This is a genomic window from Hymenobacter bucti, assembly GCF_042681145.1.
Taxonomy (GTDB): domain Bacteria; phylum Bacteroidota; class Bacteroidia; order Cytophagales; family Hymenobacteraceae; genus Hymenobacter; species Hymenobacter bucti.
Genome location: NZ_JBHUFD010000019.1, coordinates 172,402 through 228,719, shown reverse-complemented (window position 1 = coordinate 228,719; position 56,318 = coordinate 172,402). Strand labels below are relative to the sequence as shown.

The 56,318-nt window shown below is 59.5% G+C and carries 52 protein-coding genes and 1 pseudogene (2 of these 53 only partly in view); 23 read left to right on the top strand and 30 right to left on the bottom strand.

Annotated features, from left to right (window positions below; translation table 11 throughout):
• Positions 1-2,214, top strand: partial view of a TonB-dependent receptor gene (locus tag ACFSDX_RS24725; RefSeq protein ID WP_382318597.1) — the 3' portion only. Its footprint begins 273 nt before the window's first position; only the last 2,214 of its 2,487 coding nucleotides appear in the window; its start codon lies beyond the left edge, outside the window; its stop codon occupies positions 2,212-2,214.
• Between the two features lie 344 nt (positions 2,215-2,558).
• Complete coding sequence (locus tag ACFSDX_RS24720) at positions 2,559-3,959, top strand: C45 family peptidase (protein ID WP_382318595.1); 1,401 nt, start codon at positions 2,559-2,561, stop codon at positions 3,957-3,959.
• 222 nt (positions 3,960-4,181) lie between these two features.
• On the opposite strand, the gene ACFSDX_RS24715 is transcribed toward ACFSDX_RS24720, so the two are convergent.
• Complete coding sequence (locus ACFSDX_RS24715; protein ID WP_382318593.1) at positions 4,182-4,697, bottom strand: GNAT family N-acetyltransferase; 516 nt, start codon at positions 4,695-4,697, stop codon at positions 4,182-4,184.
• A 1,730-nt stretch (positions 4,698-6,427) separates the two neighbouring features.
• Between ACFSDX_RS24715 and ACFSDX_RS24710 the strand changes: the two are divergent.
• Positions 6,428-6,967 (top strand): annotated as a pseudogene (locus ACFSDX_RS24710) (recombinase family protein); the annotation flags it as partial.
• 390 nt (positions 6,968-7,357) lie between these two features.
• On the top strand, positions 7,358-7,714 hold the full coding sequence (locus tag ACFSDX_RS24705) for an STAS domain-containing protein (RefSeq protein WP_382318591.1): 357 nt from the start codon (positions 7,358-7,360) through the stop codon (positions 7,712-7,714).
• A gap of 1 nt (position 7,715) precedes the next feature.
• On the opposite strand, the gene ACFSDX_RS24700 is transcribed toward ACFSDX_RS24705, so the two are convergent.
• The 3 genes from ACFSDX_RS24700 to ACFSDX_RS24690 all read right to left on the bottom strand — a co-directional run bounded on the left by ACFSDX_RS24700 (position 7,716) and on the right by ACFSDX_RS24690 (position 10,144).
• Positions 7,716-8,234, bottom strand: a complete 519-nt coding sequence (locus ACFSDX_RS24700) for an SDR family NAD(P)-dependent oxidoreductase (protein ID WP_382318589.1) — start codon at positions 8,232-8,234, stop codon at positions 7,716-7,718.
• A gap of 145 nt (positions 8,235-8,379) precedes the next feature.
• Entirely contained in the window at positions 8,380-9,150 is a 771-nt protein-coding gene (locus ACFSDX_RS24695; protein WP_382318587.1) for an SDR family oxidoreductase, read from the bottom strand.
• A gap of 238 nt (positions 9,151-9,388) precedes the next feature.
• Positions 9,389-10,144, bottom strand: a complete 756-nt coding sequence (locus ACFSDX_RS24690; RefSeq protein ID WP_382318585.1) for an SDR family NAD(P)-dependent oxidoreductase — start codon at positions 10,142-10,144, stop codon at positions 9,389-9,391.
• Positions 10,145-10,473: 329 nt separating this feature from the next.
• Here ACFSDX_RS24690 and ACFSDX_RS24685 point away from each other — a divergent pair, with 329 nt between their 5' ends.
• The 3 genes from ACFSDX_RS24685 to ACFSDX_RS24675 all read left to right on the top strand — a co-directional run bounded on the left by ACFSDX_RS24685 (position 10,474) and on the right by ACFSDX_RS24675 (position 12,678).
• Entirely contained in the window at positions 10,474-11,046 is a 573-nt protein-coding gene (locus ACFSDX_RS24685; RefSeq protein ID WP_382318583.1) for a Crp/Fnr family transcriptional regulator, read from the top strand.
• A gap of 115 nt (positions 11,047-11,161) precedes the next feature.
• On the top strand, positions 11,162-11,908 hold the full coding sequence (locus ACFSDX_RS24680) for an SDR family NAD(P)-dependent oxidoreductase (protein WP_382318581.1): 747 nt from the start codon (positions 11,162-11,164) through the stop codon (positions 11,906-11,908).
• 191 nt (positions 11,909-12,099) lie between these two features.
• Positions 12,100-12,678 (top strand): Crp/Fnr family transcriptional regulator, encoded by a 579-nt coding sequence (locus ACFSDX_RS24675; RefSeq protein WP_382318579.1) that lies wholly within the window; start codon positions 12,100-12,102, stop codon positions 12,676-12,678.
• Positions 12,679-12,862: 184 nt separating this feature from the next.
• Here ACFSDX_RS24675 and ACFSDX_RS24670 read toward each other — a convergent pair whose 3' ends face one another.
• The 6 genes from ACFSDX_RS24670 to ACFSDX_RS24645 form a co-directional block, all read right to left on the bottom strand.
• Positions 12,863-13,594 (bottom strand): SDR family oxidoreductase, encoded by a 732-nt coding sequence (locus ACFSDX_RS24670; protein ID WP_382318577.1) that lies wholly within the window; start codon positions 13,592-13,594, stop codon positions 12,863-12,865.
• Between the two features lie 79 nt (positions 13,595-13,673).
• Positions 13,674-14,567 (bottom strand): helix-turn-helix domain-containing protein, encoded by an 894-nt coding sequence (locus ACFSDX_RS24665; RefSeq protein ID WP_382318575.1) that lies wholly within the window; start codon positions 14,565-14,567, stop codon positions 13,674-13,676.
• Positions 14,568-14,711: 144 nt separating this feature from the next.
• Entirely contained in the window at positions 14,712-14,861 is a 150-nt protein-coding gene (locus ACFSDX_RS24660; protein ID WP_382318573.1) for a hypothetical protein, read from the bottom strand.
• Positions 14,845-14,955 (bottom strand): hypothetical protein, encoded by a 111-nt coding sequence (locus ACFSDX_RS24655; RefSeq protein WP_465262263.1) that lies wholly within the window; start codon positions 14,953-14,955, stop codon positions 14,845-14,847. The genes ACFSDX_RS24660 and ACFSDX_RS24655 overlap by 17 nt, the downstream gene beginning before the upstream one ends.
• 22 nt (positions 14,956-14,977) lie before the next feature.
• Positions 14,978-15,910, bottom strand: a complete 933-nt coding sequence (locus tag ACFSDX_RS24650) for an NAD-dependent epimerase/dehydratase family protein (protein WP_382318571.1) — start codon at positions 15,908-15,910, stop codon at positions 14,978-14,980.
• 67 nt (positions 15,911-15,977) lie between these two features.
• On the bottom strand, positions 15,978-16,595 hold the full coding sequence (locus ACFSDX_RS24645; protein WP_382318569.1) for a Crp/Fnr family transcriptional regulator: 618 nt from the start codon (positions 16,593-16,595) through the stop codon (positions 15,978-15,980).
• Positions 16,596-16,841: 246 nt separating this feature from the next.
• Between ACFSDX_RS24645 and ACFSDX_RS24640 the strand changes: the two genes are divergently transcribed.
• Entirely contained in the window at positions 16,842-17,780 is a 939-nt protein-coding gene (locus ACFSDX_RS24640; protein WP_382318567.1) for a TIGR01777 family oxidoreductase, read from the top strand.
• A 124-nt stretch (positions 17,781-17,904) separates the two neighbouring features.
• Positions 17,905-19,125 (top strand): putative sensor domain DACNV-containing protein, encoded by a 1,221-nt coding sequence (locus tag ACFSDX_RS24635; protein ID WP_382318565.1) that lies wholly within the window; start codon positions 17,905-17,907, stop codon positions 19,123-19,125.
• 303 nt (positions 19,126-19,428) lie between these two features.
• Here the strand turns inward: ACFSDX_RS24635 and ACFSDX_RS24630 are convergent, their stop codons facing one another.
• Positions 19,429-21,276, bottom strand: a complete 1,848-nt coding sequence (locus ACFSDX_RS24630) for a discoidin domain-containing protein (RefSeq protein WP_382318563.1) — start codon at positions 21,274-21,276, stop codon at positions 19,429-19,431.
• A 309-nt stretch (positions 21,277-21,585) separates the two neighbouring features.
• The gene (locus tag ACFSDX_RS24625) at positions 21,586-22,308 is read right to left on the bottom strand and encodes a hypothetical protein (protein ID WP_382318561.1); all 723 of its coding nucleotides are present in this window, start codon (positions 22,306-22,308) and stop codon (positions 21,586-21,588) included.
• A gap of 336 nt (positions 22,309-22,644) precedes the next feature.
• Between ACFSDX_RS24625 and ACFSDX_RS24620 the strand changes: the two genes are divergently transcribed.
• Positions 22,645-23,184, top strand: coding sequence for a GNAT family protein (locus ACFSDX_RS24620; protein ID WP_382318559.1), 540 nt, complete (start codon positions 22,645-22,647; stop codon positions 23,182-23,184).
• Positions 23,185-23,196: 12 nt separating this feature from the next.
• Positions 23,197-23,373 (top strand): hypothetical protein, encoded by a 177-nt coding sequence (locus ACFSDX_RS24615; RefSeq protein ID WP_382318557.1) that lies wholly within the window; start codon positions 23,197-23,199, stop codon positions 23,371-23,373.
• 86 nt (positions 23,374-23,459) lie between these two features.
• Here the strand turns inward: ACFSDX_RS24615 and ACFSDX_RS24610 are convergent, their stop codons facing one another.
• Positions 23,460-24,131 (bottom strand): porin family protein, encoded by a 672-nt coding sequence (locus ACFSDX_RS24610; RefSeq protein ID WP_382318555.1) that lies wholly within the window; start codon positions 24,129-24,131, stop codon positions 23,460-23,462.
• 576 nt (positions 24,132-24,707) lie between these two features.
• Between ACFSDX_RS24610 and ACFSDX_RS24605 the strand changes: the two genes are divergently transcribed.
• Positions 24,708-26,558: a carboxypeptidase-like regulatory domain-containing protein gene (locus ACFSDX_RS24605; RefSeq protein WP_382318553.1), complete on the top strand. Its 1,851-nt coding sequence runs from the start codon at positions 24,708-24,710 to the stop codon at positions 26,556-26,558.
• 260 nt (positions 26,559-26,818) lie between these two features.
• Positions 26,819-27,634 (top strand): hypothetical protein, encoded by an 816-nt coding sequence (locus tag ACFSDX_RS24600; RefSeq protein WP_382318551.1) that lies wholly within the window; start codon positions 26,819-26,821, stop codon positions 27,632-27,634.
• A 134-nt stretch (positions 27,635-27,768) separates the two neighbouring features.
• Here ACFSDX_RS24600 and ACFSDX_RS24595 read toward each other — a convergent pair whose 3' ends face one another.
• Positions 27,769-28,545: an SGNH/GDSL hydrolase family protein gene (locus ACFSDX_RS24595; protein WP_382318549.1), complete on the bottom strand. Its 777-nt coding sequence runs from the start codon at positions 28,543-28,545 to the stop codon at positions 27,769-27,771.
• Between the two features lie 301 nt (positions 28,546-28,846).
• Between ACFSDX_RS24595 and ACFSDX_RS24590 the strand changes: the two genes are divergently transcribed.
• Positions 28,847-29,506 (top strand): hypothetical protein, encoded by a 660-nt coding sequence (locus tag ACFSDX_RS24590; protein ID WP_382318547.1) that lies wholly within the window; start codon positions 28,847-28,849, stop codon positions 29,504-29,506.
• Between the two features lie 346 nt (positions 29,507-29,852).
• Here ACFSDX_RS24590 and ACFSDX_RS24585 read toward each other — a convergent pair whose 3' ends face one another.
• Positions 29,853-30,644 carry an MBL fold metallo-hydrolase gene (locus ACFSDX_RS24585; RefSeq protein ID WP_382318754.1) on the bottom strand — a complete coding sequence of 264 codons (792 nt, stop codon included), beginning with the start codon at positions 30,642-30,644 and terminating at the stop codon, positions 29,853-29,855.
• Positions 30,645-31,098: 454 nt separating this feature from the next.
• Here ACFSDX_RS24585 and ACFSDX_RS24580 point away from each other — a divergent pair, with 454 nt between their 5' ends.
• Together ACFSDX_RS24580 and ACFSDX_RS24575 are read left to right on the top strand one after the other, a co-directional pair.
• Positions 31,099-31,653 (top strand): DinB family protein, encoded by a 555-nt coding sequence (locus ACFSDX_RS24580; RefSeq protein WP_382318545.1) that lies wholly within the window; start codon positions 31,099-31,101, stop codon positions 31,651-31,653.
• A complete protein-coding gene (locus ACFSDX_RS24575) occupies positions 31,653-32,495 on the top strand; it encodes a helix-turn-helix transcriptional regulator (protein WP_382318543.1) in 843 nt (280 codons plus the stop codon). Before ACFSDX_RS24580 ends, ACFSDX_RS24575 begins: the two co-directional genes overlap by 1 nt.
• A gap of 93 nt (positions 32,496-32,588) precedes the next feature.
• Here ACFSDX_RS24575 and ACFSDX_RS24570 read toward each other — a convergent pair whose 3' ends face one another.
• A complete protein-coding gene (locus tag ACFSDX_RS24570) occupies positions 32,589-33,002 on the bottom strand; it encodes a nuclease A inhibitor family protein (protein ID WP_382318752.1) in 414 nt (137 codons plus the stop codon).
• A 414-nt stretch (positions 33,003-33,416) separates the two neighbouring features.
• Here ACFSDX_RS24570 and ACFSDX_RS24565 point away from each other — a divergent pair, with 414 nt between their 5' ends.
• From ACFSDX_RS24565 to ACFSDX_RS24555, 3 genes are all read left to right on the top strand, one after another.
• A complete protein-coding gene (locus tag ACFSDX_RS24565; protein WP_382318541.1) occupies positions 33,417-34,649 on the top strand; it encodes a DNA/RNA non-specific endonuclease in 1,233 nt (410 codons plus the stop codon).
• A 58-nt stretch (positions 34,650-34,707) separates the two neighbouring features.
• Positions 34,708-39,552 (top strand): T9SS type A sorting domain-containing protein, encoded by a 4,845-nt coding sequence (locus ACFSDX_RS24560; protein ID WP_382318539.1) that lies wholly within the window; start codon positions 34,708-34,710, stop codon positions 39,550-39,552.
• 524 nt (positions 39,553-40,076) lie between these two features.
• Complete coding sequence (locus ACFSDX_RS24555) at positions 40,077-40,709, top strand: hypothetical protein (protein ID WP_382318537.1); 633 nt, start codon at positions 40,077-40,079, stop codon at positions 40,707-40,709.
• Between the two features lie 128 nt (positions 40,710-40,837).
• On the opposite strand, the gene ACFSDX_RS24550 is transcribed toward ACFSDX_RS24555, so the two are convergent.
• The 3 genes from ACFSDX_RS24550 to ACFSDX_RS24540 all read right to left on the bottom strand — a co-directional run bounded on the left by ACFSDX_RS24550 (position 40,838) and on the right by ACFSDX_RS24540 (position 43,069).
• Positions 40,838-41,728, bottom strand: a complete 891-nt coding sequence (locus tag ACFSDX_RS24550) for an alpha/beta fold hydrolase (RefSeq protein WP_382318535.1) — start codon at positions 41,726-41,728, stop codon at positions 40,838-40,840.
• A gap of 325 nt (positions 41,729-42,053) precedes the next feature.
• Complete coding sequence (locus ACFSDX_RS24545) at positions 42,054-42,419, bottom strand: hypothetical protein (protein ID WP_382318533.1); 366 nt, start codon at positions 42,417-42,419, stop codon at positions 42,054-42,056.
• A 200-nt stretch (positions 42,420-42,619) separates the two neighbouring features.
• On the bottom strand, positions 42,620-43,069 hold the full coding sequence (locus ACFSDX_RS24540; RefSeq protein WP_382318531.1) for a helix-turn-helix domain-containing protein: 450 nt from the start codon (positions 43,067-43,069) through the stop codon (positions 42,620-42,622).
• 281 nt (positions 43,070-43,350) lie between these two features.
• Here ACFSDX_RS24540 and ACFSDX_RS24535 point away from each other — a divergent pair, with 281 nt between their 5' ends.
• Complete coding sequence (locus tag ACFSDX_RS24535; RefSeq protein WP_382318529.1) at positions 43,351-43,785, top strand: BLUF domain-containing protein; 435 nt, start codon at positions 43,351-43,353, stop codon at positions 43,783-43,785.
• A gap of 500 nt (positions 43,786-44,285) precedes the next feature.
• On the opposite strand, the gene ACFSDX_RS24530 is transcribed toward ACFSDX_RS24535, so the two are convergent.
• From ACFSDX_RS24530 to ACFSDX_RS24505, 6 genes are all read right to left on the bottom strand, one after another.
• Positions 44,286-45,830, bottom strand: a complete 1,545-nt coding sequence (locus ACFSDX_RS24530; RefSeq protein ID WP_382318527.1) for an OmpA family protein — start codon at positions 45,828-45,830, stop codon at positions 44,286-44,288.
• Positions 45,831-45,932: 102 nt separating this feature from the next.
• Entirely contained in the window at positions 45,933-46,856 is a 924-nt protein-coding gene (locus ACFSDX_RS24525) for a YsnF/AvaK domain-containing protein (RefSeq protein WP_382318525.1), read from the bottom strand.
• A gap of 88 nt (positions 46,857-46,944) precedes the next feature.
• Entirely contained in the window at positions 46,945-47,376 is a 432-nt protein-coding gene (locus tag ACFSDX_RS24520; RefSeq protein WP_382318523.1) for a YsnF/AvaK domain-containing protein, read from the bottom strand.
• Between the two features lie 513 nt (positions 47,377-47,889).
• Entirely contained in the window at positions 47,890-48,189 is a 300-nt protein-coding gene (locus ACFSDX_RS24515; RefSeq protein WP_382318521.1) for a hypothetical protein, read from the bottom strand.
• Positions 48,190-48,545: 356 nt separating this feature from the next.
• The gene (locus tag ACFSDX_RS24510; protein ID WP_382318519.1) at positions 48,546-48,731 is read right to left on the bottom strand and encodes a hypothetical protein; all 186 of its coding nucleotides are present in this window, start codon (positions 48,729-48,731) and stop codon (positions 48,546-48,548) included.
• A gap of 228 nt (positions 48,732-48,959) precedes the next feature.
• Positions 48,960-49,838 (bottom strand): SDR family oxidoreductase, encoded by an 879-nt coding sequence (locus tag ACFSDX_RS24505; protein WP_382318517.1) that lies wholly within the window; start codon positions 49,836-49,838, stop codon positions 48,960-48,962.
• 253 nt (positions 49,839-50,091) lie between these two features.
• On the opposite strand from ACFSDX_RS24505, the gene ACFSDX_RS24500 reads away from it, so the two are divergent.
• Positions 50,092-50,466 (top strand): winged helix-turn-helix transcriptional regulator, encoded by a 375-nt coding sequence (locus tag ACFSDX_RS24500; protein WP_382318515.1) that lies wholly within the window; start codon positions 50,092-50,094, stop codon positions 50,464-50,466.
• Positions 50,467-50,566: 100 nt separating this feature from the next.
• Here ACFSDX_RS24500 and ACFSDX_RS24495 read toward each other — a convergent pair whose 3' ends face one another.
• Together ACFSDX_RS24495 and ACFSDX_RS24490 are read right to left on the bottom strand one after the other, a co-directional pair.
• On the bottom strand, positions 50,567-50,779 hold the full coding sequence (locus ACFSDX_RS24495) for a hypothetical protein (protein WP_382318512.1): 213 nt from the start codon (positions 50,777-50,779) through the stop codon (positions 50,567-50,569).
• A gap of 21 nt (positions 50,780-50,800) precedes the next feature.
• Complete coding sequence (locus tag ACFSDX_RS24490) at positions 50,801-50,944, bottom strand: hypothetical protein (protein WP_382318510.1); 144 nt, start codon at positions 50,942-50,944, stop codon at positions 50,801-50,803.
• A 117-nt stretch (positions 50,945-51,061) separates the two neighbouring features.
• Between ACFSDX_RS24490 and ACFSDX_RS24485 the strand changes: the two genes are divergently transcribed.
• Together ACFSDX_RS24485 and ACFSDX_RS24480 are read left to right on the top strand one after the other, a co-directional pair.
• Positions 51,062-52,237, top strand: coding sequence for a 4-hydroxybenzoate 3-monooxygenase (locus ACFSDX_RS24485; protein WP_382318507.1), 1,176 nt, complete (start codon positions 51,062-51,064; stop codon positions 52,235-52,237).
• Positions 52,238-52,378: 141 nt separating this feature from the next.
• Complete coding sequence (locus ACFSDX_RS24480) at positions 52,379-53,248, top strand: helix-turn-helix domain-containing protein (RefSeq protein WP_382318505.1); 870 nt, start codon at positions 52,379-52,381, stop codon at positions 53,246-53,248.
• Positions 53,249-53,305: 57 nt separating this feature from the next.
• On the opposite strand, the gene ACFSDX_RS24475 is transcribed toward ACFSDX_RS24480, so the two are convergent.
• The 3 genes from ACFSDX_RS24475 to ACFSDX_RS24465 all read right to left on the bottom strand — a co-directional run.
• Positions 53,306-53,452: a hypothetical protein gene (locus ACFSDX_RS24475; protein ID WP_382318503.1), complete on the bottom strand. Its 147-nt coding sequence runs from the start codon at positions 53,450-53,452 to the stop codon at positions 53,306-53,308.
• A gap of 84 nt (positions 53,453-53,536) precedes the next feature.
• The gene (locus ACFSDX_RS24470; protein ID WP_382318501.1) at positions 53,537-55,813 is read right to left on the bottom strand and encodes a glucosidase family protein; all 2,277 of its coding nucleotides are present in this window, start codon (positions 55,811-55,813) and stop codon (positions 53,537-53,539) included.
• A 9-nt stretch (positions 55,814-55,822) separates the two neighbouring features.
• Positions 55,823-56,318 carry the 3' portion of a 5' nucleotidase, NT5C type gene (locus ACFSDX_RS24465; RefSeq protein WP_382318499.1) on the bottom strand. Its footprint extends 98 nt past the window's final position, so 496 of the gene's 594 nt are visible here — the last part of the coding sequence; its start codon lies beyond the right edge, outside the window; its stop codon occupies positions 55,823-55,825.

The following is a 56,318-nucleotide window of genomic DNA, read 5'->3' as shown; positions in this document are numbered from 1 at the left end:
GACCTCGCGCTGGGCCGGTACGTAGTGCGGGCCCAGGCGCTGGGCTACCAGCCCGCCCGCCGAGCGGCTACGCTGGATGCAGTTGCTCCGGTCGTTCGCCTGGGGGAGTGGCTGGTGGCTCCAAGCGCCGTGCAGCTGAGCGGCGTGGTGGTGCAGGGCGAAAAAGCCGCGATGGTCAACGAGTTGGGTAAAACCGTCCTCAACGTAGACAAAGACCTGAACAGCGCGGGTGGCACGGCGGCGGATATCCTGCAGAAAGTGCCTTCGGTAGCCGTGGACGACAATGGGCAAGTCAGCTTGCGGGGGAATGCCAGCGTCACGCTCTACCTCGACGGCAAGCCCGCGCCCCCTAACCTGCGCCTCGACCAACTGCCTGCCAGCCGCCTCGAAACCATTGAGGTCATCACCAATCCCGGCGCGCAGTACGCGGCCCAGGGCACGGGGGGCATCATCAACCTGGTGCAGAAAAAACAAACCCAACCCGGCTGGAACGGCGATGCCCTGGCCACGGTGGGCACCCGGGAGAAATATACCGGGTCGCTCAGCGGCAACCGGCAGGTCGGCAAATTCAACTTTTCCGGCACCCTCGACGGGTTGAGCAATCTGTTCCACGGCAGCTCGTCCTTGCAGCAGGTTGCCACGGTGGATGGCCGCACCACCCGCACCGACCAAACGGGGGCCAGTACGCGCCTGCAAACCAATCACAGCCTGCGGCTGGGCGTTGACTACGCCTTTAGCGACGAGCAGCGCGTTAGCCTAACGGCCCAGTACTATGCTGAGAAATATCGCACCATGCAGGACTTTGCCACCCTGCTCGCCCGGGACCCCACTCCCGCGTTCCTGCTGCGCAACCAGAACACGCAGGCCGATAATCTGCAAGGCAGCCGGGTCTCGGGTACCTACCGGCGCACCTGGGCCGCGTCCCCGGGGCGGGAGCTAACCGCCAGTGCCTCGTACTACCTGGATATCGGCACCGTCACGACCCAACAGCGCGTCCTGGACGGGCCGGCCAGCTACGCCAGCAACGCCCGCCAGCAATTTCTCGACGTCACCATTCAGATGCCGTCGATGCAGGTAGACTACGTGCATCCGCTGGACGAGAAGCGGCGCTGGGAAGCGGGCGTCAAGACCGACGCCCTGCTGACACCCGGCACATCCGATTATGCGGTGCAAGCTACCCCGGGGGGCGACTTTGTGCGGCGGGACACGGGCTCGTACCGCTACACCTACCGGCAGCTCATTCCGCAGGCCTACGGGTCCTACCGGCACAAGGCGGAGCTATGGGAGTACCAGGCCGGGTTGCGGGTGGAATTCACGGGGCTCGCCGCCCAGGTGCTGCCCACAGGCACGGCTCGCCAACGGATTCTCAACCTTTTCCCCTCGGTAACGGTGGCGCCCACACTGCCCCACGATCAACGCCTGCAACTCAGCTACTCACGCCGCGTGAACCGCCCCAACTTTCTGCAAGTTATTCCGCTGCCTTTCTATTCCGATGCCCGCAACTACGTGGTGGGCAATGTCGACCTGCGCCCCGAGTACGTGCACGTCGTGGAGCTGGCGCACCAACTAACCTGGCACGCCACGACGTTGAACACGACCCTGTTTGGTCGTTTTGCCAGCCAGTCCATTCAGAGCCTGCGCACCATTGATACGCTGGCCACCCGCCGCAGCGGTCAGCCCGACTTTATCACCCGCACCAGCTACGCCAATTTTGGCCACACGGCCAGCTACGGGCTGGAAATCTCGTTGACGCAGACGGTGACTAAGTGGTGGAAACTCACGGCCAACGGCTCTTATTACCGCAACCAGATAGCCAGCTACAGCGGCGATGGCACCCGCGCTGGCTTCACTGGCACGGCGTACCTACTCAACCAGTTTAGCCCAACCAAAACACTGGCCCTGCAGCTCAGTGGCGAATACCGGGCCCCGCTGGTGGTGCCCCAGGGTCGCTTGCTGGCCATGTACGGGGTGGATGTGGCCTTGCGCCAGCGCCTGTTTGGTGACCGGGCGGCGCTGACCCTGCGCGTGAGCGACCTGTTCAACACGCGCCGCCAGTACACGCAGCTTGCGGCGGAGGGGCTGGCTACCGACCTGCAAACCAAATATGAAACGCGTGTGGGCTACCTGGGATTCTCCTGGTTCCTGGGAGGCCACAAGGCCACTAGTAACCTGGAAGACCAGCCGCGGGGCGACACGGGTGGGTTGGGTGGATAGCACCATCCTATTGGCCAGTCGGCCTCCACGCTTGCACAACACTGTCACCTGTTACCATGCCCGTTGTATTTCTGAGTGATGAACAGGCCGTTCGCTACGGACGCCATTACGCCGACCCCAGTCCGGAGCAGCTTACTCGGACGTTATGACTTTAAGCTGCCCGAACGTGTAGCAGCCGGCGAGTTACGGCCGCTACGCAACTTAGTCAACTGGCAGGAACAATTAGTCGAATTTCACTAACGTTGTTTTCCGTTCCTAATTATAGTGCGACCCCAACAGTCACTGGCTGTAACGAACGTGCTGGTTCCGCAGTACTTGCGGCCTTCACCTGCTAAATCCTCTGGATGAAAACGACCCTACTGCTGCTGCTCTTACTCTGGTCAATCTGTAGCAAGGCGTGCACCATTGTATCCGGAACGGACCGCCACGGGCAAACCTGGGCGATGAACAACGAGGATTTCTTCCACACCTATGCCAATTACGTGAATGTGTATCCCGCCTCGGGGAAGCACACGTTAGGCTACCTCACGTTAACGTTCGGGGCACCGGACGGCAGTATCCAGGGCGGCAGCAACGAGGCGGGGGTATTTTTTGACATGAATGCCTTGCCTCCCCAGACGTACAAACTGCGCAAGGGCCGGAAGCCTTTTCCGTACGGCTCCATGCTGGTGTACTTGCTGCAGCGGTGCCAGTCGGTGCCGCAGTTTCTCGCGCTCTGGGACACCTACTACCTGCCTGACATGGGGGACGTGCAACTGCACGTAGCAGACAAGCACGGGAACCTCGCCATCATCACCCCAGACACCATTGTGCAGGCGACCAAGCAGCTGGCTTCCGCAAACTTCAACGTCTGTGAAGCGGGGCCGGGTAAGGCGAGCTGCTGGCGCTACCCCATCACGCAAAAGCTCTTGGCCTCGGGCGGAATAAGTCAAGAAAATCTGGTGAAGATTGCGGCCGCCACGTCGTGGCGCGAGTTCACCACGACGCTCTACACCAACATTCACAACCTGACCACGGGGGACATCTGGTTTTACTTAGCGGAGGACTACCATACGCCATGGCGGACCAGCATGCGCGCCTTACTCCAGGGCGGTAAGCGAAGTCTGCTACTAGCCAACCAGTTCCCACGCAACGCAAGCCTCCAACTCACCCGCTTGCTAGCTACCAAGCAGGGCGCGCCGGCGGTCGACAAGTTTCTGCAGAAAGGGCAGTTCAGTGCGCGACAAAAGGAGTCCTTGCTGCGGCTGGCTTTTTTGCACCAGTTCTACGTTGAAAAAGACTTTACGAAAGCAAGTTTACTATTTCCTTTCTGGGAACGCTACCTACCCGTGAACCACCGGCTGGATAGTACCGAAGTGCAGTTCACCAAGGCCGAAGTATTGGCCACGCAAGGAGCGTACGCCGCCGCTGTCCGCGTTTTGCAAGCCGTCCGCAAGCCCAGCTGGAAAACGAACGCGCTCTTAGCCAATTTGCGAGATAGTGAGCCGCCGAACGCGGTTATTGAGTTGGATGGCTTTAAAGCTGCCCCAACAGTAGTAGTAGAACTCAAGGGGGAGTACAACTTCTACCGCTTCCTGCTGCAGACCCCTACGGGCTGGGTCTTGCACCTAAAAACCGACCGCAAAGAGCTGAAATACTGCTTTTACATTGCAGGCAAACGGGTCGTAGACCCGACGCAGCCGCAGCTAGAAAAGCAAGAGACGGTGAAGGGTGATTTAGCTACTTTTAACGTGTTGCGCTTATAGTCGAATCGGTCCTAGCTAACGATGCACTGCCAACGAAAAGGCCCCGCTGCCCCGCTTAGGTCAGCGGCGCTACGGGCAACCTAACCAGGCGCAGCAAAGCCGAAAGTTTAACGAGCAGTTGACCGAGGTACGGGGAAAATAGGCCCTGCGTGCCGCAGTGATGCCAGGCAGAGCAAGCAGCGAAGTGCATAAATAGCTGGTGAGAAGAGTTGTTACTACTGGTTAGGTAGACCACTCAGATTTCAACACCGACATCAGGAGCTTATCATGAAACCGGCCTTGCCGGTAACAGGCATCTCGCAAGCGCCCTTCTACTTGGAAGCCCGCCTTCAGGTAAGCTTTAACGCCTCCTTCGTTGGGTACCGAAACGGTCAGCATCACGCGGTGCAGCCCAAGCTCCTGAAAAGCCTGCGCGACTAGCACGCGCGTCACGATGGTCCCAATGCCCTGGCCCCAGTAACGCTTTTCGCCCAACAGGATAAAGTATTCGCCCGACTGATTTACTCGCGAGATGTTGACAATGCCCGCATAGCCAATCAATTCCTGGGTTTCTAGCAGATAGATGCCCAGCGTTAGACTACGCTGGTCTTGCAACGTGTGCACCAACCAATCAGCTACTTGCTCGGGGGTCTTTAAGTTCTGAAATAAGGATAGAGAGTAAGCAATGACCTCCGGATCGCTCATCCAGCGGTGAAAAATCGGTGCTTGATTTACATGCAGCGGGAGCAATTGTACCATTAAATAGGGCAGTAAAGCAGTGCTTTTCTATCACTTGGTATTTGGAAGAAGTGCGTAGATAGCTAAAGTTAGATTCACGCACTCCTCGTTATTTTTGTAGTGGTCTGACACTAGATTATTCTGGAAGTAGGACTCCCTGGGGCCGCGCAAGCGGCCCCCTTTTTTGTCTAGTTAGGCACCGCTTTTTAGGCACCCAGCGGTTGGATTCTAAGTACAACAGGCTTTTTGCCAGCTCAATCGCACTTCATACACCCCCGTAAGCCCGACGCTTGCGCCTCGCGTTGGCTCATGACAAGTGTCTGATAGGTACACCGGCGCATCGCCGCGCAGGACTCCGTGCTATGGTAGACCTCGGTGCGGCCGTTGCCACAGATGTACACCTTTGGTCCGCTGGTCACTTTGGGTGCCACCCGATGACTCACTGCTGGCCGGGCTGGTGCAACGGCTAAAGGAGTTAGGGGCAAGAGACTGTGATAGGCCTCGCCACCCGCTGCGGTTACCTCGGCCCAGTCTACCTCCGCCGTTACCGCTTCTTGAGCCTCGACCAAATACTCCGATTTGACATAGCCCACCGCCGCCGCTACCTGGACGTGACTCCACCCATCCGCCCGTTCCTGCAGGAGCTGCACCCGGCTCGCGCCTGCAATCGTCGCCATAGCTCCGGCGGTGGCCACTGGGGAAGCACGCAGGGTAAGCGACGTGGCATTTACGTAGCGATACGCGCTGGCTGAGGTCTGTTCTCGGGTCGGCGGCTGGCTTAGGCTATCCGCTGGCAGGACTTGCGCGAAACCCCAGGTGGGCACTAAATAAGCAATCCAAAGAAGTAAGTGTTTAATCATATAGCAGGCTGGTATAGCTTGCAAGATAGCGAGTTATCCCCTCGATTACAGGTAGGTTCCCATTCTGCCGTGCCGGTACCCACCGGGGACCGATTGGCTAAGGTATTCCGGCAGTAGCACGGAGAGGCCAAGCAAGTCTGCCTAGAAAGAATACGGGTCAAGCTTCCAGCCCTTTTGAACTTTCTGGTAAGCAAGTCATTGAGTAGATGATCACTGTGCTGTACCTAGTAGGGTATTGTTTCAACACGCGTTGAAACAATATGTACAGAATCCAGTAAACTTCTGCTAGATTCGTGTACTGATTCACCAAAACAAAGGCCGCACCTCACGGCACGGCCTTTGCACCCTAGTGTAGCCAGTGAGCTACCGCAGTTGCGGCAGTCCAACCAGCTAACAATCCGATAAGCCAGCTTACTAACTTATCGGACATTCGGAGCTTGAACAGAACTTCAAACTCCGACTTCGCGCTGTCCTTTTTCATCTGCTAAGAAGTTGAAAGGGTAGCTCAATTACCCCCACACTTCTCGAAGTCCGGACTGTGACCAGCAGCGCCGGGCTTCTCTTTTTACAGAGCAGCCGTCGGCTGGGGGACTTACCTGACGCGAGTGGCACAAAGGTAACCACCCGCTCGCTAGCTAAGGGAGCAAAAAAGCCTGCTATAGTGGTTCTAGCTGTTTATTAAGCTGATAGCCCACCTGCTGAGACCCTTAGTAGTGGGCGTGAAGAACAGCTACTAGGCCCACAGTTTTCACCGCCTTCTTGGAAACGAGCGATCTGCTGCCAGACGGGGGCTTGCGGGTCCGCATAGACTTTGTTGCGTTCGAAGCCCTCCTGCAGCAACCAGGCTTTGAAGGCCACTAGCTCGCTGGCACTCGCGAAGTCGAATCGGGCAAACAAAACCAGCGCCCGCAACTGGCCGCCGCCATCGCCCTGGCCAAGGCAAAGGGCGCGACGCTACTCATTGCCAAACTGGACCGACTATCCCGCAACGCCGGCTTCATTTTCCAGCTCCGCGATGCAAGGGTGGATTTCGTCTGCTGCGACATGCCCGATGCAAACACGCTTACCGTGGGCCTCTTCGCCGTGCTCGCCCAACACGAGCGCGAGACCATCTCGAAGCGGACCAAGGATGCGCTCGCGGCTAAGAAGGCGCGAGGGGCAGTGTTGGGTACGCCGGCCAACCTCACGGCGGCGGCGCGGGAACAGAGCCTGCTCGTGCGGCGAGCACACCTGCAGCAGCACCCGGGTCTACGGCAAACGGCGGCCTTTATCAGCTCGCGCCGGGCGCAGGGAGTGAGCTTTCGCCAGTTGGCGGGGGAGTTGAATGCCCTCGGCTTTACCGCCCCACGCGGGGGTACCTTCAACCAGAAGCAAGTGCAGCGCCTGCACGAGCGGCTGCCAGTAGCCAGCAAGAACACGGCCGCCGAGTGACCTATAGTAACAAGGAATAGCTAACAATAACAGGATAGGTACTTCTTAGAAGAAATAGGTAGCGCTTCGCTTTACCTACCGCTACCTATCGGGATTCCCGGCCGCTAGGACTTCTTAAGTGATACGGAGCAAGGGTTGCTTCGTTGAGCCTCCCTTAAACTGCCAGACGACGGCTTACACTGGCACTGTTTAAGAGGAAGCTGACACAGCGCTTCGACTAGCGAAGGTTGAACCGGCAGGAGTTTAAAAAATCCGTGCTGTTGCGTTCGGCAAACAGCCCAGCCACTGGCCGCGCAAACTCCGTATTTTCTCCAACTATTTCCGGGAAAATGCGGGAAATAAAGTAGTTATCAGCGCGGAATTTTGTGTAGTTCTCTCCTTAAACGCTCCATGTCCACTATTATGATTATCTATAGTGAACCGTTTCTCACCAGCTACCTGCTGGCCCTGGCCCCGACCGCTACCGCCAAAGCCGCCGCCGAAACGGAGCTAGCGGACCAGTTGGCCCGGGCCTGCCACAGCGGCAAGCCGGCCGTGTGGGTCGATTGCCGCCTGCTTACTACCCTCTCCACCACGGCGGCCTGGCTGCTGTGGGCCTGCCAGCAGCGCCTGCAGCGGCGCCACGCGCGCCTAGTCCTCTACCGGGTGCCCGCCGCCGTTGCGCGCACGCTGCGGCGCACCCTGGCCGGCAAAGAGGCCGACCTGCTCATCGTGCCCACCCTTGACGACGCGGCCGCGCTGGCCTAAGCTACCCACCCCGCTGGCGCCCGAGCGAGGAAACGTTTACTACCCGGGCGCCCTTCGCTTTCTTCAACGCTGGCCACAACCGGGCCGTCAACTGAAAAGGCGCTGCGTAGTTGGTGGCCAATTGCGATTCCATACCCCGGCTGTTGCGACGCAAGGGCACGAACATGATGCCGGCGTTGTGGATAAGCAGATGCAGCGGGCGGCCCGAAGCGAGGAACGTGGCCGCAAAGGCATCGATAGCGTCCGGATTCAGCAAGTCTATTTCGGCCAATTCCACATCAGCGACCCCCATTAGATTTTCCTTAGCCTTGTCCAGGCTTCTGGCGGGCACAACGACGGTTGCACCCGCTGCGGCCAGCGCTTTGGTGGTTTCTAAGCCAATGCCCGTGTACCCACCCGTGACGATGGCTACTTTGCCGGCCAGGCTCACTCCCTCCATTACCTCACTGGCCGTGGAGGTGACATTAAAGCCCGAGCCCAGAGGCTTTTGCAAGGCCCCGTTCGCATTAGTTTGTTCCATTTTTTTTACGTGGTAGTTCAGGAGAAAAATTGCTTCTACCAAGCAGGACTCTTCGTTTAGAAGTGCCGTTGACAGTAAGCAAGTCCTAAAACAATCGGTAGTGGGCAGACAACTCGGTTGTCTGCCCACTACCGATTGTTCCTGCTTATTTCATCAGGCTGATGTTGGTCATCCCGCCGTCGGCCAGCAATTCCGTGCCAACCACAAAGGAAGAGTCGTCCGAAGCCAGGAAAACCGCGGCTTTGCCCATCTCGGAGGGCAGCCCCATCCGGCCCACGGGAATCAGGTCTATCCACACTTGTTTCACCTGGGCGAGTTGCTCCTGCGGCACCATCTTGTCAAAGGCCGGGGTATCAATGGAACCGGGCGACAAGGCGTTTACCCTGATTTTTCTAGCTAATAAATCCAGCGATAACCCTTTAGCCAGCGAGATAACCGCTGCCTTAGCCGCCGCATAAATTGCCATGCCTGGGGCGGCCCGGTGGGCGGCGCTGGACCCAATAAGAATGATGGACGCCCCCTCGTTGAGGTAGGGCAAGGCTTTCTGAACTGTGAAGTACGCACTCTTCAGATTCAGGTCCATGTAGCCGTCATAGCTGCCTTCCGTGACATCCATGATGGCGCCCATCGGGGTGCCATCCACGACCCCGCCCGCATTCACCACCAGCGCATCAATCTTGCCGAACCGCTCAAAGGTGTCTTTGAAAATCCGTTCCAGGTCTGCCATCTTGGTGACATCGCCGGGGAGGCCGATAAAGCTGGTTCCCAAGGCCTGCACGGAGTGGGTAAGCGTTGCCTGATTTCGGCCGGTGATGGTGCCGACGGCCCCTTCTTGTTGGAAAGCCTCGGCAATGCCGAAGCCAATGCCACTATTGCCGCCCGTAATGACGGCGACCTTGTTTTTGAGCTTGCTCATGGTTTAATTCGGTTGAAAGTCTGGACTGCAGAGGCAGAATTATGTGATTGTTTTTAGCAACCTTGCAGCTAAAAGCAACAGTAAATCAGCGGTAATCAAGTAGCTTTTGCCGGGCCAACCACCAGCATCAGCACGGCGCATACCACGCGCCAACCAGCCACGACCCGGTGAGAACGCGCCGCGCACCGGCAGCCTGGATTGGCCCTAGCCGTGGGGCGGGGCAAAGACTAGGCGTTACCTACAGCCCGTATATCCCCCCGGAAACGGAAATTTTCTCCCCGGTAATCCAGGCGGCATCATCCGAAGCCAGGAAGACGGCTACTTTGGCAATATCCGCGGGCTGCCCCGTGCGACCCAGCGGGGTAGTCGCCACTAAACGGGTTTCGGCCTCGCTCCCAATAAAGCCGCCACTGCGCGAGCCTTCCGTTTCCACGATGCCGGGCAAAATCGAGTTGATGCGGATGTTACGGCCGCTGAATTCCTTCGACAGTGCCGTGGTCATGGCATCTAACGCGGCTTTAGAAGCCGAGTACACCGACCCCGTGGGCAGCGGCGTTCGGCCGGCCTCCGAACTGATATTAATGATAGTGCCGCCGGCCGCCCCAAACTGTTTTACCGCGGCCTGCATGGCGAGCAGCGCGCCCAATACATTGATATTGAAATGCTGATGGAAAGCTTCGACCGAAACCTCTTCAAGCGGGGCGTACTGGTAGATGCCCGCGTTGTTGACCAGAATATCCACGGGGCCGAACGCCTGGTTGGTTTCGGCGAACAGCCGGGCTACATCCGCTTCTTTCGATACGTCTCCCTGTAGTGAAATAGCCGTACCACCGGCCGCGGTGATGGCTTTTACCACCTTATCGGCCCCGTCCTGGCTGGAGGCGTAGTTCACCACCACTTTGGCACCCTCGGCGGCAAAATAGGTGGCGATGGCCGCGCCTATGCCTTTGGAAGCCCCGGTAATCAGGGCGACCTTGCTTGCTAGCTTACTCATTTTTAGTTGGCTTAATTGTTTAAAATACCCCGCCTGCTCGTTAGGCAGGAGCGCAACGCCGGTTGTCATAGGGGGCGCCATCCCGTGGGGTACAGGGGCGCTTGGCTATGCCGTTTGGGTAGGCAAAATTGGGGGGATTACCAGGGGCGAAACGAGGACATTTGTCACCGATTTATACGCCTTGCCAGGATTGCCAATAGTAAGGTTTTCGTTACAACGGGGCGAAAAATTACGCTAAGCACTTTTTGCCGATATGTTAACGCGGGGTGGCCCACGTTTTCTTGTTTGTCAACGGGCAACTTTTAGCCGTTCCGCCTTCTTGATAGCCTATGAATGAGTTTTTAGCCTACCTGTGGCAGTTCGGCCGCTTAACCCCTCACCAGCAAGAGGTGGTCGCCCAAAAAGCAACCCGCGTCACGTTGCGCAAAAGCGACTATTTTGTGGAGGCCGGTGCCGTGGCGCAACGGGTGGGATTTGTAGAAGCCGGCGTATTGCGGGTTTATTCCAGCACCGAACAGGGCGAAGAGCGTACTCGGTATTTCATTGAGGAGGGGCACCTCATCCTGGACGTGCGAGCGCCGGGCGCCCCCCATCCCGAAGCGCCCTGTCTGGTGCAGGCCGTGACAGCGTGTCGGCTCGTGGTATTCACTGCGCAGCAGTGGCAAACATTCTTCCAGCTTATCCCTGGTTGGGAGACGATCGTGCACAAAATCATCGCGCAGGCAATGCGCGAGAAAATGGCACGTGTGCTGCCGATGGTGGGCCAAGATGCCGCCGCCCGCTACACGTCTTTTCTAACCAACTACCCGCAACTCGCCAATCGGGTGCCGCTGACCTACCTGGCCTCTTATTTGGGCATAACGCCATCTTCCTTGAGCCGGGTAAGAAAACATATTCGGTAGGCCACTTCTTGCCATTTGGCAAAAACGCACGAGGTTAGGGCCGGCACCTTTGTGCCGCTATTTCAGCCCCACCAGGCGGCCCCACGAATCCGGTCGCGCTACCCAACAGACCCTCATGCACGCCCAACCCGTCGCCCTCATTACCGGCGCCAACCAAGGCATCGGCCTTCAAATTGCCAAAGACCTCGCCGCGAATGGCTATACCGTGCTGCTGGGTTCGCGCAGTCCACAGAAGGGGGAAACTGCGGCGCAGTCCATCGGCGCGGCGGCCCACGCCGTGCAGCTCGATGTCACGCAGCCGGACTCTATTGCCGCCGCTGCGGCCCACATCCGGCAGACGTTCGGCCGACTCGACGTGCTCGTCAACAACGCCGGCATCGCCGAGGCAGGCCAGCCGGGCCGGTCGGGCGAAGAAATCAGGCGGGACAGCCACGCCAGCATCGCCTCGCTCGATGAGGTACGGGCCGTTTTTGAAACCAACGTCTTCGGGGTTATCGCTATCACGCAGGCCCTATTGCCGCTGCTGCGGGAAGCGCCCGCCGCCCGCATTGTCAACGTCAGCAGCCCGCTTGGCTCCCTGACCTTGAACGCAGACCCAGCCTTTCCCTACCGGCAAGCCTACAGCGTGGTGTATGCCGCCTCGAAAACCGCGCTCAATGCCGTGACGCTGGCCTTCGCCATTGACCTGGAGCAGACCAACATCAAAGTCAACGTGGCCAGTCCGGGCTCCACGAAAACGGCCATGAATCCGGCCGGCACTGATACCGTCGAGCAGGGGGCCCACTACCTGGTGCGCGTGGTCCTGGACGCGGACGAACCGACGGGCACTTTCACGGGGCCAGGGGGGGCGCTTCCTTGGTAGCCGGTACGGCAACGGCTTAGCGTAATTTTTCGCCCCGTTGTAACGAGAACCCCATAGTCGATACCAAACACCCGCCCCTAGGTTGATGTTGAGTTAACCACCCCAGGGAATGTCTACTTTGCCGGGCTGCTACTTCGGGCAACACGGCTCTTCGGCTAGCTTAGGGAGTGCCTCAAAAGACGTGCGTAGCCATGGTTGAAACGTTCCGAAACTACCTGACTTCTAAAGCCGCTTTCACCGACGCCGAGTTGGAGCAGCTGGAAGCGGGGGCGCTAGTTAGAAAGCTCAAGCGACGAGAGTATCTACTGCAAAAAGGCGACGTATGCCGCTACATCGCCTTTGTCGTCAGCGGCTCGCTGCGCCTCTACCGCACCGACGAGGCGGCGATGGAGCACATCCTGCGCTTTGCCATCGAGAACTGGTGGATTACGGAAGCCGAAAGCTTTCGCACCGGCCTTCCGGCGGAAGGCACTATTGAGGCGCTGGAAGACACGCACGTGCTGCTGTGGACGAAAGAAAACTTTGAGCAACTGAAAAGAGAAATCCCCGCCTTCAACACCCTGGAGAACCAGCTAGCGGGCCGCCACTTCGATGCCCAAATCAACCGGCTCTATACCTCCATCAGCCACCCGGCCGAAGCGCGCTACCAGGAGTTTGTGAAGGCGTTCCCCGATTTTTACCAACGGATACCCTTACACATGATTGCCTCTTACTTGGGGGTATCACGCGAAACCCTCAGTCGCATCCGCAAGCACGCCGGGTCTCATTAAGTAGCGCCGTCACTAAGCTGGAGTAGTTGGGCCAAAACGAACGAATGCCAAGCGGCCGACCCAAGTGCCATTAGCGCTGACCGGGCGCAACGGATGCAGCAGGCCACGGCGCGGGCAACTGCCTCTGTGCTGCGACCTGACTTTGCACAGCAGCATTCATCCGGTGCAGTCTACCCGTATTCTGTTACCAGGGGTTTAGGTCTGAGCCTGCTTCTTGACCGAAAAACTGCCCGGTGGGGCCATCCGGCCCGAGCAGTACGGCTTTCGTAACGCGAGCGGCGCCTTCGGCGACGCTGCTATCTCCCAAGTGGTCGGTAAAATCAGTATCCACGTACCCCGGGCACACCAGGTTCACTTTGAAGGGTGTATCGCGCAACTCGTAGGCCAGCGCCACCGTGTAAGCATTCAGGGCCGTTTTGGAGGGCGGGTAGACGGCCCCCTTCACGGTGTAAAATCGCCAGCAGGGGTCGTTTTGGAGCGTCAGCGAGCCCAGCCCCGACGATACGTTCACGATGCGGGGCGCGGGCGACTGCCACAGCAGGTCGCTAAAGACTTGCGTCACCTCGATGGCCCCGAACACGTTGGTGGCGAATACGTTCCGAAACGTGCTGAGGGGCGTAGCCAGAGCCGGCTGCGGATACCCCCCGCTGATGCCAGCGTTGTTGACGAGCACGTCCAACACCGTCGTCTGTCGACCCACGGCTTCTCGGGCGGCCGCGATGGAGGCGCTGTCCGTAACATCCAATTGAACCGGCTCGACGTGGGGGTAGCCCTCGGCCCGAAGCTGGTCAGCGGCTTGTTGGCCGCGTTGCCTATCGCGGCTGCCCAGGTATACATAATACCCGTGCTGCAGGAGCTGCCGGGCCGTTTCGAAGCCAATGCCTTTGTTGGCCCCCGTAAGGAGTGCGGTTTTCATACTGTCTGTTGATCAAGCGATTAACAGCACAAAATTAGCAGCAGGCCTGGGCAGGGCTCTTACCCATTCTCCTGTATTACTAGGACATTTTTCGAGACGGGCGGCTGGTCCGGTACGCGAGTGGGGTCAGGCCCGTTTCGCGCTTGAAGAAGCGGCTGAAGTAGGAAGCCTCCGAAAAGCCGAGCTCGAAGGCGATTTCTTTCAGGGACTGGTCGGAGTATACCAGCAGGCGGCGGGCTTCGAGCACCAGGCGCTCGTGCACGTGTTTGATGGCGGGCTTACCACTTTGCGCTTTTACGATTGCGCTCAGGTGCTTGGCCGGCAGTTGGAGCCGCGTGGCGTAGGCGCTCACCTCGTGCGCGTCGCGAAAGTTTTCTTCCACCTGGGCTTGATACGCTTGGAGCACCCGTTGGTCCGCCGAAGCGTCGGGGCCCGTCAGTTGCTCCGTGTACAGCCGGCTCAGGTAGGTAAGCAGTACGCTCAAGTGGGCGCTCAGCAACTGGTGCTGCCACGCGCCGGCGCGGTGGTGCTCCGCGTCGAGGTTCGCCAAGACCTGCTCCACAAAGGCGGCATCGACCGCGCTCAAGCGCAGCTGGTGCCAGTGGTGGGAGTTCTGGATGAGCGGCAGCTCGCGCAGGGACGCGTTGGACTGCACCGCCAGAAACTCGCGGGTAAAGCCCAGGTAGGTTCCCCACGTCGGAGCCAGCTCCTCATTGACCAGAATCTGGGAGGGGTTCGTGAAGTATAAGGTGTTGTCCTGATGCGTGTAGGGGGTCATGTCCACCCAATGCCGGCCGCTGGTATGCCGGACAAAAAATAGCAGGTAATAGTCCTTGCGGTGCGGGAGCAACATGTACGGTACGGGCACGACCTCGCCTTGCAGGCGCACTAGGGTAAACGAGCGGTTGCCTGTTGCGTCATCTGGCTGGAACAGATGAACGGGGACGGCGGGCGGGCGGTGAAGCGGATGCATGGCCCAAAACTACCGCTTCCGCCGGGTGGTCTCTAGCGCCCGCCCCCACGTGCCCACGTGCGTCTCCTTTAATCTAGTCGGAGGATTTCCCTATTCGTTTATGTATAGCGTGCGGCGGGAGCCAATCTGGAAGTAGTCCATGAGTTAGCGGGTGGACTGCTGGCCCGCCTCGTAGAGTTGCTTGACGGTGGGGGTGCCTTGCACGAGCCCGTTACACTCGTGCTCGGCCAGGGCGCAGAAAATCTGGAATATGAGTTGGCCACCCGGCGAAGTCGTATTAACGGGGCCCTGCAAGAAAATCAGGTGCCGCCCACGGTGGGCTCAGGTCCTCGACTACTTCAATCAGGTGCTTGGTGGAACGGCCCAGCCGGTCGAGCCGCCAAATAATAACTGTGCGGATACCGCAACGTTTAATTTTTCAGAAACCACTCCGCCGTGGCCCGAATGCCCTCTTCGTAGGGGGTCGGCGTGAAGTTGAACGTTTGGTTAAAGCGAGTGGAATCCAGCACGTAGCCGTTTTCGTCCTGGTACATCATTTCGTGCGCCTCTTTCATAAAGGGAATGAACAGGCCCATCAACCCAAATACCCACTTGGGCAGTACCTGCACCTTGCCGCTGCCCTGCATGTACTTCGCCGCCAAAGCGCTGAATTCCTGACCAGTCAGCGTTGGCGAGGCCACTGGCAGTATCCAGGTTTGGTTGAATGCCTCGGGGTGCTGCGCCAGCACGTACAGGGCCCGGCCGATGTCTGGCGTGTAGGTATACGTGCGCGGCACGCGGGCATTGACGGGCCACTGGGGTGTTTGCTTGTTCTTTAAGCGGCTGAACACTAGCGAGCCGGACCAGCTTTTCTCGACCGCGCCCGGCCCGTAAAAATCGGAAGCTTTGGCGATGATGGCCGACAGCCTGCCGCTGTTCATCTCGGCCAACAGCAGTTGCTCGATTTCGACCAGAATCCGGCCTTTCTCGCTCACCGGCCGGGGCGGCGTGTTTTCGGTAATCGCACCCGCGACCCGGCCGTAGGTGTAAAGGCTGTCGAGAAAAATCAGTTGGGCGGACGCGGCTTTGCAGGCGGCAATCACGTTGCGCATAATTACGGGCCAATCGCGCCGCCACACGTTGGCGCTGTATTCCAGACCCACGAGCAGGTACACGATGGTGGAGCCATCCACGGCCAGCCGGGTCTGTTCGGCGTTGAGAAAATCGGCCGCCCGGGTTTCGGCCCCCGCCACTGGCGTGGGGTTGCGCGAAACCAACCGGATTTTTTCGCCGTGCTGTTGCAGCACTGGCAGCAGCTGCGTGGTGATGGTGCCCTTAGCACCCAGGATGGTGTGGAGTCTCATGCGGTTTTAGCGGAAATGGAACGGGGCAAAATTCCGCTTCTCCGCCTCCCCAAAACGATAACAATCGCTAAGAAATGCCGGCCCTACTGCCCCCCGAGGTGCGGTTGCGAATGCGGCTCAAACTCACGGGCGTCACGCCCAGAAAATTGGCGATATAGTGCTGGGGCACCCGCGCCAGGATGTTCGGGTTACCGCTGACCAGCAGGGCTTCGTAGCGCTCGACGGGGCTGAGCAGCAGCAGGCTCACCATGCGCTCTTCCAGGCCCACGGCCAGGTATTCAGCAAACCGTCGCCCCAGCTCCTGCCAGGCCATGCGCTGGCCGAATAAGTCGGTGAGCACGGCGTAGGGAAAGGTCAGGCAGCAGCTCGCACTCAATGCCTCGATAGTGACCAGCGAGGGCCGCCCGGTCAGGCTGCTGAAGTAGGCGCCCATCAGCTGGTCTTCAAAGAAGAAGTAGCTGGTGCGCTCCTCGCCGTCTTTGGTATAATACTGCCGGAACATGCCCTGCACTACAAAGGCCATTTCACCGGCGACGCGGCCCTGCTCGGCAAACACGGCGTGCCGGGCCACGGGCAGCAAGCGCAGGTGGGGCACCAGCAAACGCCAGTCCTCGTCGCTTAGGGAAACAAACTGGGTCAGGTGCTGGCGCAGGCGCAGCGTGGCTTCGGGCAGAGACGGTAGCATGCAGCAACAGGCGATGAAACAGACGTAAACGAGGAGTCCGGCAAGATACTGGTTGCACTGCCTTTTGTGGCGCAGGGAAAGCCCTCTACCGTGGTGGATTCGCCACGTCCGGCCTATTCAGTTACCAGCGTAACAAACCCCACTGATGGCCCATTTCTTAGCGTTTGTTATCGTTCGGGCTTGCCGTTAATCCAGTCCTTTGTAGTGTGTTAGTGCTCTTTCGCGCGCCCCCCAACGCCCTTTCCCATGAACGTCCTTCTCACTGGCGGCACTGGCCTCGTCGGCACCCGTCTGGCCGCCGTGCTCACCGCTGCTGGCCACAACGTCGCCCTGCTGAGCTGCACTCTGGTACCCGACAGCCCCTACCACACGTTTCAGTGGAGCCCCGCCGCCGGCATCATCGACCTGGCCGCCGTACCCTTTGCCGACGCGGTTGTGAACCTGGCCGGCGCCAACGTGGCCGAGGGCAACTGGACGGCCGCCCGCAAACAGGAGCTGCTGACCAGCCGCGTAGACGGTCTGCACCTGCTGCACCGCGAGCTGTCCAAACCGGGGCACCGCGTGCGCGCCGTCGTCTCCGCCTCGGCCATTGGCTTCTACGGCAGCACCGGCGACGCTCTGGTGACAGAAGAGACGCGGCCGGTCGGCCACGACCTGCTGGCCGACCTGACCCGGGACTGGGAGCAAGCCGCCGCCCCCCTCGCCGCCTTGGGCCTGCGGGTCGTCGTGCCCCGCATCGGGGTGGTGCTCAGCACGGCGGGCGGGGCACTGCCGGCCATGGCTGGTCCGGTGAAGCGCGGCTTTGGGGCGCCCCTGGGCAGTGGTCAGCAGTGGGTGTCCTGGATTCACTTAGATGACCTCTGCCGCCTCTTGCTCGCCATGCTGACCGATGACGCCTGGCAGAGCGCTTACAACGCGGTGGCGCCCTGCCCGGTCACCAACGCCGCCTTCACCACGGCACTGGCCGAGGTGCTGCACCGCCCCTTGCTGCCGTCCCGGATTCCTGCCTTCATACTCCAGCTGGCCATGGGCGAGCAGAGCGAACTGGTATTGACCGGCAAGCGCGTGAGTGCGGCTAAAGCTCTGGCCCAGGGTTTCGTCTTCGCGTATCCCGGGCTGCGCGAGGCCCTGCAAGCGTTTTATGCCCCCCGCTCGCCCCGGACCCGCCGCTCGCTCAGCCCGTAGGAGCTGAGGCCCGAAGCGCACGATTGTGAATAGCCGAGTGCGTTGATCGCCGTGCTTTTAACTGCCCCGCCTAGACCGTGCCTTGGATGGGTGACACTCCTTTTTCTTTAGCTTCCCCTTATCGATGACCACCGCCTATTATCCTACTGAAATAGCCCACGCGCTGCGTACGCGCTGGGACCAAACTGAGGGCAGCCCACTGCCTGAGCACACCGTGCTGACCCAATTCCTGTCTATCATTTACCAGGCCAGCCTGCTGCAGGAGGAAGCCCGGCCCGTGGAATGCCACGTCGTGCTTGCCACGGCGGCGCAGCTGACGGCTCCTGGGCAGCTCGCCACCGGTCCTCACGTCATGGCTTTTGGCACGCCCCGCCCCTGGAACGAACAGGAAATCCGGCGGCTCAGTCCGGCGGTGGCGCGCCCCGCGACGCTGCTCGCCGTCCGGCAGAATGAGGCCGGTGAGTTGGTGCTGTGGGGCCTGCTGGTGACGAACACGCCCTGGGACCGGCTCCCTGGCAGCCCAGCGCCCACCGCCGAGGAAGTGCCTTCGGTGCTGGTAGTGCACGTGCAGGGCCCGGGCCTACTGACCTGTTACTGTGGGGCCACCCGCGTGCTGACACTGCGCGCGGGCCGCATCGACGGCCACGGCTTTTTGCAGTTCCCCACCGCCTGGAGCCGGGGGCGCTTCGGGGAGATGATGGCCGCTAATCCCCAACTGGGTCCCGCCGAATTCAACCTCATTGCCTTGCTCGGGCACCATGTGCAGCGCCGGGCGGTGGCGCGGGTGCGGGCCGGGGGCCACGGCGGGCTGCTGGTGTTTGTGCCGCCGGGCGCCGTGGCCGAGTTGCTGGCGCCCAGCGGCTTGTTGCGCCCCAAGCATCCTACCCAGGAGCTGGGCGGGGAAGGGCGGTGCAGCCAGCTCATCCACGCCGTTATTGCGCGGCAACAGGACCTAGGCGATGTAAGTTGGACCTACTACCAACAAGCCCGCGACCCCGCGCTGCGCGCCCTGGCGGTGGCCCTCGACCACTTCGCCGACCTAATGGCCGACCTGATGGCCGTAGACGGGGCGCTGGTGCTAACCCAAAACCTGGAGATAGTAGGCTTCGGGGTCGAGATTCGGGCGCCGCACAGTGCGCTGGATCAGGTCTACCGGGCCCTGGACTTGGAAGGCGAGCACCTGCAGGCCGAGCCCGCCGACCAGGGCGGCACCCGCCACCGGGCCGCCTACCGGCTCTGCGAGGCGGCCCCCGCGTGCCTGGCCGTAGCCGTTTCCCAAGACGGCGGCGTGCAGCTGGTGCACCACAACGCCGGCCGGATTATCTTCTGGAGTCAACTAACTTAATCCGCAGGTATCACCGGCCCGTGTACGCTTCTCTCGATAGGGAGCCAGTTGTGAGTAGAAAAACACCTATTTTCACTACCTGATACTACTCCAATAAAGAGCCCTTATTGGACTATATTAGTTCAGCTTGTCAAATACTTAGAATAAATTTTGAACATGGTAGGGTAAGTTCTCACGGTAGCGCATCGGCCCCCGCTGCTACCCGCCCAAAACGGGGGCGGGTAGCAGCGGGGCACGCAAAAAGCGCTGGCCCAGTACCTGGGCCAGCGCTACGGAAGCGGTTCTTCGCAGGAAGCGCTTTTCTTAGTTCACTTTTTGCACCCGGCCCCGGCGCACTAGTTGGCCGTCTGCTTCAACCGAGAGCACGTAACTGCCGGCTGGGTAGGGCTGCAAGTTAATCGAGAGGCTGGCAGCAGTTTCGGCACCCAGGGCTTCGGTGTGCAGTACCTGGCCCAGGCTATTGGTGAGGTACCAGCGGCCGGCGCGCCCGGTGGACGTTTCCCAGGTCACGGTGGCGCGGTCGGCGGTCGGGTTGGGGTAAAGGCGGAGGGGGGCGGTGCTGGTTGCGGCAGCCTGCACGGCCACTACCGGGCTGTAGGCAAACGTGCCGTCGAGGTCGAGCTGCTTGAGGCGGTAGTAAGCCGTGGCACGGAGCGGGGCCGCGTCGAAGTAGCTGTAAAGGTGCGCATTTTGGGTGGTGCCCCTGCCCGCTACCGTGGCGAGCGTCATAAAGCCCGCGCCATCGGCCGAGCGCTGCACTTCGAAGCCCGCATTGTGCTGTTCGGTGGCCGTGGCCCAATGCACGGCTACGCCCGTGCGCTGCGGCGCGGCGCCAAAGCTGGTGAGCCTGACGGGCAGCGGCTGGAGGGTGCCATTCACCTGAAACTCGTAGAGCGAGTAGCCATTATCTGAAATCGTGGTGCCGCGCTTGGTGCCATTCATTCGCACGTAGCGGCCGGTTACGGGCTTGGCAAACGTGTATTCGTTGAAGTGAAAAGAGTTACCAACCGTGGTAGCGACCGTGGTCCAGGTTGCGGCATCGTCCGACACGTCGATGGTGAAATTGCCGCCGTAGGCCTTTTCCCAAACCAGGTACACCCGCGAGATGGTGGCCGTGCCGCGCAAGTCCACATAAAGGGAGGCATCCTCGCGGCCAGCCGTGCTACCCCAGCGCGTCAGCCGGTCATTATCAAAGGCATAGTTGGGCAGCAGCGTGCCCTGCGTAGAGGAGGCTGCGTTTGGCATAGCCCCGGCTAGGTTCGCCGCGTTGTTAGAGGCGGCAAATACCTCAAACTCATAGAGTGAGTAGCCATACGTGGTGCCGCGGGCAGTGCCATTCAGGCGTACATAGCGGCCGGTTTTGCCCAGGTTAGCGTATTCATTCGACGTCGAGGTATTGCCGGTAACGGTGGCGGCCGTTTGCCACGTGTTGCCATCGTCCGATACATCCAGCGTAAAATCCTTGCCCAAAGCCGCTTCCCACGTCAGGCGGATGCGGTCGATGGTTTGCACCGCGCCCAGGTCCACCGTGATGTACTGCGCGTCGGTGTAGTCACTTTCCCAGCGGGTTTTGCCGTCGCCGTCGAAGGCATTGGCTACCGCTTGCTTGGGATTGGGCGAGGCCGTAGCCGGCTTGCCGAGTGCCAGGTTGGGGGTGGGGTCGTAGGCGTAGAGCGCAAACTCATAGAGCGAGTAGCCGTAGCCCGTGGCCCGGGCGGTACCGTTCATACGCACGTAGCGGCCACTTTTACCCAGGTTGGGGTAGTCGTTGGTGGTCGAGGTGTTGTTCACCACCGTCACGGCCGTTGCCCAGGTGCCGTTTACCACATTGGTCCAGTTCGCATCGCTTGGCGCGGCGGTCACAGTCGAAATATCGAGGGTAAAGTTCTTACCCAAAGCCGTTTCCCACGACAGCCGGATGCGGTCGACAGACTGCACTGAGCCCAGGTCTACTATGATGTACTGCGGGTCGCTGGCGCTACTTTCCCAGCGCGTACCGTTGTTACCATCGAAGGCATTGCCCGCTGCCTGCACTGCCGAGGAGGCGATGGAAGCTTTGCCAAGCGCTAAATTTTGAGCAAATAAGGGACTGCTGACGAGGAACAGAAAGGTTAGCAGCCATAATGTGCGCTGCCCAACGTAGGATTTCATAGTAGAAGAAAATAATAGCTAATCCGCCTTTTCCGAAGGATGCGCAAAATTAATTTCCCTACTATGTCCAAAATCTAGTTAACGCTAAGTTAAGCCATTCGCTGGCTAAATAGGGCCGTTTCGTATGCGGACGCACTTATTAACAGGCCGCCCAATGGTACATACCTACTCAAAGTACTATTTATTATTCAGGTACTACTAGGGCATGAGGACAATCATTCTTGGTCATCTCTCCCGCCCCGCCCCAAGAGGAAGCATCTTTATCCGATAAAGCATAGGCGGGGTAGCCATGGGGTGAGTAAAGGCGTCCTAAAAAATCACCTCTCGCAAGCGGCTGCGGTAGTCAATGGCCTGGTAGACCTGGGCGGGTAAGCGGCCAGGCGGCAGGTGCACGATGGCCCCGCCACCGGTAGGAATACCCGCCTCTTCGAGTAGCACGCGGTAGAGGCTAATCTGTAGCGAGTAGGTGTTGTGCTCATGGTCGGCTAAATCTTGAAACGGCCCCCACATCATGCGCCAGATAGTATCACGGTCGGAGTTGATGGCCTTGTTGGTTTTCCAGTCGAGCACATAAAGCTGCTGCGTGGGTACATGCCAGCCGAGGAAGTCGAGCGTACCGCAGAGGCCCGTGGCCTCATGGAAAACGCGTAACTCCTGCGCTACCGGCAGAAAGTCCTGGAGCCGGCCTTGGTGCAGAGCGAGAAACTTCCGGCAGCGTAGCAGCACTTCCTTATCGTGTTCACAACTGGCGTTAGCATCTTGGTAGTAGGCCTCGATGTACTCGTGCGTCTTAGTGCCTACCCAGTTGCTGCGCTCCCACTCAGTCAGCACCTGCTCGACGGGGAGGCCCCGCTTGGCAGCCGTGCGGGGTGCCTGGGCCTGCGCGTCGAAGGTCTCTTTATATTGCGTAATCCACGTGCTCCAAGACGTGAGCTGGCGCTGGTCGAGGTGGTACTCGTGCAAGTCGGCATTGAAGCGCAGGCGTGGGTCGGCAAACAGTTGAAGGCGTTCGTAAATCCAGTTTGGTATCATGGGGTGGGCGGGCCCGGTGCTGTTGTCAAGCTAGGCAGTAGTTCGTTTTACTGTCGATGACATTCTTCGGAAGGGAGCAGTTCGTGCAGTGGGGCTTGCAGAGCTGGGTTTCTAACCCAAGGCCAGCTACGCTAAGTTAACGCAACACCTATTGACAGTGCGACAGGACTGAGGAGCATTGACTCAGAAGCGATAGCAGTAGTTTCGCAGTTATGTAAGTCCTTAGTTTATCATATCGGCAACTATAAGACACTTCCTCAGGTCTATGAGCTACTGTGTAATAACAGTAAAGTCATTCGCAATCGTATTTTTGCAGATTCACTCTTCTCCCACTTAGTGCTTAGTCGTTCTGCTCCTGGGGTATCTGCCTTCATTGATAAGCTCACCAACTCCATTGAGTTGGCCGCGACGGGAGAGTCTTTTGTCACCATACTAACTCGTCTCACGAGCACGCAACGGCGACAACTCAAGAAAAAGGATTGGCTCTTTAATTGGCCCCGCGAATTAGACACCGAACAGCGCCAGGTCTACAAGTTGACGACTGTTGCCGAGCCCGCGCTCATCCAAGGGCTCATCAGCTTAGAAGTAGACACGGACCATGTCTTTGTATACTTAGTGGAAAGCGCGGTCTTCAATAAAGGCGCGCAGAAGCAGTACCTTGGGGTGGCGGGTAACTTGTTTGCTTGGGCCTGCCGCTTATCCTTCGAGCAAGGCTACGAAGGCTTTGTAGCCTTTGAGGCGAAAACCGCGTTACTCACCCATTATCAGCAGGCGCTCGGCGCCCAGCGGATGGGCCGCGGCCTGCGGATGTATTTGGCAACTAATGCCGCCACCAAACTTGTTACCAGGTACTTTCCCGACCATTCCACTTCTTAATCCTCCCTGACAATGCCGAAGAAACTTGGTTATGAGCCCACTGGAGTCGATTTCGTGGTTGACTCTACCCCGCTGACACCTGAAGAAAAGCAAGCTTTTTCGCAGCTCATTGCCGAACAGCGGCAGCAGCGCCCGCGCCCGGTACGTCGGGCAACTACCACGCCTGCTAAACAACGCGCAACCCTGTGATAACCTTGCAGGTGATACGCAGAAAGCCCAGCCAGAAGGCCGGGCTTTTTCGTGTTCAAAATACGCTGGAATGGTCGCAGTAGCTTCTACTTTCCTAACCCGAGTAAGGTGCCAACAGCAAGCGTAAAACCACTGCTTTTTGCATTGTAGTACGTGCCCATATACTCGCGTTGGTAATAGTCCGTTAAGTCATAGCTATAGCGGGCATTCAAAAAGTAGACATGCCGGCCTTGGTGCCAGGCGAGCTCCCCACCCAATACGGGCGAGAAAAAATCAGTTGGATTGCTAAATCTATTTCGTTTGTCGAAGCTAGGCATGTCGAGTTCCACTTCGCGCACCACTGTTGTTAGGGCCATGCCGCCTTGCAAATGAATGGAAAGCTGTTCCGTAGCTGGCACCTCTACATCCAGTAAGAGGGGAATTTGCAGGCAGTCGATGGTGTAGACGGTTTTGCCAAGAAAAACACCGCCCTTGAAATGGCCACCCTCGCGCAAGTAGTTCAATTCGGCTTGCAGGGAAAGCGGGGCATAAAGTCGTTTACGCAGGATAGCTCCGACCGTGAACCACTGGTCACGCTGTAATTCATCCGCCCCAGGCTGCGTGTGTAGTTTGACTTCCTCACCTTCCATGGTGTAATTGCTGTAACCAGCCCGCACGCCGAAATAAAAAGGGGAAGGACTGTTTTGACCGTGGGCTAGCGTAGGAGCTAATAAGAGGGCTATTCCGCCTAAAATGCTAGTAGGATATAGAAAATTCATAAAGTACTGTAGGATTGAGTAATTACTTGGGAAATATAAGCTGGGCACCTATTCACTAACTAGATAATATCAACCGAGAGTTGAGTCCGCCCTGCGGTATGTGGTGTCTCAACTAGCTTTCCTACTTTAGAAAAATGTGCATAGAGAGACTTTTTAGTGGTCCAGAAAGAAGTGTGAAAAAAGGCCCCAAAACCTTCGTTTTGGGGCCTTTGTATGGGGTAACCAAGTAGTCCACGAAAGACCCGTTTTGTGGACGGCTTAGCCTATTTAGAAATTGATGTGCTTATCGTAGCTTAGGCGCACTGAAGTCTTCTTGTTGAATATGATGGCTCACATAGTTGACTTCTTTATTACGCTCACAGATACCCTGTTTTGCACTAGTGAGTATGCTGCTTTTCACAGTCGTTAAAGTTTCGTTCAACGACTGTGAAATTGAACTGTCAGACTAAGTTGTATTCGACCTTCCCTCTTTTTCAGCTAGTGATATGCAAAAAGCCTAGGCGCGGCATCTACTCTCTCAGAGAAGAGCTTCAGCGGCCTTCCTGTTCTCCCCGCTTACCCCTCGCCCGGAACCCTATGCACCTACTGCTACTACTCACCCTGCTCCTATCACCCTTCCTTGTCAGTGCCCAGTCCGTGACCGTGCGGGGCGTGGTGCGGGCCAAAGTTGACTACTCAGCGCTGGCCGGTGTTACCATTAGGGAGAAGGGGACCGCCCACGGAACCGCGACCGATGTGCGGGGTCGTTTTACGCTGGAGACCACTACGCGCGCGCCCCGGCTAGTGGTCTCGTTCGTAGGCTACATCACCCAAGAGCTCCCCCTACCGAAAAACGCCGATTCGGTAGTGGTCGTACTGCAAGCAGACTCCCGGGCGCTGTCCGAGGTCGTCGTCGTGGGCTACGCGGCCCCCGTAGTTATCCGGAGCGTGAGCGGCTCTGTCGCGACGGTGTCGGGTTTGGCGGGTAGGGTAGCGGGCGTCAAGGTCGAACGCGTCAGCCGCGCGCCCGCCGCACCCCGGGCCGCTGGCAAAGCCACGGCCATGGCTACAACACCGCGGGCTGGCGCGGGCATTCTCACGGCGGGCGAAGTCAACGATTTTAGCAAATGGACCTTGTGGTCGGGCATTGCCCAAACGGACTTACGCGACTGGCGCCAGCACTGGCAGCTCAGCCCCCAGGACCGATATGCGGTGCAGCTCGTGACGGACGAGGGCTTTCCCGTGGTCGGGGCCACCGTGCTGCTGAAAGACCGCCGCGATTCGCTACTCTGGCAAGCGCAGAGTGACAACACCGGCAAATGCGAACTCTGGAACAACCTGTTTACGGCGGCCGCCGCCACGGAAGTCGGCACCTTGCAAGCGCTCGTGGCGGGCAAAATGTATACGGTGCGCCGCCCCACGCGCTTTCACGACGGGCTCAATCTCATCCGGGTCCCACAGCCGTGTGGGACCCCGTCGGTGGTAGATATCGCCTTTGTAGTGGATGCCACCTCCTCCATGGGCGACGAAATCCAGTACCTGCAAGCGGAGCTCCAGGATGTCATCGCCCACGCCAAGGACTCGCTAGCGTCAACCACGCTCAACCTGGGCAGCGTCTTCTACCGGGATGCCGGCGACGAGTACGTGACGCGAACAAGCAACCTTAGCCCGAACGTTGCTCAAACCCTGGCTTTTATCGGCCAGCAGCAGGCCGGCGGCGGCGGGGACATGCCCGAAGCGGTCGACCAAGCCCTGACCGTAGCCCTGAATGACTTGACGTGGAGCAGCCAAGCCAAGGCTCGGCTCTTATTTCTGATTCTCGATGCCCCGCCGCATGAAAATCCGCTGGTGCTGGCCTCGCTGCAACGCGCTATCCGCCAAGCGGCCGCCAAAGGCATTCGAATCATTCCCATTACGGCCAGCGGCATCGACAAAAGCACGGAATACCTGATGCGCTCGCTGGCCCTGGCTACCAATGGCACCTACGTGTTCCTGACCGATGAGAGCGGCGTAGGCAACGCCCACCTCAAACCAACGACGGACAAGTTTGACGTGGAGCTTCTCAATACGCTACTGGTAAAGCTCATTGCCAAGTATGCCTACACGGCCGACTGCCAGACGACCAGTACTCGTCCAGCGCGCACGCTCGCCGGCCACTACCAGCAGGTAGCGGACACAACCGCAGGGGCTGCCAAGCCCCGGCGACGCAGCAAAGACTACGCCTGGAAGTGTTATCCCAATCCGACGCCGGATGAGTTACACGTGGAGCTGGCAGGCGAGGTGCCCGAACTCTTTATCACCGATGTGACGGGCAAGCTCGTGTTGCGCGCAGTGCCCGCGCATCATCGCGCCACCATCCAGCTCAGCAACGTTGCTACGGGCATCTACTTCTTGCGCTTCTTCACGGGCCACCACTGGGAACAAGCCAAATTCCTCGTCAGTAGGTAGGCACTTAGCGGCTATCAGGACCAAGCAGTCTATCAGCTAGCACCTCCCCCTTACCAAAGTAGCCCGCGCGCGCGGCGGGGTGGATGGCCAAAAAGCACCACTATTTTGAGGCTGGTCCGAGAACGCCGATTATGTTCAACCGAAAGTAGTTTTGCCAGTAGGTGCTACCCGTAGGGCTTGGCTTACTCGCGTTCTCCTTAGTCCCTCTAGCCTGCTGCCACGCGGCCAAGGGCTAGCCCTGCTTTTCCGCTATCCGGCCGATGACTACCCTACGCCAGCCCGCGCTCCACGACCTGATTGAAGCGGCCTATGTCCTCTTCGCACCGTATACCCTAGGCGCCACCTTCTGCGTCTGTAAGGCGTGCTGCGTGAGCGACGCGCAGGAACAGGCGCTCTTACGTACCCCGTTGCGGCACGTCTCCTGGCAGGTGTTGAGCGATGGCCTCTTCGTCTTGGCGCAAGATCACTCCGACCAAGAGCGCTGGGAGATGAAGCATTTTTTGCCCCGCGTACTGGAGCTGGCCACGCAGTTTGAGTTCCCCGTCCATAGTGTGGAAATCACCTTCTCCCGGCTCGACTTGGACCAGCCCGCCCACTGGCCCGCAGCCGAGCGGCAGCTGCTCGCCACTTTTGCCCGCACCTACTTCGAGGCGTGCCTAACGCTTAATCCCTTACCGGAGGGTAATCAGCTTACCGATATCTTACTCATGTTTGGCCTCGCTCACTTCGAGCTGACGCCCTTACTACACAGCTGGGCGACGGCCAACTCCCCCACCAGTCTAGCCCACCTGGCGGACTTGTTACTAGACGAGCTAGACGATACCCCCCCGAAAGCCCTGAAGTTGCGCAATCCTTTTTCCACCCCCCACGTGGACCAGCAGCTCCGGGCTTGGTTAAGCGACCAAGATGTACGGGCGACCTTGGTAGCGCAAGTGGAGCAGGCCCTTCTTCACCAGCAGGTACCCGACGAGGAGGCGACGCGCCTTAGTTGGGCCTATGACGTGCTGACCCACGGCCTATCACCTACCCAACCGATTGCTTCCGCAACAGTCCCACCTAACCAGAAAGGTGGTTAGCTTCTTATACCGGCTATTTTACAAGTAGTAGTCCGTGGACTACTACTTGTAAAAGGCTTCTCCTACGCCTCTTAGGGCCGCATCCTAGTTGGCTACCCTCGTGTGTGCCTCCCGCGCTGGCACGGCGAGGGCATCTACCACTGCGCTCGGTATTTGCGCAGAAACGGCAGGCGGGTACTCACTTGCTTGAGCCACTCCCGAGCCAACAGCTCATGGGCAAACGCGGTGGGGTGAATACCATCCCACACCCAGTAAGCGATGGGTTTGCGGCGGGCGGCCCGCTCTAGCACGGCGGGGTAGTCGACCAGTACCGCGGTGAACTCGGCCGCGAGCTGACGTACTACCGTTTGGCGCGCCGTCAGGGCCGCCTGCCACTGCGCCCAGTTGGCTTGGCAGCGGCCGATCGGGTAGGCAAAGGGCACCCCCAGGACGAAGAGGGTGGTAGGGTTTTGCGCCTTGCTCGCCGTCAACAGGGCCCGGTAGTGGTGCTCAAAGTCGGCTACCGTCCCGGCCTGGGCGGGCTGGTTAACGGCCTGGTCGATGTCGTTGATGCCCACCAAGAGGCTGAGCACGTCTGGCTGCAGGGCGAGCGCGTCGGGGGCCCAGCGCTGCTGCAGGTCACTGACTTTGTCGCCGCTGGTGCCGCGGTTGTAAAACACGGGGTCTTGGGCCGCGAAATCGGCTCCTATCCGGCTGGCGATGGCAAAGGCATACCCGTGCCCGAGCACGTGGTTGGGATCGGGCGAGCGGCCGCGGTTGCCATCCGTGATGGAGTCGCCTTGGAAGAGGAACACCAAGCCGGAGGCAGGCAGCGGGCCAGCGGCGGCGGCCCAGGTGGGGAGCAGCGCCCCCACCCCCGTAGCGAGGGCGGACGCAGTTACAAAGCGGCGGCGGCTCAGAAACGGGCGCATAGGAGGGCAAGCGGAGCGGGCGTAAGCGCTGGCTCAAAGATGCATCCGAACTAAGGTTGTGGGACTAGCCCGCCGCTGAGCGCACTGTTATCGCTTAGTTCAGAAAATGACGCTTGGCTGATATCCCTGCTGCTAAACAATAAGAATGCTTCTCGGACAAGTCTGGGAATCAGTGCCAGTTTGGACTTCTAATAATTTGCTTCTTAAACCAGTACTTAGCTAGGGCTACGTATTCTTTTTAGAACTGTATTTTATCTTATCCCGCACCTTCGCTAGATTCCGGCCTTACTTTGTTTGCGGCGTGCATAGCATCATCAATGCGTATTATTACCGTATGCTAACAATCAGTAAGAAGGCCAGTTATCTACTATTTATACTATTTGCGGGTGGCGTATTAATTTCTTGTGGCAAGAAAGACCCGGAGCCCGAAACACCGGGTTTTCGCCTTTTCACTAAACAACTGGAAATCACGGACGCCGCCGTCAAAGCAAATTTTTTGAAGCGGTCGACGGCCATGTTTCAGACGGTGTCCGCTATCGGCCCCACCGACAAAATCGTTTTTATAAAGCCCGATACGGCGAAGTTCACTTCCTACTACTCTTTCCACTATTCCGTAATGAAGAAGGGTAATCAATACTTATTCTATTCACCGCCGGTAGTGCAGGTTGCGTATAATACAGAGTTAATTAGGGATATGCAAAAATACACGGCCCCCAAGGTGCCAGTGCCGGGCTATCTGGATATTGCCTATGTAACCCAAGAAGTTCGAGTGGGGTACGGCGACACCAAGCAACTGGAAATGCCCTACATCCAATACTATTGGAAACGGGCTGCTGTTGCTATAAGAGGCCCGTACAAAGGGGTTATATTCAACGAATTGAATGATGGCGTTGCCTCTAATATGATAGGACTGGATACGCTAGCTGTGAAAACAGGTAGTATATCTGTGCCTGTGCAGTAGCATGAGCCGCAGACTAAGCCTTTTTCGGCGCGGGCTTCTTCAGGCTGAACAGCTTGTAGAGTAGGTACAGCACCACCAAGCCGGCCGCCGTGTCGCCCAGCGTGGTGAACCCCCTCGCTGCTATAAGAAGGCCCAGTGGCGAATGAGAGGCATGGCCATGAAAGAATATTGGTTCAACGAAATGGTCGTCTAGGTGAACAAGCGGAAAACTTACTCGTAGGCCGAACTTACTCCCTCCTCTGGGTGCCTTTCGCCGAGTAGCACTTGAAGGCTATTTAATCGTAGGAAAACAGGGTTTGCTAAGCCAGCTACTTAGCAAACCCTGTTTTCCTTATGGCGTTCCTACTTACTGGGCCGATGGGTACCAGTTGCGCAGCCGCACGTCGATTTTCTTATTGGCTGCGTTCACCGTTTTCTGGAAGGCGGCTACGTCGCTTAGGCCATTCTGACCCCGGTAATGGTAGGGGTAGACGATACCCGGCTTGAAGGCCAGCACCGCCTGCGCGGCCTGGTTCACATCCATGGTATAGGGCAGGTTCATGCACACGAAGGCCACGTCGATGTTCTTCAGGGCGCGCATTTCGGCAATGTCCTCGGTATCGCCGGAGAGATAGACGCGTTTGCCGCCCAGCGTTAGCACATAGCCGTTGCCCCGACCCTTGGGGTGCGGCGCGTCGGCCGCTTCGGGCAGGTTGTACATCGGGATAGCGGATACGCGCAAGCCCAGCGTGTCAAGCTGCTGGCCATTGCGTAAAATGCGGACTTGTGGCTTGTATTCGGCGGGTAGCTTCTCCGCCACGGCTGGGGGCACTATCATGACTGCCTTGCCTACCGAGAGGCCGGCCAAGGTCTTCGGGTCGAGGTGGTCGCCGTGGATATCGGTGATCAGAATGACATCCGGTGCGGTCAGGCCGGTATAGCTCGCGGCTCCGCCGTAAGGGTCGATGTAGATGGTTTTGCCGTTCCAGGTCAACACCACACTGCCGTGGGTGATGGGCTGCACCGTGAGCGGGCCTTTACTGGTGGCAATCTGGTCGGCGGCCGCGCGCGGCGTACTGGTGGCGGGTGGGGCAGTTTGGGCCGGAGCTTGCAGCGCAAAAGCCGCCAGTGCAGCCGTGAGCAGGAAGGATTTCATCAGGTTTCTGCTGGTTGAAAATGGATAGGAGCGGGTATTGTTACTGGGCGCGCGCTAGACGCCCCGAAAACTGGGCCTATAACCTAGCTGCCCCACGCAAGTTCGGGCTAGCTAGCCGCTAAGCTGCGCTGGCCGGATGGTGGCGGTAGAAGACGGCCAAATCCGCTTGCGTCAAGCAGCGAGGAAGCCGTAGGGGCTCAGAAAATACCGCCCAACGTTAGCACCAGCTGAACCCACTTCTTGACCCGGCAAAAATGGGATTTGCCAGCTGGTGGCTGGGGTAGGAGAGGGGTATCACAATTGCGCACCTTTCGGAGCCAGGTAAATTATCAAATTGGCCGGTATACTGTATACTACTCCAGCTTGAACGTTTCGCCCTACTTTTTGGCCTTCCGCCCCCATCTTGCACTCCTAGACGATGAGGAACTTTGCAGCATAATTTTCCCCTAAGCACTTCATGGACCCAACAATTGAACACCTGAGTCGACAATTTGCGCTGCTCACCGACTGGTACCTCTCAGTACTGGACGGCATGGCTCCCATTGACGGGAGCCGCGTGGTGAGCGCCCACACGAACAGCTTGGAGTGGCTGGCCGGTCACCTGCTGGTCACCCGCAACCGCAATATCACCCGCCTAGGCGGCGTGGCGCTGGAACTACCCGGCGCGGATAATTACGTGGATGCCACCGCCGCTGCGCCCGGCTTTCGGCCCTTCGACCCACAGCGCACCTACCCCAGTCTAGCCACCTGCGCCGCCGCATGGCAGCCGGTATCGGCCGTTTTCCTGGCTACGCTGGCAGCCGCCGATGAGCGCACCCGGGGGGGCGTCATCCCGCTGAGCGGCCCCACCGGTGGCAACACGGTAGAAGACCTACTGGTGGCGGCCGTGCTACACGAGTCGTTTCACATCGGGCAGATGAGCGTGCTGCGCAAGGCCTTCGGCTACCCGGCTATGTACTGGTTCCGGCGGCCGGCGCAGACTCCGGCCCGACAGCTACCCGCCACCGCCTAATGGCCCCCGCGCGCTCCGAAGCCACCCTCACGCTACTGCGCTATTGCACGGCCACCCCCGTCGCCCGCGCCCGCATACAGCTGCCGCAGCATATGTTCACGTTCCTGCTGGAAGGCGAGAAAGTGGTGCAATTCGCCGGTGCGCGGGTCACGGTCCACCCGTCGCAGCTGGTGCTCCTGGGGGCCGGCAACTGCCTGATGAGTGAGAAAGCGGCCACACCGGGCGGCAGCTACCACAGCTTGCTGCTCCTCTTCGACCCGGCGTTGCTACGCGATTTTTTCAGCCGTCACGCCGCCTGGCTCGGCCGGACCGATGCCGCGCCGAGCGCCGGGCCGCCGCTGCTGCTGCTGGAGGCCGACGAGTTTTTGCGGGCCTACGTGCGGACGCTCGATTGCTTGCTCCCGCCCGCAGGGGGCACGGTGCCCTACCCGCTACTGCAAGCCAAGCTGGAGGAATTGCTGGTGTACCTAGCCCTGTACCAGCCAGGGCAGCTGGCGGCCCTACGCCACCTGGGCCAGATGGGCAGCGAGGAGCTGCGGGTGCGCGAGGCCGTCACGGCCCAATTAGTCGGCCCCGGTCCAGTGAGCGTGGCGGAGTTGGCCTTTCTCTGCCACATGAGCGCGTCTACCTTCAAACGCCGGTTTGCCCAGCTCTACGGCAGCAGTCCTGGCCGCTGGCTGCTGCACCGGCGCATGGAGCAGGCCGCTCGCCAACTGCGGCCGGCGGGTCGCCCAGTGGGGGAGGTAGCGGCCGAGCTGGGCTACGAAGACTTGTCGAGCTTCATCCAGGCCTTCAAACAGGTACACGGCCGTACGCCCAAACAGTACCAGTTGGCGGGATAGCCTACTCCTCGTGGCTGCGCTCGCGGTTGTGCTCAAGTAGGTCGCTAAAGATATTCAGTACCGACAGGGGGGCGTAATGGCCATTGGCTGCCTTCACGTCTCAATCAAAAGGGTCTTAAAGCCGAGTAGTTGACCAGCTTCCGATTCACCTAGGGCATAAGCACGAATACGCGGCTCGTCGCCTACCCGGTATACCTGTGCCGCCTGCAGGTGCTGCTCCATAAAAGCCTGTAGGGCTTGGTACTGCGCGACAACTGGCTGCCGGTCTGGGCGCTCGGTGACAGCGGTGTGATTGCGTAGAAAATAAGCCAGCGTAACGACGCGAGTTGGGACATCCGCCGGTTCACCCAAAGCTTGCAGAAGCGCCGCATTAGGTAAGCTGCCCGCCGGCCGGGTGTAATTGACGACTTCAAGCGGTGCGTCCGATTCACTCATAAATAGGAGCCCAGCTGTCAAGCGCTGTAGTTCGGGCAGCAGGTCAGGCAAGGGAGGGGAGGCGAGAGGCATCACGGAAGGAATAGGAGAAAAACGCGAAGTCGCATTTCTTAATGGTTATTTAACAACTGCCTAGACGAAGGAATTCAGCCAGTGAATACGCTACTCCTATCACTACGCAACCCGGAGGCTAGCTTACTAAAGCAGAAAGCGTACGCGCACTCGCCGCGGTAGTTGTGCTAGTAAACTAGGTGCTACCAACTGCAACCGGTTAATCAGCCACCCGGTTGTCTGATGCGGGGAAGCAATTGAATTGCTAGTAGTTGGGGCTAGAGTGACTGCTAACTTTACTGGGTATTATACAATACAAGTGCACTAATATATAGACACTTGACCATTCAAACCCCTTGTATGAGGAACACCTTACTTCGCTACTATTATCTGCTGCTTGTAATCCCCCTGCTAGGATTACATCCCACCCGGAGCGTGGCTCAGACCACGAGTGAATCCTTCGATACCGGGACCAAGACGGACTACACCCCGGGGACCGTTACCCTGCCCACGGGCACCTGGGACTTTACGGATGCGCTGCTCGGAACGGAGGTTAACGACCACAAGAACGGTGCCCAGGCAGTACGCCTGCAGCAGGCTGGCACGCTCACCATGGACTTCTTCGTGGCAACCGGCGCGGCGACCGTCACGGTGCAGCACGCCAGCTACGGCACCGACGGCAGCAGCAGCTGGGAGCTGTGGGCGCAGTCGGAAGCGTGCGCTTGCACCAAGTGGACGAAGGTGGGCGCCACGGTACTGACCTCCTCGCCGATACTGCAAGCGGCGTCCTTCACCGTCAACATCCCGGGCAAAGTCCGGTTTGAAATCCGCAAGACGTCGGGGGGCAAAGCCCGACTCGACATCGACGATTTTACGGTAGCGGCCTACGGCATAGTTCTGCCCTCGCTCGATAACAGCCACCTGGCCCTAGGTAACCCCAGTGGCGCGGTCACGGACGTGTCGATGCCCAACAACTATTTGCTCGACAAGCCGCAGTACGCGGTGAGCTACAGCCGCGACCAGGGCAAGCCCAACTGGGTGAGCTGGCACCTCGACCTCTCGGACCGCGGCTCGCAGGACCGACTAGATAATTTCCGGGCCGACCCAACGCTACCCGCCGACTGGTACCACGTGACCGAATTCAGCTACCAGGGCTCGGGCTTCGACCGCGGCCACAATTGCCCTTCGGCCGACCGCACGGCCAGCCTGGAGGATAACTCGGCTACGTTCTTGATGACCAATATGATGCCCCAGGCGCCGCAGAACAACCAGCAAACCTGGGCCAGCCTGGAAAACTACACCCGCACAGTCCTGGCCAGCGGCAACGAGGCGTACATCATCTGTGGCTCGTACGGAGTGGGCGGCTCGGGCTCGAACGGCGGCGTAACTACTACCATCGATGCCGGCCGCGTGACCGTGCCCAACCGCTGCTGGAAAGTAGTGGTGATTTTGCCGGTGGGCGACAACGACGTATCGCGCATTAATGCCAACACCCGCATCATCGCCATCGACACGCCCAACGTCAACGCGATAAACCCCGATTGGGGCCTCTACCGCACCAGCATAGACGCCATCGAGGCCGCCACGGGCCTGGATATCCTCTCCAACCTGCCGCTGGAGGTGCAATCGACCGTGGAGTCGAAAACCGACGGCGGGCCGGTGAGCTAGGCGGTGCGCCTCCCCCCCTCTTTTCTTTCCAGATTTTATGCGGCCCAACGGCCTTTTTATGTCTTCAATTTTTAATCTTTTCGGGTCCGCGCGGCGCGCGGCACCGCTGGCGAGCCGGTTTAGCCGCTTGCTGGTGCTGGGCGCCTGGGGGGCGTTGCCCCTGGCCGCCCACGCCCAACTGGCGCTGCCCTCGGCAGCCCCCGTTACTCAAAACTTCGATGGCATCGGCACTTCGGCCACGGCTACGCTGCCCACGGGCTTCAAGTTCTCGCCCGATGCCATGCCCACCTACGGCAGCGCTACCAACTACCTCGCCACAACGGTTGCCACGACGGGCAACAACTTTACGGCGGGCGGCACTTATAATTTCGGGTCGACCGTAGGCGCTACTGACCGCGCCGTGGGCTTTCTGAACAGCGGCTCGTACACCTCGCCTCGGCACATTTTGCTTCAGGTGCAGAACACGTCGGGCGCCGTGGTGCAGGACCTGAGCGTGCAGTTTGATATTGAAAAATACCGCTCGGGCAGCCGCGCCTACGACTTCAAGTTTTACGTGAGCACCGATGGCAGCACCTGGGTTTCGCAGCCGGCCGGCGACCAGAGCTACCCCGCCGATGGCAGTAACACGGTCTACTCCTACCCCCCCCTCACCACGAGCAAGCAGGTCACGCTAACGGGCGTCGCCATCGCCCCCGGTGCGCCGTACTACCTGCGCTGGAGTGATGTGGGCCTGAACGGCAGCACTAACGGCCAGGGCCTAGGGCTCGATAACGTCGTGCTCACGCCCACGCTGGCGGGCGGCCCGACGCCCACGCCGGTCGCTACCATCACGACGAGCAGCCTAGCGGCAACTTCGTTTTGCCTGACCTCGACGACGGGCAGCCCGTCGTTTAGCGTGGCTTTTACTAGCAGTGGCGCCTTTACAGGTACTTACTTAGCGCAGCTCTCCGATGCAGTGGGCGTGTTCCCAACGAATACGACTGACAACATTATTGGCAGCGGCCCGGCCTCGCCCCTTACCGCTAGCCTGCCCGCGGGTACGCCGAGCGGCAACGGCTACCGCATTCGGGTGCTGAACGATGCCCCGCTTACCACCGGCACCGACAACGGCCAGAACTTGACCGTGACGCAGGCGCCGAGCAGCAATACCGTGACGGTTTCGCCCGCCACGAGTCAAACGCTGCTCACGACTGCTACGGGCGCTACCCTAACGGCGACGGCTACTTCCCCTTCCACCTTTGCCTGGTACTATAGTACTAGTGCGGTGGGGTCCTTCACGACTGCCATTGCGGGCGCCACGGCGGCCAGCTACACGCTGAAAGGCGCCGATTTTGGGGGCGCGGGCACCTACTACTTAGTGGCTCGGGCTACGACCACCACTACCTGCGGCGCGGTTTCGGGCCTGAGTGCGCCGATTGCGATAACAGTAACGGCACCACCCGTAGTGGTGGCGCCCACCCTAACAGTATCGCTGACGACCCTGCCGGATTTTGGCAGCATTGCCAGCGGGGCGGCTTCGCCCGCCAAAAGCTTTACGGTGAGCGGCACTAACCTCACCGGCGCGGTGACGGTGACGCCCCCGGCGGGCTTTGAGATTCGGACCGGCGCCAAGGCCTTTGCCTGCTGCGCGATTGAGCTGACGCCGGTAGGCGGCGCGGTGAGCGCGACCATTGAGGTACGCTTTGTGCCCACGGTGGCGCAGACTTATGCGGCCGCCATTGCCGTAAGCAGCCCCGGCGTGGCGGCCGCGTCGGTAAGCGTAACGGGGACCGGTATGGCGCCCGTTTATCCGGCCACGGTGAGCACGGCCGCTATTACGGCCTTGACGCCCACCGGCGCTACCTCGGGCGGCACGGTGGAAGCCGATGGCGGCAGCGCCGTAACGGCGCGCGGCGTGGTGTGGAGCCTGCTGGCTACGCCTGCCCTCACGGCGAGCAAGACGGTAGACGGCGCGGGCGCCGGCTCCTTCACCAGCACCCTGAGTGGCTTGCTGCCCGGCACCACGTACTTCGGGCGGGCTTATGCCACCAACGCCGCGGGCACAGCTTACGGCGAAGAATTCTCCTTCACGACCGTAGCCATTCCGCTGGCGGCGGAGCCCACTAACCAGAGCACGCTCACGGCGAGCGCCGTGACCAGCACCTCGCTCCAGCTAAACCTGACGGGCGGCACGGGGACCAAGCATCTCATTCTAGCGCGCCTGACCACTGCCGTCAATGCGACGCCGGTCGATGCTACTACCTACTTGGCCGATGCGGCATTCGGCGCGGGCACCCAGCTGGGCACCGGCAACTACGTGGTGTATGCGGGTACTGGCTCAAGCGTGACCGTGACGGGCTTGCGGGCCAGCTCGACCTACACCTTTGCCGTGTTTGACTACAACGACAACGATACGCCCTACGCTGAAAACTACCTGACTACGGCGCCCGGCACCCTGTCGCAGGCCACCCCCGACGCCCCAGCCGCGCTGCTGCTCGAAGAAAATTTTGACTATCGTGCCGGCACGGACCTCAAGGCCAACAACTGGACGGCCCACAGCGGCACCACCAACGCCGTCAAGGTAACAACCGGCGGCCTGAGCTATGCGGGCTACAACGCCAGCGGCATCGGCAACGCGGCGGCCCTTACGGGCAATGGGGAGGACGTGAGCCGCACCTTTGCTTCCCTCGTGATGCCCCGCACGCCGGTGTACGTCTCGTACCTGGTGAACGTAGCCAGCGCAACGGCGGCCGGCGATTACTACTTACACCTTGGCCCTGCTCCCCTGGGCAGCAACTTCTACAGCCGGGTATTTGTGCGCCGCAGTACAACGAGCGGCAAGGTGCAGTTCGGTATCAGCGGCAGCAGCACGGCGACGTATTCGACCACCGACTACGACCTGAATACCACCTACCTGCTGGTGGTGAAATACACGTTTGATGAAAACGGCAACCTCGCGCAGCTGTTTGTAAACCCGGCCGGCGATACAGAGCCCACCACGGCCACGGTTAGCTCGGCCGAGACGAGCGCCGCGCCGGCCAACATTGGCACCGTGGCCCTGCGCCAAGGCAGCAGCTCGCCCAACCTGGTAGTAGATGGTCTGCGGGTCGGCAATACGTACCGAGTCGTGAAAACGGGCCTCGTGTGCCTACCCCCGACGCCGAAGTTTACGGCAGCCCCGGTTTGCGTGGGCACGCCCACGGCCTTCGCCGACGCCTCGACGACGGTAGAAGCGAACGCGACCTACGCCTGGGATGTGGATGGTGACGGGCAAGTAGATTACACAACTAAAGGTGCCATTACGCACACCTACCCGGCGGCCGGGACATACTCCGCCACGCTGACTATCACGCAGGGCGCCTGCGCCGACGTGTACACCCAAGCCGTCATCGTGCGCGCGCTGCCGACCGCTACGCTTAGCGGCACGTCCACGATTTGCGCGGGCAGCAGCGCTGAGCTGAGCGTGCACCTAACGGGCACTGCACCCTGGACGATTAGCTATTCGGCCACTGGCGACCCCACGGCTACGACTGTTAGCGTGGCTGCCGCCGATGTGACGCCAGAAGGCACGTACGCACTCATCGTGCGTCCCGCAACGACCACGACCTATACCCTAACTGCTGTCACGGATAGCAACTGCACGGGAACTGCGCTCACGGGCTCAGCCACTGTCACAGTCAACACCGCGCCCGTGCTAACGGTGCCGGTCGTGCCGACGACCCCTGCGCAGGCAGACTTGTGCGGTGCTTCGGTGGCATTTGCTGCCACGGCCACGGGCAGCACGCCTGCCCCGGTACTGACCTACGCAATCACCCAGCAGGGTACGCTCACGGCTATCACGTCGCCCTACGTTTTCCCGGTGGGCACGACGGTGGTAACGGCGACGGCTACCAACAGCTGCGGCGACATGGCTAGCAAGACGTTCACGGTGACGGTGCAGGACCGGCAAGCGCCCACCGTGCGCACCCAGAACATCAACGTAGCCTTAGTGAACGGCACAGCTACCATTACGGCCGCTCAGGTCAACAACGGCAGCAGCGACAATTGCAGCGGTACGCTCACTTACCGCGTGAGCCCGAGCACCTTTAGCTGCGCCAACATCGGCCCGAATACCGTGACGCTGACCGTAACCGACGCCAGCGGCAACCAAGCCAGCGGCCCTGCCACCGTCACCGTCACGGGCAGCATCCCGGCGCCTACCATCAGCGTCGCGCCGGCCAACGCCACGTACACCGGCGGCGTGCCCACCACGCTCTACCTAGGCTACGGCCCGCAAAGCGCGACCCTGACGGCCAGTGGCGCTGGTAGCGGCGGCACCTACCAGTGGAGCCCCGCCATCGGGCTCAGCAGCAGCACCATTGCCAATCCCGTGTTCACGGCCACCACGGCCGGCACGTTCACCTACACCGTCACGGCCACGTCGGCCAGCGGCTGCTCGGCCACCAAGAGCGTGACGCTGACCGTGGTAGACGTCCGGTGCAGCAGCAATGGTAAAAAGCTGGATAAAGTGATAGTGTGCCACCACGGCAGCCCCCTCTGCATTGATGCTGATGGCGTAGCCGACCACCTGAAGCACGGCGACCCGCTCGGCGCCTGCTCTGGCAATGTCCAGGCGGCTAGCCTGGCCCGCATGGCAGCGGCGCCAGAAGATGCCAGCGAAGCCCGCATCAGTTTCGAGGCTTATCCGAACCCCTTCAGCAGCAGTACCACGCTCCGTTTCCAGGCTGCGCAGGCGGGCACCGTGCAGCTGCAGGTTTACAACGCGCTGGGCCAGCTAGTAGCTACGCTCTACCACGGACCTGTACAGCGCGGCGAAGTGCTGGAGCGCACCCTCGACGGCACGGGCCTGAACACCGGTCTTTACACCTGCCGCCTCACCACCGAAGGCCAGACCCTGACCCAGCGAGTTATGCTGAGCAAATAGCTTGGCTGCAACGGGAGCGTCGGTAACTACCAAGGCGCTTCCGGATGAGCTGATTATCCGCTACTAAAAATCAGTTTCGTTGGGTTGTTTAACCTTACCCAAATGATAGTGCGAAAGCGCCGGCCGGTAGGCCGGCGCTTTTTTAGTGCTCGGGGTCGCACGAGAGTCAGAACAAAAAGCCCCGCTAAGCCAGTTGCAGCAGCGAAATTTACTGGGCAGGAAGAGGCATCTTTCCACTAACAGCATTTGAGACAAGAAGGCCGGCAGCAGTAGATTACCCTAATCTCCCCCTTTCGCATAATGCTTTGATTGACAATTACTTGTTAGTAAGGAGCTCTTGGCGGGGGCTGTTATACCTCTGGTGCCACCCCGAGCAGAGGGACGAAAGACATTTTAAGACCATGCGTTCAAGTGATATTGACAGACTCAGCAATACTGCCTAACATAACTTTCGGTATAGGACAAATCTCGAAATGCGCGCGAATTTTAGCCCTACTTTTCTACTTCTTTTACTGGCATTCGCGATGAAGCAGCTGTTGGCTTGGAAGCAAAAGATATGGTTACAACTCGCCGTCATCTATACCCGCTACTTACTCGGGGGCACCTTTGTGTTCGCCAGCCTCATTAAACTGAAAGGGCATCGCTTTACGATGATTCCAGGCGCGGGCTCCCCGTTCCATAGCCCCGAGCACTTATTCGAGACGCTCTATCAATCCGGGCTTTACTGGCAGTTCTTGGGCCTTATGCAGTTCGTGGCCGGGCTGCTGCTACTGACGCAACGCTATGCCTTACTCGGCGCCCTGCTCTTCTTGCCCATCATGGCCAACATCTACGTCATCACCCTCTCGTATGAGTTTGGCTACACCAGTGTCATCACCGGGACCATGTTGCTGGCCACCGTGGGCCTCCTCGTCTGGGACTGGAACCGCTTGCGCATCGTGGTCAACCAGCCCGTAGTGGGGCTGCCAGCTTCGGCTTTTTTCGAGCGCAAACTGTGGGAAGTGGTGGGGTTAGTGCTCTTCCTCTACACCGCCGGTTATCGGGCGCTGACGGACCAGTATAATCTGCTCCTCTGGCTGGGGGTCTGTGTGGTCGTGGGCTTGATAGGGCTGCTTACTTCTTGGGTGTTGCATCGCCGCCTGAAAGGCACTAGCTAGCTAGCTAGCACTATCCCTATCGCGTTGATAGGTTACGCCTCGTGTTGCTGACCTGCAAAAGAATAGGCGAAGCAGCTTGTCACAGTCCTTAAAGGAACGACTAAAGCGTGTGCAAGGCAGCCTACCTGTCAACTAGTGTGCGCGCGCAGATGCGCTAGAATAGCCGTGGCCACAGCGTCAGGCGCTTCGCGGTGGGGAAAATGGCCTACTCCCGCTAGTACCAGCCGCTCATAGCCAGCGGTGAAGTAGTGGTCAAGCCCTGCCGATTCTTGGGGGCTATCGCACGTGTCGGCCGCTCCTTGCAGCATAAGGGTCGGCACGGCTAGGCGCTCGGTGTCGTGCAGGCGCTGCTGCAGCGCCTCATAGTGCAGGTCCGTCGCTTCGCCGGGCAGCCATCGCGAGCGGTAGGCCTGCAGGGTAATGGCGGCCCAATCGGGCGCCGCAAAGTGGGCCGCTGTGGTAGCAAACTCGGCTTCGTCAAACCAGCCGGGCGGGCTCCAGGTAGCCCACTGGATACGAGCAAAGCCGGCGGGGTCTTGGCGCACAGCGGCGGCCCCCGCCTCGGTACACTGAAACCACTGGTACCAAAATAGGCGGGACTGGGCAAAACCGGGCAGCGTAAATTCACCCCGTGGCTGGTAAGCCAAAGCAAGGGCAGCAAGGGCCGTTACTCGTTCGGGGAACAGGGCGGCTAACGTGTAGGCGGCGCGGGCGCCCCAGTCGTGTCCGACTACGGCTACTTGGTCTAGGTGCAAGGCATCGAGCAGGTCGATGGCATCCTGGGCCAGCGCGACGCCGGAGCCGATGCGGGGCGTAGTGGGGCCGAGAAACTGGGTCGGTGCCGTGCCACGCAGGGACGGGATAAGGGTGCGCCAGCCCGCCGCTTGCAAGCGCTGGGCCACGACTGCCCAGCTGCGCGGCGCATCAGGCCACCCATGGAGCAGCAGAACCGGTGGCCCGTCGGCGGGACCGCCGTCTTCATAGGTGATGGTCAGTAACTTCGTACGAACAGTAGGCATAAGTGAGTAGCTGAGTAGGGGGTAGTGGTCGTGTACGCGTGCCAGGGGCGACGTACGAGCACCGCTGAATTCAGAAGGGCTCACGAGCGTAGGAACAGCAACCCCCACTAAGCCGCTTACCGCGCTAAAATTCAGTAGATAGGAGCTGCGCTATTCTAGCCGAACTTGGTTACTTAAAGAAAAATAAATTTATAAGACAGCTTTTGAGCCAGCGTAGCGCGCTATCTGCGCCACTAATAAATACGCTTATCCAGCTGAATAGCAGTGCCAAGCCAAGAAGTAGGACTATAAACCCCTCTAACAATTTGACCGGAGCTGATACTTTTTATAACATTGCTGCCAATCGTTCTGCAGTGATAGAAAGCCCAGACCTCTGCAAGCTACCGAGCACCTCCATCGCCGTTTTAGGAGGATTCTTCAGGTAGGCCACTTGCTGCCGAAAGGCAGCCAACGCTTGCGCTGGCTGCTGGTCTATCAACTGCCCAATAAACGCATCTGGGTGCTGCCGCTCAATACCCAACGTGGCAAGATAAGGAGTTGGGAAATCCTTTAAGTTGGCGGTGACAATCACCTGGGCCTGAATCCGCAACGCAGCGGCTAGCACGTGTCGGTCATTCGCATCTGGAAGCGTTAGCGTAGGAATGAGCGCCTTATAGGACGTAACCTCCGCCTCCGGAAAGGCCGCATCCATTAAGGTGATGGTGCGTTGTAATTGGACAGCAGTTAAATCGGGCCGGTTTAGTAACAGGTTCCGACTCCACTCTTCCCTGAATCTGGCGCGTCCACGTGGGCTGGTATAAGTCTGCCGAGGCCAGTTGGAGTAAAAGGTCCCGAAGCGGTACGGGATACAACACACAGGCATTGAGTAAGGCAATAGGAGCTGGCACGCGACTAGTCGTAACCCAGTTGTAGGTCCTGGGCCTGTTGAGCTAAGAGAAGGAGGTGTTGCTGCCGGTGGGCCGTCTGCTGGTCTTTGTAAGCGAGTACATCCACCACGCGTACTCGCCGATGGCTACCTACCTTGATAAAAGGCAGCACAGCCGTTTCTAAGAGCTTGACCAGATGTGGGCGCGAAACATGCAGCAAGTCGGCGGCCTGCTGGGTGCTCACTAGCTCCTCTGCCACCACCAAGGAGATGTCTTGCCCTTGGGCCATGCCTGCTAAAATGACGCGCAGTAGCTCCAACGCCTTACGGGGTACGGCAATAGTCTCCTCACTGGCCTGCAGGCGTAGTTGCACCTGATGCGTGTGGCGGTCAGGCAAGGCCGCGGTAAAGCGCGAGAGCGAGTTACTGGCCACCTGCTGGTCGCGCAGGGAAGGGGTTGAACGGAGGGTTTGCATAGGATAAGCGAATGGTGCGCGCTGCCCGTTAAACGAAATAAACGAAACAAAGATTGCCCAAAAAAACGGATTAGAAGCTAAGGGGCTTTTAGATAGGTTAAAACCTCAGTGAGTTCCTAGCCAGAAACAGCAATCCAGGGCTAGTAAGGTATTTAAAATACTTTCTTGAAAACAGGTCAAAAAAGCCCCCTTTTGGAGCGCTAGCGCAGGCATTGTAAATGTTCAAGAAGGAACTGTTTGTTGAACAGTCCGTTAGGCTATTCTACCCCTTACTTCCCGCCATGTACCACCTCGTTTACATTAGTCAGGCCCGAGAAAACATGACGCTCACTACGCTCGTCGTGCTCTTGATGCAAGCGCGCGCCCTCAACGAACGGCACCACGTGACGGGCGCGCTCGTGTACGGCGCTGGTCAGTTCATGCAGGTGATAGAAGGAGAGGAAGAGGTAGTCAAAGACCTCTACGCCCGCGTGGCCAAAGACGAACGCCACTATGACGTGCGCACCCTGGCTGAGGGGCCCATCGCCACGCGCAGCTTTGCGCAGTGGTCAATGGCCTTTGGCGAGGTACCGGCTGACCAATTTGAGGTGTTGTGTCGCGTAGCCGAGTATCAGACCCCGGCGCAGATGGCGGGTCAACTTGCGGTCAACCGGGCAACGGACGAGCAGCTGTTAACCAAGATGAAAGACTTAGTACAGGTGCACGCGCAAGGCTAACGGATGAGTAATGCGCTCCCATAGCGACGTGAGCAAGCTGGCCGATTTACGGTCCACAAAAGGCGTAAGAAAAGCTTTGAAAACTTGCGTTTTCAAGGCTTTCTGAGTAAATGACCTAATAGTCCACGAAAGGCCAGTTTAGCTACTAATTGTCTCCGCTAGAACCAACATTTTGTACGCTTCCCACTAAAGTGAGCCATTTAGGACTAAAGAAAAATCCTCCTTGCTACTGGGCAAATGGCCTGATTTTACTCGCCTCAGATAGGTAGCGATAGGCAGCACAGCGCTGCCTATCGCTACCTATCTGAGGCGAGTAAGTGAAATTGACAACTGCTGAGCCTGTAGCTAGCTGATAGCCACTAATTCGTCGGGAAAGAAGCGATAGGTGAGCGGCAGTTCAGTGACTTAGAGAAAATAACTGTAAGGCCACACGCGTGTGGAATGGGATACAACTTTCGGAGTAAGTCTTTAAGCAAGGTCTTACTCGGAATACCCAGTACTTATCTACTAATAAGCAGCATGGCTACCCGGCGGTTTTGGGCCTGGCCAGCGGGGGTAGCATTGCTGGCTATCGGGTGCATTTGGCCGTAGCCCTGGGCAGCTACCCGCGCGGGGGTAACACCCTGCGCGACGAGCATATTGCGTACGGCAATGGCCCGGTCGGCACTCAAGAGCAAGTTGGCTTTCGCCGCACCTTGGTTGTCGGTGAAACCGCCGAATTTGAGGATGGCGCGCGGAAAAGCGGCTAGCAGCGCAGCCAGGTTGGCGACCTGAGTCTGCGACGCGGACGTGAGCGTCGCCTGACCTGCATCGAAATAGAGCCGGTCGAGCACAATGCCCCGCAGATTTTCGGCCGAGGTCAGCGACTGGGTACTGTCGGTGAGCAGCTGCCAGAGCTGGACCTCGGCCGAATGGCTACCCACCGTGAAGCTGGTGCCCGTGGGCAGCCGGAGCGTGAGGTTAGCTCCCGTATCGTAGCGGTACGTGTTGCTAGCCGCCTCGTACTGGCCATTTGGGGCCGCTACGCGAGTAGCCGGAGCGGCCCGGCGAGCCGGCGTGGCTGGCGTGGTCACGACCGGTTCACTGGTCGTCACCGATGGGCGGCGACCCAGCACTAAGTACCCTCCTAATGCTAATCCCAGCGCTAACAGTAGCAGCCAGGGCCAGTAGCGAGCCACGGCCGGAGTTGGGGCTACCGGGCCTACTACTGGTTGGGGCAGCGCGGGCCGAACCACCGGCTGGGCAGTAGCGACCGCCGGACTGCTGGGCACGGCTGTTGGAGCACTAACTGCGACCGGCGGATTGCTGAGCGTGGCCACAGGAGCGCGGGGCGCAACCGGAGGACTGCTAGGAACAGCCGTAGGCGCGCTTTGGGGGCGCGCTTCGGTAGGCCTCATCGGTATCGGGCTATCTCGGCTAGGCGAGGGAGCAACTGGGGCCGGCGTAGGCGCAACCTCGGCTACCGGAATACTAGGCGCTAGGCGAGCCAAGCCTTGGCCCAAGCCAGCGGGTAGCGCGGCCAGCGCGCCGAGGATATCGGCGCGTTGGCTACCCAGGTAGCTAATCAGGCCATCGGCATTCAGGCTGTGCTGGGCGCTGTGGCGCCCTAGCAGACCCAGCACGGCCGCCACGGCCACGCTGAACAGGTTGCTCACGGTGGTCGTCCGCACGCCAGCCTGCTGGCTGATGCTGGTCAGGGCCGGCCCATAATCGGCCCCGAGCAAGGTGCGTATCATGTCGGCTCCCCGGGTTGGCAGGCGGCCCGCAGCGGGGGCCATGGCGGTCGGGGGAGTGCTCAGGCCACTAAGCAAGCCGCCTAGGTTGCTCAACAGGCCCCGCTGATGCACCTGCTGGGCCCAAGCAAATAGCTCAGCAGCCCCATCCGGCTCCTGCGCGCGGGTGAGCAGCCCGCCGAGTGCCAGCGGCACCACCCTACGCAGGGCCTCGCTGATGCGCGCTTCCGGTTCGCCAAAGGCCGTGCTTATCTGGCGCACGGTGCTGCCTAGAAAATAGTTTTGCGTAAGTTCAAGCAGGTTGGAGCTCATGGCTGACAAGTGAATAAAGGACGAGGCTTCGGGGCTGCGTAAACAAAAAAGGGCTACCAAAACTGGTAGCCCTCTTTACTCAGTAGCAAGCGCAGGGTTTTCCTAGCTATTGCTACGGGTAGTTTGGTCCGAGTTGGGAGCGGTCGTGTTGGTAACAGTCGAGTTGGTGGAGGTAGGAATCTGCTCTACCTCTACTTCGGTATTGCGCACCGTGTCACGCACCACCTCTTCGCGCTCCGTTACCTGCTTGCCCAGGCTTACTTCTTCTACTACGTGGGCTTCTTTGGCCACTACGGCCCGTTCGGCCGATTCGGTTACTTCAATCTGACCCTCTTTGAAGGCCGTGAAATCGGCCTCCGTGGCCGGCCGGTTGACGGGCGTGCGGCTCACAACGACGTGCTCTTCGCGCAGCCGTACGCTGGCTTCCACGGGCTTTTCGACAATGCGCGAGCGCAGGCGTACGCCGCCGGTTTGCTCGGTGCGCTTGCCCACTTGCAAGCTTTCTTCGATAACCTCGGCGGTCAGGCCGTCGGTGCCGGCGGTGTTAGCGGTTGCGTTCGTATTGGTGTAGCTGTTGGCTTGGGCATTGCCCTGGTAGCCAGTGGCGGCGGCACGCTCATCGACGTCTACAGCGCCGGCCTCGTCCAAGATTTGGGCCGCTTTGTGGGCGTGCTCCGCCGACTGGCAGTGTACCGTCACGATGGAGCCGGTGCTCTGAGCTACGTGCTGGTAGCGCTGGGCGGTGTCATTCGTGTCGTCATCGCCGCCAAAAAGGCTGCTGAAGAAGCCACCGATGCCTTCCTCCGTTTTCTGAGCCGTGCGGCCCGCTGCGTCAGCTACGCCTTCCACGGCCGTGCCGCTCGTGTTCTGGTAGTCAGAGCTGTCCGTGTCGCTGGAGCTACCGGCGTGGTGCTTTGCGTTGGAGACGTCCACGTGCTCGACGCCGAAGCCAGCGGCGCTGAGTTGTTGGGCGGCTTGCTGGGCTTGGGCGGCAGTGTCAAACATGCCTACTACGGTCTGGTCCATAAGAAAAGAACTGGAGTGATGAAGAATGGAAAAAAGAAATGGGGGTAGAAAATAGGGGAAAGAAGATAAACGGAAGGTGCGGCCCGCGTTAGGAAGTGGCGGGGGGGAGGCGCTCTACTTGTACCTGCTCGTGGCGCAGCGTCACGGTCTGCGGCGCCGCGGCTACGTGTTGGCGCGTGGTCACGTGCAGTTCCTCCACTAGCAGCAGGCGCTTAACCATCACTTCACGCAGCACGGGAATGATAAGCGTATCACCCTCGCGGCGCGAGTCAGGGGCCGGCAGCTCGTCGGGCAGAAACTGGTTGATGGACACCCGGCGAACGTCAACCTGCTCGTGGCGCAGCTCGAGCGGCAGGGTTTGCTGCTCCTCCGTAACGGTCTTGGTCAGCCGCACGCGGCCGGTTTCCACCAGTTCGCGGGTCACACTGGCCGTTTCTTCGATAACGGGAATCACCAGGGGCGCCACTGGGTCATTAGCCAAGGAAGCGTGAGGAGTCTGGTCGGCAGGCAAGGCACTCATACAGGGTATCTAGGTGCCGGTTGAGGGCGATGGTTGGGACGCGGGCCGGATAGTGGCAACCCTACCTACTTGCTTGCCAGGCACAACGGTGGGCACTGTTGCTGCCGAATGCCAAGAGGTGAAAAAAGAAGCAGGCGCTTGCGCTTACGGTGGCCCCCTAGGTGGGTTGTGGGGTGTTGAGGTGGCTTGAGTCAGCGCAATAAAGGAGGTTTGCTCAGAAGCGCTACCATATCCGTTAGCAAGTATGTCTTATCTAATTCTATCAGCTAATTCGCCAAGAAACAACAGTTGAGCTAATCACAACTTATTGATTATTAAATTTATATAAAAAGATAACGCTTCGTGAGTATGAAGGCGCAAACCGTGTGCTTGTGCCCATTTCCTTGTCATCTTTCCATTCAAACTTTATAGCCGGTTTTCAGGCTGGGCATTACCGTAACAGTCACCGCGCCGGCTCTGCGCGCGTAGCGCCCCGGGGTCGCGGAGCAGCTCTTGTTAGGCGTTGCCGCAATATTACCCACCGCGATTAGAGGGGTCGCACGAGAGTAGGAACAGAAACAGGTGCCCCTGGGCCGTGGGCTGGCCCTCCAGTTGCGAGCGGTGGCTGATGAGCGCGCCCGGAAATAGGTGCTGCACCACCGGTAGCCAATTCTTGCGAATTAGCACTTCCGGTGCGGTAGTTAAGTCCGACAAGTAAATGCGGGCGGCTACCTCACGCAGTTCGCCCCGCTGGCGAGCACCCCGAACTTGCCGGTTTAGAGCTGGGTCAGAAGTGCCGAACACCAGTAGGGGCCAGCGTATATTTTTTTCCATTAAGACACCTTAACCGAAGCAAACTGTTAATTTTATTCGATTAGAACACGAATTTTTTTTTTGTGATTAACAGCACTTAGCCTCTGCATTACGCTAGCGGAGTGAAGAGGGGAGAAGGGCCAAGTCGGAGTTATAAGCTTACTAAAGGAAAAACCAGCCTGTCATCGCGACCAATAGGAGCAACGGAGAGTCTGCCCCGCCCCCAAGCATACGCCGCGACCTGCGCTCAGCCGGCGCGGTGGGTTTCGCGAAAAGGATAGGTACTCTCGGCGGGAGCGGTACCCGGCACGACAGCACAGCGAACTACTGCATAGTCTGGCCCGGCGGGCTCGCCAGGCCACCAACAACGGGAATGCTCAAACACTTCTGTCGTCGCCGGCTTCAATTAACAAGCTGACGCTGCCGACGCGGACCTCGTAGTAGCGCGCCTCTTCGTCCGAAATGGTGAGGTCGTTGTTGCTCGACCAGGTGGTCATGGGGGTCATGGCCACCGAGCTCCACAGGGTAATGCCGCGCTTAAAGACAAACGGCTGGAATAGCAAATCGATTTTTTCCGCAGTAGGAGCTATGTCAGTGGTATGCTAGGGTTGTAAAGCCTGACAAAGGTCCCCCACCGAAAAAAGGCCTCACAATACCAAGCAAACCACTTTTTGCACAAATCAAATAGCCCGGCCCCAGATATTAGGGGCCGGGCTATTTGGCTGGTAGCACCAGCCTCGTGGAATGCGGTGGTCGTCCTTCGTGGGAAAAGGCGACCACCACCTCACTCGTTAGTTATACACTTGCGCAAGGAACTGCGCCGTGGTGGTTAGTTTTCGGCCCAGAAACGACTCCAGGGTCGAATCTTCGACCTCCAGCACCCCTTCCGCCACGGCACTCGCCCACGTAACGAACAGGCCGATGTAGACCTCCGGCACCCCGGCCTGCTTCAGGATAGCCTGAAACTCTTCGACCGGGGGCGACTGGTAGCGAATGGCTTTGCCCAGGGTGGCGGACAGGTCCTGGGCTATCTCCTCGAAAGAAGTGGCCGCGGTATTGGCTAGCACGTAGCTCTTGTTTTCGTGCCCCGGCGTGGTCAGGACGTGCGCGGCGGCCTCGGCCAGTTCCGCCCGCAGCACCCAACTGGCTTTGCCGGCCTGCGCGGGAAACAGCAGAACGCCCGTCTCGGCCACCTTTTCGCCCGCGAAGATGGGAATCATCTCCAAATAGATGCCATTTTGGAGGATGGTGTACGGCAGGCCACTGTCTTTGATAAGCTGCTCGGTTTGGGCGTGCGAAGCCAGAAAGTCGGCGATAGCCGAGTCTGCTGCGCCTTGCTTGGTTACGAAAGAGGTATACACCAGATGTTTCACCTGCGCCTCCTGGGCCGCTTTGACGACGGTCGCGTGGTGCGCGGTTCGGTTGGCTACCGCGCCTCTGTCGTTGCTGGAAACCAGTAAGAGCTTCTCAACGCCTTGAAACGCCCGGACGAGCGATTCAAAATCTGTGTAATCTCCGATACGCAGCTCGATTCCCTGGTCTTGGAGGGGCTGGCCTTTGGCGGCATCCCGAACCAGGGCCGCGAGGTACGGCGCCTCGACCCCCTTATGCAGTAAATGCTCAATGGCTTTCGCGCCATAGTGGCCGGTTGCGCCTGTAACTAAAATCATGGTACTTGTTGCGTAAGTGCGTTAAAAAGTAAGAGAGGGGAATGAAAGGCGAGCCTCTGGCGCGGGGTGCGCCGGCTTGTTGCCGCGGCTCGCCAACTAAGCGGCCGAATACGCTGTTCGGTATTCTGATTACCTCAAGCAATCAGCTAACCGGTTGGTTTCGTGTTTTCCCCAACTACAGATTACTCGTCGGTAGTCTGATTACCAGCAGGTAATCAGGTTTTTTTTGCCCTTTTTCTTTCCCGTTTCTCCCATGACCGACTCCGAAACTCCCGCCTGTGCCGTCACGATGCAGGCGTTGCGCAACGCCTTTTTGGTCGTCAACAGCAAGTGGAAGCTGCCCATCATCATCGCGCTGGGCGCGGGCACCCGGCATTTCCGGGGGCTGGAGCGCAGCGTGCCCGGCATCTCCACCAAAGTGCTGGCCAAGGAGTTGAAGGACCTGGAAGCGCACCAGTTCATCGCCCGCACGGTGTACCCCGGCCCGCCCGTGGTGGTGGACTACCACGTACTGCCGTATGCCCGCTCGCTCGACCCCGTGATTGAGGTGTTGAAAGCCTGGGGCCTCCAGCACCAGCAGCGGCTGAATGCCCTGCCCGCTGCGCTGGTAGCGGAATTGGCAACCTAAAATCCTGCTTAGAGCCGCTAGGCACAGAATACCCTCACCGGCAGTAAGGATGGAATAGCCCGTCCCCAGGCGGCGGTTGCTACCCCTGGCACGGGCCAGGCTAGCCAGCCGGCGGGGCCAGAAAAGCCAGGACGGCGGCTAGCACCCGGACCGACTTTTCCTCGAACATGTAGTGCCCGCTGTCCAAGATGCCGACCACCTGCACGTTCTCGGCCACGTAGGGCAGGCTCATCTGTAAATAACTGTACGATAGGTGGCTGCCAATGCCCAGCACCGGCACAGCAAGGCGGCCATACGTGCTGGCATCAGCCATGTCCTGGTCCAGGGCCTGGTACTAGGTGTTGGCTGCCCAGATGCTTTCGGGCTGGTTATAGGCGGCCGCGTACACGGCCCGGTCAAAGGCCGACATCCGGCTGTCGTCCTGCATCACGTAGGGAAAGAGGTAGGGGCATAGCTCTTCGGGTACAGAAGCCTGCATTTAGCTGGATTTTACCCGACAACTGCGAATCGTCCACCTGAAACCGCGCTGCCTGCACCTCGCCGCCCTCGCCGAGACGGGACCTTTGCTAACCTTTAACCACCTACAAAGAATAGCATGGAAACGCAGGAGAAAACTACCGTAGCCATTATCGGGGCCGGCGTGGCCGGGCTGACGCTGGCCACTTTTTTACACCAGGCCGGCGTGGCGTGCGTTGTACTGGAGCGGCACGACCGCGCCTACCTCGAACAGCGCCAGCGCGCCGGCGTCGTCGAAGCCCGCGGCGTGCAGATGTTCGAGCGCTGGGGCCTGGCCGAGCAGCTGCTCGGCGGCCCCGTGGCCCAAACCATCGACTACCGCCTCAACGGGGTCAGCAACATCTTTGAAATTACGGGTGATGCGGGTAGCCAGGGGCGATTTTGCACCCAGCAAATGCTCGTGCTCAATTTGTTGCGAGAACTGCTCGATGGGCGAGCCGGCGACATCCGCTTCGATGTGACGGAGCTGACCATTCACCACGCGGAGGGCCCACAGCCCCACGTTCGCTACACCGATGCCACCGGAACCCACGAGCTAGCCTGCGACTACGTCATCGGCTGCGACGGCAGCCGCGGCACCAGCCGGGCGGCGATTCCGCCGGGTGTACTCACGACCTACAACTACGAGTTTGGCTACGCCTGGCTGGCCGCGCTGGTGGAGGCGCCGGTGACGGGCCATCCCATCATGGGCGTTAGCGACTACGGCTTTGTGGGGCAACTGCCGCGCGGCCCGCACCGTAGCCGCTACTACTTGCAATGCGCTCTGAGCGACACGGCCGAGGACTGGCCGGATGAGCGCCTCTGGCAGGAAATCCAGCGGCGCACGGGCGATGAGACCATCCAGCCCGTGGTGGTACACGACAAGTTTTTCGTGCCGCTGCGCTCGGTGGTACACGCCCCCATGCAGTACGGAAGCCTGTTTCTGGCCGGCGACGCCGCCCACCTGGTGCCCCCGGCCAGCGCCAAGGGTATGAACCTGGCGCTCTACGACGTAGATGTGCTGGCCCAGGCCCTGCGCAGCACCGTACGCGACCAAGACCCTACCACCCTTCAGCAGTATTCGGACACGTGTTTGGCCCGCGTATGGAAGTACCAGGAGTTTGCCCTCGACATGACCAATATGCTGCACGATGCAGGCGATGCCAGCCAGCACGGCCCGTTTCGGCAGCAGGTGGCGCGTGCCCAACTGGCTTCCTTATTTACTTCCCCCACCGCCGCGCAACTGCACAGCGAGTACCAGCGCGGTACGTTCTAATTTTCCGCTGCTTCCGTCCGGGTGGGTGGCAGCCTGGTTCGCTTGGCAAGTGGACCAACCAGCCGGCCCGGGCGATAGGAGAAACAAACGGGACCGCTTGTTTGCAAGCTTGTACATTGGCTAGTTAATGCCCCACTTGCTATGAGTAGAGAATCCCCCATCCCGGTGCATGGCATGAAGGAGCCGTTTTCCAACATCTACCTCGCGCCGCTGGGGGCCGAAAAGACGGGTCGTCCAGCCTATGAGGTGTCCCAGGCGCACCGCCACGATTACTACTACTGTGTGCTGCTCGAGCAAGGCGACGCAGCCTTTGAGGTGGACTTCCAGCCCGTGCAACTAACCGACCAGTCGCTTTTCCTCTCGTATCCCGGGCAGCTGCACCGCCTTGTGTCGGCGCGGCTGGAGCGGGGCTGGTACCTGGCGTTTGCGCCCACGCTGCTGGACGAGCCCCTGCGCGACATCCTGGAGCAATGCCTCTCCGAGGTCGTCCTACTCCCCCTGGTCCCGGCGCAATCCGCCCGCTTTTGTGCGCTGCTGCAACAGGCTTATCCCATCTATGCTGATACGAATCAGTTGTTTCGCCAGTCCATCCTGCAGGCGCTGGTGCGGGCGTTTCTTTATCAGGTAGCCGCCGCGTACCTGGCGGGCGAGAAGTTGGCGCTCGGCACACACTCGGCCCGCCAGCTGGAGTTGACAAAAGCCGTTAAGCAACTGCTGCGGCAGCCGGCGACCGCCCTGCGGCGACCAGCGGAGTTGGCGGCGACCCTCTGTGTTTCCGCCAGCTACCTCAACGATACCATCCGGGCCGTGACGGGCTTCTCGGTGACCTATCACCTGCAACAGGCCGTGATGCGCGAAGCGCAGCGGCTGTTGGTCACCCCTGAGCTGTCAGTCAATGAGGTTGCCTATCAGCTGCAGTTTGATGATGCGAAGTACTTCAATCGCTTATTTCGCAAAGTAGTGGGGACTTCCCCGGGCGCCTTCCGAAAACGGGGAGAAATGGCCCGCTAGTGAGCGCACCCAAAGGCAGGAGTAGTCAAGTCCTCGATTAACTTTTGGACCAAGCTTTTAACCAAGGCCATCGATGCCCACGCAAGTATCGTAGTTCTCGCCCGTTAGGTAGCACATCACCCGGTCGATGTCGGCGTAGTCGTCGCGCCGGCTCCAGTTCACGCGAAAGCCTTTGCCCGAGAGCGGGGCGGGCGTTACCGGCAAATCCGGCCTGATTCCCGCACACTAGAAGCCTGGCTAGTGCCCGCAGCGGAATGCTTTTTCAGGTAAAGCGCCTGGGCTCACGCATTAGTGGTGTTGGCCCGTACCCGCGTCTTCCCGCAGCTTAAAGTAACAGAACAGCGGCCAGGTGTGTGGGTGCGAGCAAAAGCCCTGAAATGCTCGCCGCAAATCGGGCTCCCAGAAGGCGTACAAGCCTGCCCGGGTTGATAGGGTAGAGTTCAGGTCGTCCGGGGCTGTCCATTGGCCGAGCCAGTAGTTGGGGTAGTTTCGGGCGTAATTGTCGAACGAGAACCGCTTGAGCAGCGCCCAGGCTTCGGGTTTGTCGAACGTAGCCACGCCGAGCAGCACGGGGTATTCCAGCGAAAACCAGATACCGCCGTCTTCTCCCTCCGGCTTGTTTTTCCAGAGAGGGGTTTCACGGGTCCGCATTCCGGTTTTTTCGGGCGCCAGGAGCTTGCTTTTGATATATTCGTACATCGCACGCTTACGCTCATTGGGTAGGGTGGGTATTTGCAGTACGTAGCCCTGCGGTTCGATGCAGACGTTGTCGAGCCCAAAGCGGACTTCGTCATTGAGGTAGGCGCGGGCCGCGAATTTGCGATTGCCCAAATCCTTCATGAACACCTGCTCGATGGCCATGCGGTAGGTTTCTAGGGCGGTGATGAGCGCTGCGGCATCGGGGTTGCCCGATAGGCGAAGTGCGTCAATTAGTTTGGGGAAAATGGCCAGCACCATGGCCGAATTCAGGTGTGACTCGGCCGACCAGGAGTAGCGGTTCGGGGAGTATTCGTGGAAAAAGCTATCGCTCCAGTCCGAATTCAGCATTTTGACGAGGCCGCTCGGTCCGGTGCCGATTTCGTCGCGCAGGTAGATGAAATATTTCTTTACCACGTTAAGCAGCGCGTCGGTTTTGCGGTCCTCGGCCGGGTAGTACGCCACCTTTTCGTTTAAGAACTGATAGTCTTTGGTGATGAGGAGATACTCGGCCAGGGTGTTAAAGAAATAGAGCTGCTCGTCGCTTTCCTTGTACAAGGACGGCGGTGAGTAGCCGAAGCCCGCGTCGCCGCGCTTGATTTCGCCGTCGGCCTCGGAGTGCATGATGACGTAGCGAATGGCCGATTTGGCCAGTTCGGGGTTGGTGTAGCAGGCCGGTAGGGCGGCCTGCAAATGGTCACGGTTCGAGATGTTGTCGCCGAAGTGGTAGGCATACACGGTGCCCTGCGGGATGAAGGTTTCCTTGTAGTAGTCGCTGTACGTAGCCGAGGCTTCCACCATGTGGGCGTTCCAAAGCATTTCGCGGCGCAATACGTCGTCTTTTTCCGCTGCCAGGTCGGGCAGTCGGGCTTTCCACTGCTGAGCAAAAAGGCCTTCGGTCGGGTTACTCAGCTCGGCGTTGATAAACAGGTCATCGACCTGCATCTGGGTGGCCGCAAAATTCTTACGGTCGGCTATGCCAATGACGATGTTGAAGGTTTTGGTTTCGCCGCGTTTCAGCGTGGTGTTTAGCGAGGTGGCCAGGGTGTCCTGCACGGCGCTAAGCATGGCTTTGGACTGCTTATTACCCGCGCTTTTCGCTGACATGAACACGGCCGGCGGGCTCACGTCGTAAGTATACCGGGCTTCCTTACCGGGAATGGCGAGCAGTGTGTTAGCGTCGTAGCCAATCTCGGCCAGGGCCAGCTGCTGGCCGGGGTCAACAGTGGCTTTTGATTTATACAGAAGAGGGCGCTTTTGCGGGTCGGTGAATTGGGTGCTGTTCAGCACGTAATTCACCAGCATTCGCTCAGAATAGGTCACTTTTTGGGGCTTTGAGCCGGTATTTTCCAACATGACCGTGATGACAAACGCCGGATTGCCGGTATTGATTTTTGGCGAAGGCTTGACCGAGATGACGCGTGTGCAGACAAGGCCACCCAGCAATTGGTAGCGGTAGCGGGCGAAGCCCACGCCGAAGGCCTTTTGGGTGCCCGGCTTTGCACCCACCGACTTCAGGCCCGTCAGCAGCGTTTTCTGACCGTTACTCACCAAGCTGGCCTCGTTCCAGCCGTAGTTGGGCTGCGCCGTGCCGTTGATGCGGGCCCAGGCCCGCTCGCCGGTCAGCAGCTGGTAGATGCCGCTGGCGTGCGTGAACAAGGTCAGCCGGTAGTTGCCGAGCAAGAAATACGGGTCGTCGGGCAGCATGGCGTCCTTGCCCTCTTTATCAATGGCCCTGGCCGGCAGCTGGCCCATGTACTGGTACACCGGCAGACCCTGGGTCGTCATCGACCAGTTACCCACGCCCTGCGCCGTTGCGCGCTGCCAGGGCAGCAGCAGGGCCAGGAGAAAGAGAACGTTGAATTGCATGCGGAGGGATTAGCGGCTGGAGAGTGTGGGGGGAATGCCTGGCGAATGGTGGCCGAGGCGTACCGTATCGGGCAGCAACAGCGTCGCCACTTCCTGCCAACCGCGCGCGCGGCGGTAGCGGGTTTCGTGGGCGTTGTGGGGCGCGTCAAACAGGAGGCCCTCCCCCGAAAAGCCGTCGAAGTTGTAGGCGTTGTCGTCAATCAGGTAATCGGCGCGGATGATGCTTTTGTCCCCGCAAAAGACGTAGTGGCGCCACGATAGGAAAGGAAAGTGGCGTTGCAGCCACTCGAACTTGTCGGAGAAGCAATTTGGGAATTCCATGGCGGCCGTTACGATGAATACCTCGTAGTGCCTGACCAGCTCGCGCATCACCTGCTGGCTGCCGGCCATCAGCGGCAGGTCTTTGAAGAAGCCCGGCGCATTGGGATAAGCCCGCATCGCCGGCTGGTGCTCGGGGGCCACAGCATCGGCAAAGTGCTTGCCGTGCAGGGCCTCGGCCGATAAT

What these genes read in the sequence shown, in the direction of transcription:
- ACFSDX_RS24720 (WP_382318595.1), top strand. Translation starts at nt 2,559, where the DNA reads ATGAAAACGACCCTACTGCTGCTGCTCTTACTCTGGTCAATCTGTAGC.
- ACFSDX_RS24715 (WP_382318593.1), bottom strand. Translation starts at nt 4,697, where the DNA reads ATGGTACAATTGCTCCCGCTGCATGTAAATCAAGCACCGATTTTTCAC.
- ACFSDX_RS24705 (WP_382318591.1), top strand. Translation starts at nt 7,358, where the DNA reads ATGTCCACTATTATGATTATCTATAGTGAACCGTTTCTCACCAGCTAC.
- ACFSDX_RS24700 (WP_382318589.1), bottom strand. Translation starts at nt 8,234, where the DNA reads ATGGAACAAACTAATGCGAACGGGGCCTTGCAAAAGCCTCTGGGCTCG.
- ACFSDX_RS24695 (WP_382318587.1), bottom strand. Translation starts at nt 9,150, where the DNA reads ATGAGCAAGCTCAAAAACAAGGTCGCCGTCATTACGGGCGGCAATAGT.
- ACFSDX_RS24690 (WP_382318585.1), bottom strand. Translation starts at nt 10,144, where the DNA reads ATGAGTAAGCTAGCAAGCAAGGTCGCCCTGATTACCGGGGCTTCCAAA.
- ACFSDX_RS24685 (WP_382318583.1), top strand. Translation starts at nt 10,474, where the DNA reads ATGAATGAGTTTTTAGCCTACCTGTGGCAGTTCGGCCGCTTAACCCCT.
- ACFSDX_RS24680 (WP_382318581.1), top strand. Translation starts at nt 11,162, where the DNA reads ATGCACGCCCAACCCGTCGCCCTCATTACCGGCGCCAACCAAGGCATC.
- ACFSDX_RS24675 (WP_382318579.1), top strand. Translation starts at nt 12,100, where the DNA reads ATGGTTGAAACGTTCCGAAACTACCTGACTTCTAAAGCCGCTTTCACC.
- ACFSDX_RS24670 (WP_382318577.1), bottom strand. Translation starts at nt 13,594, where the DNA reads ATGAAAACCGCACTCCTTACGGGGGCCAACAAAGGCATTGGCTTCGAA.
- ACFSDX_RS24665 (WP_382318575.1), bottom strand. Translation starts at nt 14,567, where the DNA reads ATGCATCCGCTTCACCGCCCGCCCGCCGTCCCCGTTCATCTGTTCCAG.
- ACFSDX_RS24650 (WP_382318571.1), bottom strand. Translation starts at nt 15,910, where the DNA reads ATGAGACTCCACACCATCCTGGGTGCTAAGGGCACCATCACCACGCAG.
- ACFSDX_RS24645 (WP_382318569.1), bottom strand. Translation starts at nt 16,595, where the DNA reads ATGCTACCGTCTCTGCCCGAAGCCACGCTGCGCCTGCGCCAGCACCTG.
- ACFSDX_RS24640 (WP_382318567.1), top strand. Translation starts at nt 16,842, where the DNA reads ATGAACGTCCTTCTCACTGGCGGCACTGGCCTCGTCGGCACCCGTCTG.
- ACFSDX_RS24635 (WP_382318565.1), top strand. Translation starts at nt 17,905, where the DNA reads ATGACCACCGCCTATTATCCTACTGAAATAGCCCACGCGCTGCGTACG.
- ACFSDX_RS24630 (WP_382318563.1), bottom strand. Translation starts at nt 21,276, where the DNA reads ATGAAATCCTACGTTGGGCAGCGCACATTATGGCTGCTAACCTTTCTG.
- ACFSDX_RS24625 (WP_382318561.1), bottom strand. Translation starts at nt 22,308, where the DNA reads ATGATACCAAACTGGATTTACGAACGCCTTCAACTGTTTGCCGACCCA.
- ACFSDX_RS24615 (WP_382318557.1), top strand. Translation starts at nt 23,197, where the DNA reads ATGCCGAAGAAACTTGGTTATGAGCCCACTGGAGTCGATTTCGTGGTT.
- ACFSDX_RS24610 (WP_382318555.1), bottom strand. Translation starts at nt 24,131, where the DNA reads ATGAATTTTCTATATCCTACTAGCATTTTAGGCGGAATAGCCCTCTTA.
- ACFSDX_RS24605 (WP_382318553.1), top strand. Translation starts at nt 24,708, where the DNA reads ATGCACCTACTGCTACTACTCACCCTGCTCCTATCACCCTTCCTTGTC.
- ACFSDX_RS24600 (WP_382318551.1), top strand. Translation starts at nt 26,819, where the DNA reads ATGACTACCCTACGCCAGCCCGCGCTCCACGACCTGATTGAAGCGGCC.
- ACFSDX_RS24595 (WP_382318549.1), bottom strand. Translation starts at nt 28,545, where the DNA reads ATGCGCCCGTTTCTGAGCCGCCGCCGCTTTGTAACTGCGTCCGCCCTC.
- ACFSDX_RS24580 (WP_382318545.1), top strand. Translation starts at nt 31,099, where the DNA reads ATGGACCCAACAATTGAACACCTGAGTCGACAATTTGCGCTGCTCACC.
- ACFSDX_RS24575 (WP_382318543.1), top strand. Translation starts at nt 31,653, where the DNA reads ATGGCCCCCGCGCGCTCCGAAGCCACCCTCACGCTACTGCGCTATTGC.
- ACFSDX_RS24570 (WP_382318752.1), bottom strand. Translation starts at nt 33,002, where the DNA reads ATGCCTCTCGCCTCCCCTCCCTTGCCTGACCTGCTGCCCGAACTACAG.
- ACFSDX_RS24560 (WP_382318539.1), top strand. Translation starts at nt 34,708, where the DNA reads ATGTCTTCAATTTTTAATCTTTTCGGGTCCGCGCGGCGCGCGGCACCG.
- ACFSDX_RS24555 (WP_382318537.1), top strand. Translation starts at nt 40,077, where the DNA reads ATGAAGCAGCTGTTGGCTTGGAAGCAAAAGATATGGTTACAACTCGCC.
- ACFSDX_RS24550 (WP_382318535.1), bottom strand. Translation starts at nt 41,728, where the DNA reads ATGCCTACTGTTCGTACGAAGTTACTGACCATCACCTATGAAGACGGC.
- ACFSDX_RS24545 (WP_382318533.1), bottom strand. Translation starts at nt 42,419, where the DNA reads ATGGATGCGGCCTTTCCGGAGGCGGAGGTTACGTCCTATAAGGCGCTC.
- ACFSDX_RS24540 (WP_382318531.1), bottom strand. Translation starts at nt 43,069, where the DNA reads ATGCAAACCCTCCGTTCAACCCCTTCCCTGCGCGACCAGCAGGTGGCC.
- ACFSDX_RS24535 (WP_382318529.1), top strand. Translation starts at nt 43,351, where the DNA reads ATGTACCACCTCGTTTACATTAGTCAGGCCCGAGAAAACATGACGCTC.
- ACFSDX_RS24530 (WP_382318527.1), bottom strand. Translation starts at nt 45,830, where the DNA reads ATGAGCTCCAACCTGCTTGAACTTACGCAAAACTATTTTCTAGGCAGC.
- ACFSDX_RS24525 (WP_382318525.1), bottom strand. Translation starts at nt 46,856, where the DNA reads ATGGACCAGACCGTAGTAGGCATGTTTGACACTGCCGCCCAAGCCCAG.
- ACFSDX_RS24520 (WP_382318523.1), bottom strand. Translation starts at nt 47,376, where the DNA reads ATGAGTGCCTTGCCTGCCGACCAGACTCCTCACGCTTCCTTGGCTAAT.
- ACFSDX_RS24515 (WP_382318521.1), bottom strand. Translation starts at nt 48,189, where the DNA reads ATGGAAAAAAATATACGCTGGCCCCTACTGGTGTTCGGCACTTCTGAC.
- ACFSDX_RS24505 (WP_382318517.1), bottom strand. Translation starts at nt 49,838, where the DNA reads ATGATTTTAGTTACAGGCGCAACCGGCCACTATGGCGCGAAAGCCATT.
- ACFSDX_RS24500 (WP_382318515.1), top strand. Translation starts at nt 50,092, where the DNA reads ATGACCGACTCCGAAACTCCCGCCTGTGCCGTCACGATGCAGGCGTTG.
- ACFSDX_RS24495 (WP_382318512.1), bottom strand. Translation starts at nt 50,779, where the DNA reads ATGGCTGATGCCAGCACGTATGGCCGCCTTGCTGTGCCGGTGCTGGGC.
- ACFSDX_RS24490 (WP_382318510.1), bottom strand. Translation starts at nt 50,944, where the DNA reads ATGCAGGCTTCTGTACCCGAAGAGCTATGCCCCTACCTCTTTCCCTAC.
- ACFSDX_RS24485 (WP_382318507.1), top strand. Translation starts at nt 51,062, where the DNA reads ATGGAAACGCAGGAGAAAACTACCGTAGCCATTATCGGGGCCGGCGTG.
- ACFSDX_RS24480 (WP_382318505.1), top strand. Translation starts at nt 52,379, where the DNA reads ATGAGTAGAGAATCCCCCATCCCGGTGCATGGCATGAAGGAGCCGTTT.
- ACFSDX_RS24470 (WP_382318501.1), bottom strand. Translation starts at nt 55,813, where the DNA reads ATGCAATTCAACGTTCTCTTTCTCCTGGCCCTGCTGCTGCCCTGGCAG.